The organism is Pseudomonas sp. HY7a-MNA-CIBAN-0227 (assembly GCF_040310325.1).
In the GTDB taxonomy this organism is placed as follows: Bacteria; Pseudomonadota; Gammaproteobacteria; order Pseudomonadales; family Pseudomonadaceae; genus Aquipseudomonas.
The window spans coordinates 1-51,413 of record NZ_JBEOPT010000024.1; the positions used below are offsets into that span (position 1 = coordinate 1).

At 59.9% G+C, this 51,413-nt stretch carries 40 protein-coding genes and 5 pseudogenes; 28 read left to right on the forward strand and 17 right to left on the reverse strand.

Translation table 11 applies throughout. The features are described 5' to 3' along the window. Window positions 1-104 precede the first annotated feature (104 nt). The 6 genes from recC (at window position 105) to yfiB (ending at window position 11,775) form a co-directional block, all read left to right on the forward strand. A complete protein-coding gene (gene recC, locus AAEZ06_RS25495; RefSeq protein WP_350616837.1) occupies window positions 105-3,554 on the forward strand; it encodes an exodeoxyribonuclease V subunit gamma in 3,450 nt (1,149 codons plus the stop codon). Continuing rightward, window positions 3,551-7,231 carry an exodeoxyribonuclease V subunit beta gene (gene recB, locus AAEZ06_RS25500; protein ID WP_149415035.1) on the forward strand — a complete coding sequence of 1,227 codons (3,681 nt, stop codon included), beginning with the start codon at window positions 3,551-3,553 and terminating at the stop codon, window positions 7,229-7,231. The genes recC and recB overlap by 4 nt, the downstream gene beginning before the upstream one ends. Then, a complete protein-coding gene (gene recD / locus AAEZ06_RS25505; RefSeq protein WP_350616839.1) occupies window positions 7,228-9,279 on the forward strand; it encodes an exodeoxyribonuclease V subunit alpha in 2,052 nt (683 codons plus the stop codon). The genes recB and recD overlap by 4 nt, the downstream gene beginning before the upstream one ends. 162 nt (window positions 9,280-9,441) lie before the next feature. Continuing rightward, a complete protein-coding gene (gene yfiR / locus AAEZ06_RS25510; RefSeq protein WP_149415033.1) occupies window positions 9,442-10,014 on the forward strand; it encodes a regulatory sequestration protein YfiR in 573 nt (190 codons plus the stop codon). Beyond that, window positions 10,011-11,279 (forward strand): diguanylate cyclase DgcN/YfiN, encoded by a 1,269-nt coding sequence (gene dgcN / locus AAEZ06_RS25515; RefSeq protein ID WP_149415032.1) that lies wholly within the window; start codon window positions 10,011-10,013, stop codon window positions 11,277-11,279. Before yfiR ends, dgcN begins: the two co-directional genes overlap by 4 nt. Before the next feature lie 4 nt (window positions 11,280-11,283). Next, entirely contained in the window at window positions 11,284-11,775 is a 492-nt protein-coding gene (gene yfiB / locus AAEZ06_RS25520) for an outer membrane lipoprotein YfiB (protein ID WP_149415031.1), read from the forward strand. Between the two features lie 82 nt (window positions 11,776-11,857). Here yfiB and AAEZ06_RS25525 read toward each other — a convergent pair. Continuing rightward, a pseudogene (locus AAEZ06_RS25525) lies at window positions 11,858-12,037 on the reverse strand (LysR family transcriptional regulator); the annotation flags it as partial. 341 nt (window positions 12,038-12,378) lie between these two features. Here AAEZ06_RS25525 and AAEZ06_RS25530 point away from each other — a divergent pair. Further along, window positions 12,379-13,244, forward strand: a pseudogene (locus AAEZ06_RS25530) (IS3 family transposase); the annotation flags it as partial. Window positions 13,245-13,251: 7 nt separating this feature from the next. On the opposite strand, the pseudogene AAEZ06_RS25535 reads toward AAEZ06_RS25530, so the two are convergent. The 4 genes and pseudogenes from AAEZ06_RS25535 to AAEZ06_RS25550 all read right to left on the reverse strand — a co-directional run. Further along, a pseudogene (locus AAEZ06_RS25535) lies at window positions 13,252-13,836 on the reverse strand (IS30 family transposase); the annotation flags it as partial. 54 nt (window positions 13,837-13,890) lie between these two features. After that, window positions 13,891-14,124 (reverse strand): DUF7683 domain-containing protein, encoded by a 234-nt coding sequence (locus AAEZ06_RS25540; protein ID WP_149415029.1) that lies wholly within the window; start codon window positions 14,122-14,124, stop codon window positions 13,891-13,893. Further along, on the reverse strand, window positions 14,121-15,296 hold the full coding sequence (locus AAEZ06_RS25545) for a colicin E3/pyocin S6 family cytotoxin (protein WP_256666389.1): 1,176 nt from the start codon (window positions 15,294-15,296) through the stop codon (window positions 14,121-14,123). The genes AAEZ06_RS25540 and AAEZ06_RS25545 overlap by 4 nt, the downstream gene beginning before the upstream one ends. Window positions 15,297-15,656: 360 nt before the next feature. Next, on the reverse strand, window positions 15,657-16,604 hold the full coding sequence (locus AAEZ06_RS25550; RefSeq protein WP_149415028.1) for a LysR family transcriptional regulator: 948 nt from the start codon (window positions 16,602-16,604) through the stop codon (window positions 15,657-15,659). Window positions 16,605-16,735: 131 nt separating this feature from the next. Here AAEZ06_RS25550 and AAEZ06_RS25555 point away from each other — a divergent pair, with 131 nt between their 5' ends. Further along, window positions 16,736-18,262: a CoA-acylating methylmalonate-semialdehyde dehydrogenase gene (locus AAEZ06_RS25555; protein WP_350616843.1), complete on the forward strand. Its 1,527-nt coding sequence runs from the start codon at window positions 16,736-16,738 to the stop codon at window positions 18,260-18,262. 14 nt (window positions 18,263-18,276) lie between these two features. Beyond that, complete coding sequence (mmsB, locus tag AAEZ06_RS25560; protein WP_149415026.1) at window positions 18,277-19,164, forward strand: 3-hydroxyisobutyrate dehydrogenase; 888 nt, start codon at window positions 18,277-18,279, stop codon at window positions 19,162-19,164. 73 nt (window positions 19,165-19,237) lie between these two features. On the opposite strand, the gene AAEZ06_RS25565 is transcribed toward mmsB, so the two are convergent. Continuing rightward, window positions 19,238-19,582 (reverse strand): cupin domain-containing protein, encoded by a 345-nt coding sequence (locus tag AAEZ06_RS25565; RefSeq protein WP_133103650.1) that lies wholly within the window; start codon window positions 19,580-19,582, stop codon window positions 19,238-19,240. Window positions 19,583-19,821: 239 nt separating this feature from the next. Here AAEZ06_RS25565 and kynB point away from each other — a divergent pair, with 239 nt between their 5' ends. After that, window positions 19,822-20,472, forward strand: coding sequence for an arylformamidase (gene kynB, locus AAEZ06_RS25570; protein WP_149415025.1), 651 nt, complete (start codon window positions 19,822-19,824; stop codon window positions 20,470-20,472). Then, window positions 20,469-21,341 (forward strand): tryptophan 2,3-dioxygenase, encoded by an 873-nt coding sequence (gene kynA / locus AAEZ06_RS25575; RefSeq protein ID WP_350616847.1) that lies wholly within the window; start codon window positions 20,469-20,471, stop codon window positions 21,339-21,341. The genes kynB and kynA overlap by 4 nt, the downstream gene beginning before the upstream one ends. Window positions 21,342-21,406: 65 nt before the next feature. On the opposite strand, the gene AAEZ06_RS25580 is transcribed toward kynA, so the two are convergent. From AAEZ06_RS25580 to antA, 4 genes are all read right to left on the reverse strand, one after another. Then, window positions 21,407-22,810 (reverse strand): amino acid permease, encoded by a 1,404-nt coding sequence (locus AAEZ06_RS25580; protein ID WP_350616849.1) that lies wholly within the window; start codon window positions 22,808-22,810, stop codon window positions 21,407-21,409. A gap of 72 nt (window positions 22,811-22,882) precedes the next feature. Beyond that, window positions 22,883-23,890 carry an anthranilate 1,2-dioxygenase electron transfer component AntC gene (gene antC / locus AAEZ06_RS25585; protein WP_149415022.1) on the reverse strand — a complete coding sequence of 336 codons (1,008 nt, stop codon included), beginning with the start codon at window positions 23,888-23,890 and terminating at the stop codon, window positions 22,883-22,885. Window positions 23,891-24,027: 137 nt separating this feature from the next. Next, entirely contained in the window at window positions 24,028-24,519 is a 492-nt protein-coding gene (gene antB, locus AAEZ06_RS25590; RefSeq protein ID WP_149413278.1) for an anthranilate 1,2-dioxygenase small subunit, read from the reverse strand. A 2-nt stretch (window positions 24,520-24,521) separates the two neighbouring features. Beyond that, complete coding sequence (gene antA, locus AAEZ06_RS25595; RefSeq protein ID WP_350616852.1) at window positions 24,522-25,910, reverse strand: anthranilate 1,2-dioxygenase large subunit; 1,389 nt, start codon at window positions 25,908-25,910, stop codon at window positions 24,522-24,524. Between the two features lie 323 nt (window positions 25,911-26,233). On the opposite strand from antA, the gene AAEZ06_RS25600 reads away from it, so the two are divergent. Continuing rightward, window positions 26,234-27,232, forward strand: a complete 999-nt coding sequence (locus AAEZ06_RS25600; RefSeq protein WP_350616854.1) for an AraC family transcriptional regulator — start codon at window positions 26,234-26,236, stop codon at window positions 27,230-27,232. Here the strand turns inward: AAEZ06_RS25600 and AAEZ06_RS25605 are convergent. Then, window positions 27,229-28,104 carry a LysR family transcriptional regulator gene (locus AAEZ06_RS25605; RefSeq protein WP_149413275.1) on the reverse strand — a complete coding sequence of 292 codons (876 nt, stop codon included), beginning with the start codon at window positions 28,102-28,104 and terminating at the stop codon, window positions 27,229-27,231. The genes AAEZ06_RS25600 and AAEZ06_RS25605 overlap by 4 nt on opposite strands. 114 nt (window positions 28,105-28,218) lie before the next feature. On the opposite strand from AAEZ06_RS25605, the gene AAEZ06_RS25610 reads away from it, so the two are divergent. Genes AAEZ06_RS25610 through catA form a run of 3 tightly spaced genes read left to right on the forward strand, consistent with a single transcriptional unit; the run spans window position 28,219 to window position 30,621 of the window. Continuing rightward, window positions 28,219-29,346: a muconate cycloisomerase family protein gene (locus AAEZ06_RS25610; RefSeq protein WP_149413274.1), complete on the forward strand. Its 1,128-nt coding sequence runs from the start codon at window positions 28,219-28,221 to the stop codon at window positions 29,344-29,346. A gap of 12 nt (window positions 29,347-29,358) precedes the next feature. Next, window positions 29,359-29,649 (forward strand): muconolactone Delta-isomerase, encoded by a 291-nt coding sequence (gene catC / locus AAEZ06_RS25615; protein ID WP_133103641.1) that lies wholly within the window; start codon window positions 29,359-29,361, stop codon window positions 29,647-29,649. A gap of 42 nt (window positions 29,650-29,691) precedes the next feature. After that, entirely contained in the window at window positions 29,692-30,621 is a 930-nt protein-coding gene (catA, locus tag AAEZ06_RS25620; protein WP_149413273.1) for a catechol 1,2-dioxygenase, read from the forward strand. 121 nt (window positions 30,622-30,742) lie between these two features. On the opposite strand, the gene AAEZ06_RS25625 is transcribed toward catA, so the two are convergent. Further along, window positions 30,743-31,216: an Lrp/AsnC family transcriptional regulator gene (locus tag AAEZ06_RS25625; RefSeq protein ID WP_003212305.1), complete on the reverse strand. Its 474-nt coding sequence runs from the start codon at window positions 31,214-31,216 to the stop codon at window positions 30,743-30,745. Between the two features lie 154 nt (window positions 31,217-31,370). Here AAEZ06_RS25625 and kynU point away from each other — a divergent pair, with 154 nt between their 5' ends. Together kynU and AAEZ06_RS25635 are read left to right on the forward strand one after the other, a co-directional pair. After that, window positions 31,371-32,621: a kynureninase gene (kynU, locus tag AAEZ06_RS25630; RefSeq protein ID WP_350616858.1), complete on the forward strand. Its 1,251-nt coding sequence runs from the start codon at window positions 31,371-31,373 to the stop codon at window positions 32,619-32,621. Window positions 32,622-32,801: 180 nt separating this feature from the next. Next, complete coding sequence (locus tag AAEZ06_RS25635; RefSeq protein WP_178114491.1) at window positions 32,802-34,202, forward strand: amino acid permease; 1,401 nt, start codon at window positions 32,802-32,804, stop codon at window positions 34,200-34,202. Here AAEZ06_RS25635 and AAEZ06_RS25640 read toward each other — a convergent pair. Next, on the reverse strand, window positions 34,148-35,047 hold the full coding sequence (locus tag AAEZ06_RS25640) for a LysR family transcriptional regulator (RefSeq protein WP_149413270.1): 900 nt from the start codon (window positions 35,045-35,047) through the stop codon (window positions 34,148-34,150). The genes AAEZ06_RS25635 and AAEZ06_RS25640 overlap by 55 nt on opposite strands. Window positions 35,048-35,142: 95 nt before the next feature. Here AAEZ06_RS25640 and AAEZ06_RS25645 point away from each other — a divergent pair, with 95 nt between their 5' ends. The 5 genes from AAEZ06_RS25645 to AAEZ06_RS25665 all read left to right on the forward strand — a co-directional run bounded on the left by AAEZ06_RS25645 (window position 35,143) and on the right by AAEZ06_RS25665 (window position 40,308). Further along, window positions 35,143-35,907, forward strand: a complete 765-nt coding sequence (locus AAEZ06_RS25645) for a sulfite exporter TauE/SafE family protein (RefSeq protein WP_149413269.1) — start codon at window positions 35,143-35,145, stop codon at window positions 35,905-35,907. 209 nt (window positions 35,908-36,116) lie between these two features. Then, window positions 36,117-36,707, forward strand: coding sequence for an NADPH:quinone oxidoreductase MdaB (gene mdaB, locus AAEZ06_RS25650; protein ID WP_149413268.1), 591 nt, complete (start codon window positions 36,117-36,119; stop codon window positions 36,705-36,707). Window positions 36,708-36,747: 40 nt separating this feature from the next. After that, window positions 36,748-37,644 carry a LysR family transcriptional regulator gene (locus AAEZ06_RS25655; RefSeq protein ID WP_149413267.1) on the forward strand — a complete coding sequence of 299 codons (897 nt, stop codon included), beginning with the start codon at window positions 36,748-36,750 and terminating at the stop codon, window positions 37,642-37,644. 118 nt (window positions 37,645-37,762) lie between these two features. After that, complete coding sequence (locus tag AAEZ06_RS25660) at window positions 37,763-38,656, forward strand: NAD-dependent epimerase/dehydratase family protein (RefSeq protein ID WP_149413266.1); 894 nt, start codon at window positions 37,763-37,765, stop codon at window positions 38,654-38,656. 206 nt (window positions 38,657-38,862) lie between these two features. Beyond that, on the forward strand, window positions 38,863-40,308 hold the full coding sequence (locus AAEZ06_RS25665; RefSeq protein WP_350616862.1) for a SulP family inorganic anion transporter: 1,446 nt from the start codon (window positions 38,863-38,865) through the stop codon (window positions 40,306-40,308). An 18-nt stretch (window positions 40,309-40,326) separates the two neighbouring features. Here the strand turns inward: AAEZ06_RS25665 and AAEZ06_RS25670 are convergent, their stop codons facing one another. Then, entirely contained in the window at window positions 40,327-40,719 is a 393-nt protein-coding gene (locus AAEZ06_RS25670) for a lysozyme inhibitor LprI family protein (protein ID WP_350616864.1), read from the reverse strand. A gap of 197 nt (window positions 40,720-40,916) precedes the next feature. Between AAEZ06_RS25670 and AAEZ06_RS25675 the strand changes: the two genes are divergently transcribed. Genes AAEZ06_RS25675 through AAEZ06_RS25690 form a run of 4 tightly spaced genes read left to right on the forward strand, consistent with a single transcriptional unit; the run spans window position 40,917 to window position 45,079 of the window. After that, complete coding sequence (locus AAEZ06_RS25675; protein WP_178114490.1) at window positions 40,917-42,320, forward strand: GntT/GntP/DsdX family permease; 1,404 nt, start codon at window positions 40,917-40,919, stop codon at window positions 42,318-42,320. Between the two features lie 29 nt (window positions 42,321-42,349). Then, the gene (locus tag AAEZ06_RS25680) at window positions 42,350-43,210 is read left to right on the forward strand and encodes a MurR/RpiR family transcriptional regulator (RefSeq protein WP_149413262.1); all 861 of its coding nucleotides are present in this window, start codon (window positions 42,350-42,352) and stop codon (window positions 43,208-43,210) included. Window position 43,211: 1 nt separating this feature from the next. Next, complete coding sequence (locus AAEZ06_RS25685; RefSeq protein WP_350616866.1) at window positions 43,212-44,675, forward strand: N-acyl-D-amino-acid deacylase family protein; 1,464 nt, start codon at window positions 43,212-43,214, stop codon at window positions 44,673-44,675. Next, on the forward strand, window positions 44,675-45,079 hold the full coding sequence (locus AAEZ06_RS25690) for a glyoxalase superfamily protein (RefSeq protein ID WP_350616868.1): 405 nt from the start codon (window positions 44,675-44,677) through the stop codon (window positions 45,077-45,079). Before AAEZ06_RS25685 ends, AAEZ06_RS25690 begins: the two co-directional genes overlap by 1 nt. A 74-nt stretch (window positions 45,080-45,153) precedes the next feature. On the opposite strand, the gene AAEZ06_RS28650 is transcribed toward AAEZ06_RS25690, so the two are convergent. The 3 genes and pseudogenes from AAEZ06_RS28650 to AAEZ06_RS25700 form a co-directional block, all read right to left on the reverse strand. Further along, window positions 45,154-46,017 carry a methyl-accepting chemotaxis protein gene (locus AAEZ06_RS28650; protein WP_502948051.1) on the reverse strand — a complete coding sequence of 288 codons (864 nt, stop codon included), beginning with the start codon at window positions 46,015-46,017 and terminating at the stop codon, window positions 45,154-45,156. Beyond that, window positions 46,009-47,214, reverse strand: a pseudogene (locus tag AAEZ06_RS28655) (methyl-accepting chemotaxis protein); the annotation flags it as partial. The pseudogene AAEZ06_RS28655 and the gene AAEZ06_RS28650, both read right to left, overlap by 9 nt. Window positions 47,215-47,455: 241 nt before the next feature. After that, window positions 47,456-48,904 carry an ArnT family glycosyltransferase gene (locus AAEZ06_RS25700; protein ID WP_149413258.1) on the reverse strand — a complete coding sequence of 483 codons (1,449 nt, stop codon included), beginning with the start codon at window positions 48,902-48,904 and terminating at the stop codon, window positions 47,456-47,458. Window positions 48,905-49,553: 649 nt separating this feature from the next. Between AAEZ06_RS25700 and AAEZ06_RS25705 the strand changes: the two genes are divergently transcribed. Both AAEZ06_RS25705 and AAEZ06_RS25710 read left to right on the forward strand, forming a co-directional pair. Then, window positions 49,554-50,807, forward strand: a complete 1,254-nt coding sequence (locus tag AAEZ06_RS25705; protein ID WP_350616871.1) for a ferredoxin reductase family protein — start codon at window positions 49,554-49,556, stop codon at window positions 50,805-50,807. Between the two features lie 77 nt (window positions 50,808-50,884). Next, window positions 50,885-51,095 (forward strand): annotated as a pseudogene (locus AAEZ06_RS25710) (FAD:protein FMN transferase); the annotation flags it as partial. Window positions 51,096-51,413: the final 318 nt, after the last annotated feature.

Here is a 51,413-nt window from a genome sequence, read left to right on the forward strand (position 1 = left end):
ATGGGGTTTTGTTTTGGGCGATGGAAAAGTATGAGCGAGCGCCTGCCAGTCGCCTTCAATGCTAAAGTCCATCCCTCGATTTTGCTTTTCCCAAGGAAGCCGTTATGCCAGATGCGATGTCCCTCAGCCCTGGATTCATGGTGGTTCACGGCAATCGCCTGGATGAGCTGCGCAGCCTGGTAGTCAGTTGGATGCGCCGTTATCCCCTGGCTCCCCTGGAAAACGAAATCGCCCTGGTTCAAAGCAACGGCATTGCCCAATGGTTAAAGCTGGCTCTGGCCGAAGACCCCGAAGATGATGATATGGGCGGCTGCGGCATTGCGGCAGCCATCGACGTTCAGCTCCCCGGCAGCTTTATGTGGCAGCTCTATCGCATGGTCCTTGGCCGCGATGCAATTCCGCCCAAGTCCCTGCTGGATAAAGCCCCGCTGACCTGGCGACTTATGCGCCTGCTCCCCGAACTGATCGATCAGCCGCACTTCGAGCCGCTGCAACGCTTCCTGACCCACGACACGGACCTGCGCAAACGCTACCAACTGGCAGAGCGCCTGGCCGACCTGTTCGACCAATACCAGGTCTATCGCGCCGACTGGCTGGAAGACTGGGCCGCCGGTCGCCACCAACTGCGTAACGGCCGAGGCGACTCCAAACCCTTGAGCCCAGCCAACTGCTGGCAAGCCGAGCTATGGCGTGCGTTGCTGCTGGATGTCGGAGAGGAGGGCATGGCGCAGAGCCGTGCCGGCGTTCACCAGCGATTTATCGAACGCATCAACAAGCTCGAAAAAGCACCGATTGGCCTACCCTCCCGAGTGATTGTTTTTGGCATTTCTTCCCTGCCCGCCCAAGCGTTGGAAGCCCTCGCCGGCTTGGCCCGTTTCAGCCAGGTTCTACTTTGCGTGCATAACCCTTGTCGCCATCATTGGTCTGACATTGTTGCCGACAAAGATCTGCTAAGGAGCGAATACAAACGCCAGGCCCGCAAAGCCGGGATGCCCGTTACCATTGACCCACAGGTCCTGCACCAACACGCCCATCCGCTGCTCGCCGCCTGGGGCAAACAGGGGCGCGACTACATCAACTTGCTGGACAGCTACGATGACCCCGGCAGCTACCGCTCGGCTTTTCGCGATGGTCGCATCGACCTGTTCAGTGACAGCACCCCCACCACCCTGCTGAACCAACTCCAGAACGATATCCTGGAGCTGCGCCCACTCAATGAAACCCGCGAACACTGGCTGGCCATCGACCTGGAACAGGACACCTCAATCCGCTTCCACATTGCCCACAGTGCCCAAAGAGAAGTGGAAATCCTCCACGACCAGCTACTCCAGCGTTTCAGCGACAACCCTGCTTTGCGTCCACGGGATGTCATCGTCATGGTCCCGGACGTCGACAGCTACGCTCCGCACATTCGCGCGGTCTTCGGCCAGCTTGAAAAAAGCGCCCCCCGCTTCATCCCCTTCACGCTCACCGACCAAGGTCAACGCGGACGCGACCCGCTGCTGATTGCCGTCGAACACCTGCTCAAACTCCCCGACAGCCGCTTTCCGGTCAGCGAAATTCTCGATCTGCTGGACGTCCCAGCCCTGCGCGAACGTTTCGCCATCAAGGAACGCGACCTGCCTACCTTGCACCGTTGGATCGAAGGCGCGGGCATTCGCTGGGGACTTAACGCCGAACAGCGCGCCGGCCTCGGCCTGCCGGGGGAGCTTGAACAAAACAGCTGGCGTTTCGGTCTACGCCGCATGCTCCTGGGTTACGCAGTCGGCACCGGACTGGCCTGTGAAGGTATCGAACCTTACGACGAAATCGGTGGCCTTGACGCGGCCCTGATCGGTCCGCTGGTTGCATTGCTCGACGCACTGCACAGCGCCCACCAAACCCTGTCCATGTCCGCCGCACCCACAGAGTGGGGCGAGCGCCTGCAAAACCTGATGCAACTGTTTTTCCTCCCCAGCAACGAGCACGACGACTACCTGTTGGGCCAGCTTGAACAACTGCGGGAAACCTGGCTGGAAACCTGCGAGTCCGTCGGCCTGTACGACGAGTTACCACTGACCGTCGTCCGTGAGGCATGGTTGGCCGGCCTGGACCAAGGTCGCCTGTCTCAGCGCTTCCTCGCCGGAGCTGTCAATTTTTGCACCCTGATGCCGATGCGCGCGATCCCGTTCAAGCTGGTCTGCCTGCTGGGGATGAACGACGGCGACTACCCCCGTGCCCAGCCGCCGCTGGATTTCGACCTGATGGGCAGCGACTACCGCCCCGGCGACCGCTCCCGTCGCGAAGACGACCGCTACTTGCTGCTTGAAGCCCTGCTTTCGGCCCGCGACCAGCTCTACATCAGTTGGGTCGGCCGCAGCATCCGCGACAACAGCGACCGCCCAGCCTCGGTACTGATCGGCCAACTGCGCGACCACCTCGCCAGCGGCTGGCACACCGCTAACGATGAGCCGATGCTGGAAGCCATGACTCAGGAACACCCGCTTCAACCCTTCAGCGCCCGCTATTTTCACGAAGGCGATAAACTATTCAGCTACGCGCGTGAATGGCAGTTGCTCCACGAAACCCACGACGACCTCGCCGATATTGGCACCCTGACGCCCTACCTCCAGGAAGATCCCCTGAGCCTCGGTCAGTTACAAGACTTCCTGCGTAACCCGGTCAAACACTTCTTCAGTCAGCGCCTCAAGGTGTTTTTCGAAGCCGCCGAAGTGCCCTTGGCCGATGAAGAACCTTTCGTCCTTGATGCCTTGCAACGCTATAGCTTGAGCGACAGCCTGCTCGCCGCCGCGTTAACCGAACCCGACCACCCCGACAAAGCCCTCAATGCCCAAGCTCTGCGCCTACAAGCCAGTGGCTTGCTGCCGATGGTCGGTTTCGGCGAATGCCTGCGCAACGAACTGATCGAGCCCTTGCCCGATTTGCTGCAACGCTATCAGCAACTCCTGGCCCTTTGGCCTACACCTCACAACAGCGCCGAACCGATCAGTTTTGCGCATCAGGGTATTGCGTTGGAAGGCTGGATCAGCGGCCTGCACCGGCGCAGCGACAGCGGCCTTCTAAGCGTCACCACCATCCCCAACAGTATTGGCTCGATCAAGACCCGCAAGTGGCATCGCCTGATTCGCCCCTGGGTCAATCACTTGGTGGCCTGCGCCTGCGGCCTGCCATTGAGTACCGGCCTGGTGGCCAGCGATGACACCCTCCTGCTGTCCCCGCTGGAAAAAAATACGGCGCAAGAGCTATTGGGCAATCTGCTCCTCGCCTGGAAAACCGGCATGAGCGAACCGTTGCCCGTCGCCGTCAAAACTGCCTTCGCCTGGCTCGGCCAAACCGATCCGGACAAGGCCCAGGCTGCCGCCCGCAAAGCCTATGAAGGCGACGGCCAAACGACCGATGGCGAACGCCGTGAAAGCCCCGCGCTCACCCGACAATTTCGCGATTACGCTGCCTTGGTGGCGAGCGAAGATTTCGAAGGCTGGTGCGAAACCCTGTATCGACCGTTGATCAACGCCCCCTGGCGATCACTGAGCAGTGAGGAGGCAGGCGTATGAGCAGCACAAAACCCCTGGCCCTTGCCTTCCCGCTAAAAGGCAGCCAACTGATCGAGGCCAGCGCCGGCACCGGCAAGACCTTTACCATTTCGGCGCTATACCTGCGCCTGGTACTGGGCCACGGCGGCGAAGCATCGGGCTTTGGCCGTGAACTGCTGCCGCCACAAATCCTCGTCGTGACCTTCACCGACGCCGCCACCAAAGAGCTGCGCGAACGCATCCGCACACGTCTGGCGCAAGCTGCACGTTTTTTCCGCGCCGAAATCGAAAAGCCTGATGCCCTGATCGACGAGCTGCGCGACCAATACAGTCCCGAACAATGGCCAGGCTGCGCCAACCGCCTGGACATCGCCGCCCAGTGGATGGACGAGGCGGCCGTTTCGACCATCCACAGTTGGTGCCAGCGCATGCTGCGTGAACACGCCTTCGACAGCGGCAGCCTGTTTACCCAGACCCTGGAAACCGACCACAGCGACCTGCTGGGCGAAGTGCTGCGCGACTACTGGCGCCTGTTCTGCTATCCGATGCACGGCGATGCATTGAACTGGGTGCGCAACAACTGGGGCGGCCCGGCGGCCTTGATGCCCCGCGTGCGCGCCCTGTTTGGCAGCGAGCGGCCCACCGATGAACAGCGCGCCCCCGCTGAACTGATCAACGCTTGCCTGCAAGAGCGCCGCCAAGCGTTGGTCGCCCTCAAGGCCCCCTGGCAGCAGTGGGCCATCGAACTGCGGGACATCTGCCTGCAAGCCGTAGCAGCCAAAGCCGTCGATGGTCGCAAGATGCAAGCCCGTTACTTCGAACCCTGGTTTGAGAAGATCAGCGCCTGGGCCGCCGACGAATCCCTGGAACAACTGGATATCGGCACCGGTTTCACCCGCTTGACCCCCGACGGCATGGCCGAAGCCTGGAAGGGCGATGCGCCGCACCACCCTGGCCTCGATGCCATGGCCGGCCTGAAAGCCAGTCTCGACGCCCTGCCAACCCCCGATGCCGCAGTTCTGCAACATGCCTCCGGCTGGGTGAGCAAGCGCTTCGAAGAAGAAAAACGCCGCCGCGCCGAAATGGGCTTCGACGACATGCTTATTCGCCTCGACGCCGCCCTGCAAGCTGACGGCGGCGAGCGCCTGGCCAGTGTGATCCGCGAGCAGTTTCCAGTCGCGCTGATCGACGAATTCCAGGATACCGACCCGGTGCAGTACCGCATCTTCGAGGGCATCTACCGCATCGAAGACAACAACCCCGAAAGTGGCCTGTTCCTGATCGGTGATCCGAAGCAGGCGATCTATGCTTTCCGTGGCGCCGACATCTACACCTACCTGCGGGCACGCCAGGCCACGTTTGGACGTTTGCACACCCTGGGCACTAACTTCCGCTCCAGCCACGCCATGGTGGAAGCGGTAAACCATGTGTTCCAGCGTGCAGAACAAGGCCGCGGCGCGTTCCTGTTCCGTGAACCCGACGGCACAAATCCGGTGCCGTTCTATCCGGTATCGTCCCAAGGCCGAAAAGAGCAACTACAGGTCAACGGCCAAACGCTGCCAGCCCTGAACATCTGGCACCTGCCCACCGACCAGCCGATCTCCGGTGTGCTCTATCGCCAGCAGATGGCCGCCGCCTGTGCCAGCCAAATCGTCGCGTTGCTCAACGGCGGCCAGCAAGGCAGTGCCGGATTCGTCAAAGACGATACCTTTGCAGGCGTGCTGCCCTCCAACATTGCCATCCTCGTACGCGACGGCAAGGAAGCCCAGGCTGTGCGCTTTGAACTGGCCGCCCGTGGTGTGCGCAGCGTGTACCTGTCCGACAAGGATTCAGTGTTCGCTGCCCAAGAGGCCCACGACCTACTGGCCTGGCTCAAGGCCTGTGCCGAACCGGACGTCGAGCGCCCGCTGCGTGCGGCTCTGGCCTGCGTCACCCTCAACCTGTCGCTGTCCGAACTTGAACAACTGAACCAGGATGAATTGGCCTGGGAAAAACGTGTCATGCAGTTCCGCGACTATCGCAGCATTTGGCGCACCCAAGGCGTGCTGCCGATGCTGCGGCGTCTGCTGCACGACTTCAAATTGCCGCAAACCCTGATCGCCCGCAGTGACGGCGAGCGGGTGTTGACCAACCTGTTGCATCTTTCTGAACTGCTGCAGCAAGCGGCGGCCGAACTGGACGGCGAACAGGCCCTGATCCGTCATTTGGCCGAGCATCTGGCGCTGTCGGGACAGGCCGGCGAAGAGCAGATACTGCGCCTGGAAAGCGATGAACAACTGGTCAAGGTGGTGACCATTCACAAATCCAAGGGTCTGGAATACGACTTGGTTTTCCTGCCGTTTATCTGCTCGGCCAAGCCTGTGGACGGAAGTCGCCTGCCGCTGCATTACCACGATGGAAACGGCAAATCCCAGGTGAGCCTCAGGCCGACCGCCGAGTTGATTGCTCAAGCCGACGACGAACGTCTGGCTGAAGATTTGCGTTTGTTTTACGTGGCGCTGACGAGGGCAAAACATGCCTGCTGGCTCGGCGTCGCCGACCTCAAACGCGGCAATAACAACAGCTCGGTGCTGCACCTATCGGCGTTGGGTTATCTGCTCGGTGGCGGTGCCTCGTTGAACGAGTCCGCAGGCCTGGCCCGCTGGCTCCTCGATTTGCAGGAAGGCTGCCCGGCGCTGCACTACGCACACATGCCCGAAGCCGATGCCATCCCGTTCCTCCCGCCGCGCAACGAAGCCAAGTTGCTCGCGCCCCTGCTGCCTAAACGCAAGGCCGCCGAAAACTGGTGGATCGCCTCCTACAGTGCGCTGCGCATCGGCGAAAGCATGAGCGCCGCCAGCCTCGAAGCGCCGGAAAGTCCCCAGGCCCAGAAGCTGTTCGACGACGAACGCCTGGACCCGGACGCCCCGCGCGAAGTACCGGCTTCCAGCGGCGATATTCACCGTTTTCCACGAGGCCCCAATCCTGGGACCTTCCTCCATGGCCTGCTGGAATGGGCCGGCGGTGAAAGCTTTACCACCACCCCTGACGCCATCGAAGACGCGGTCGCCCGTCGTTGCAACCGGCGCGGCTGGGAAGGTTGGATCAGCACGCTGAGCGGCTGGCTGCAACACCTTCTGCAAGAACCATTGCGCCTGGGCAACGGCTATCCGCCGGTAGCGCTGAGCGGCTTGCAGCACTACCAGATCGAAATGGAATTCTGGTTCGCCAGCCACAAGGTCGACGTGCTCGCCCTCGACCAACTGGTGTGCCAATACACCCATGACGGCGTGTCCCGTGTAGCCGCCGAACCGGTGTTACTCAATGGCATGTTCAAGGGCTTTATCGACCTGACCTTCGAACATGAAGGCCGCTACTACGTGGCGGATTACAAATCCAACTGGCTCGGCCCCGACGACAGCGCCTACACACCGCAGGCCATGGAACTGTCGATCCTTGATCATCGCTATGACCTGCAATACGTCCTTTACCTGCTGGCCCTGCACCGCCAACTCAAGGCTCGGTTAAAAGACTACGACTACGACCGTCACGTTGGCGGCGCGCTCTACCTGTTCCTGCGCGGCACCCGGGCTGCCAGCCAGGGTGTGTATTTCACCCGGCCACCGCGAGAGCTGATCGAGCGCCTGGACTTGCTGTTTCAAGGCAAACCGCAACCATCCAAGGTCGAGCCCGCCTGGGAACAAGGAGTTTTGTTATGAGCCTGTCGACCTTACCGCTTGAGGAATTGACGCCCCTCAGTCGCGCTGCCGACCTGGTGATGCTGCTTGAGCGTTGGGTTGAGCGCGGCTGGTTGCGGGCGTTGGACAAGGCCTTCGTCGGCTTTCTCCACGAACTCGACCCGCAGGCCGACCCCTTGGTGTTGCTGGCCGCTGCGCTGACCAGTCACCAGTTGGGCCATGGCCATGTCTGCCTGGACCTGTTTGAAACACTGAAGGCGCCGGACTTCGCCCTGTCCCTGCCACCGGAAGGCGACCTGCAAACCGGCGCCATGTTGCTGCCTTCGCAGCTACTCGACGGCCTGGACGGCGGCCCCTGGTGCCACGCCCTGGCCGCCAGCAATTTGGTGGCGCTGGCCGTCGATGGCAGTGAAGCGGCACAAAGCCGGCCATTGGTGCTGTCGGGCAAACGCCTGTATTTACGCCGTTACTGGACCTATGAACGGCGTATCGACAACGCGTTGCGCCGCCGGCTTGCTACTCAGGAAGCGGTCACGGCGGACCTGCCCCAGCGCTTGAATACTCTGTTTGAACAAGCCCCGCCGGATGGTGTGGTCGATTGGCAAAAGCTCGCCTGTGCGCTGGCCACTCGGGGTGCGTTCAGCATTGTCACCGGCGGCCCCGGCACTGGCAAAACCACCACGGTGGTGCGACTGCTCGCGTTACTGCAGGCGCCGGCAGTGGAAAAAGGCACCGCGTTGCGTATTCGGCTGGCAGCGCCCACCGGCAAGGCCGCTGCGCGCCTGACCGAATCCATCAGCCAGCAGGTCCGCTCCCTGAAAGTAGACGACAAGGTACGAGAGAAAATCCCTACCGAGGTCACCACCGTTCACCGCCTGCTGGGCAGTCGTCCCGGCACCCGACACTTCCGTCATCACGCTGGTAATCCCTTACCTCTGGATGTGCTGGTAGTCGACGAAGCCTCGATGATCGACCTGGAAATGATGGCCAACCTGCTGGACGCCCTGGCGCCCCATGCGCGTCTGATATTGCTGGGTGACAAGGATCAACTGGCGTCCGTTGAAGCCGGGGCGGTCCTTGGTGATTTGTGCCGCGATGCCGAAGCCGGCTGGTACAGCCCGCCAACCCGCCAGTGGCTGGAAAGTGTCAGCGGAGAAAGCCTGGGTGCCAGCGGCTTGCAAGAGGACCTCGACGGCAGCCATCCGTTAGCGCAACAAGTGGTGATGCTGCGCTACTCCCGACGTTTCGGCGAAGGCAGCGGTATCGGCCAATTGGCGCGCTGGGTCAACCAGCAAAATGCCGAAGAAGCCCGCAAGCTGTTGACTGCCCGCAGTCACGCCGACTTGTTTTGTGTCAGCCTCAAGGGTGAGCACGATCGCGCCCTGGAACGCCTGGTGCTGGACGGGCAGGGCGAGGGCGCACACGGTTATCGCTATTACCTGAACCTGTTGCAAACCCTGCGCCCGTCTCCCGACACGCCGCGAGATGACCCGCGCTGGACCGACTGGGCCCGCCAACTCTTGCAAGCCTTCGATGCTTTCCAGCTGCTGTGCGCGGTGCGTAAAGGGCCGTGGGGTGTTGAAGGCCTTAACCAGCGCATCACCGCCGCGCTGTTCAAGGCCCGTCTGATCGACGGCGAGCAGCAATGGTACGAAGGTCGCCCGGTATTGATGACCCGCAACGACTATGGGCTGGGCCTGATGAACGGCGACATCGGCATCGCCTTGAAACTGCCTGAAAGCGACGGCGGTCCCCAAGTGCTGCGAGTGGCCTTCCCGCGCAACGATGGTCAGGGCGGCGTACGTTTCGTGCTGCCCAGCCGGCTCAATGACGTGGAAACCGTCTACGCCATGACCGTACACAAATCCCAGGGATCGGAATTTACCCATACCGCGCTGATCCTGCCGGATGCCTTGAACCCGGTTCTGACCAAGGAGTTGATCTACACCGGCATCACCCGCGCCAAGGACTGGTTCAGTCTGATCGAACCCCGTGGCGGCGTCTTCGAAGAGGCGGTACGACGCAAGGTGAAGCGCTTGAGCGGACTGATGTTGGAACTGGGGGCTTGAGCGGCAAAAAAACTGACCGAAGGGTTATGGTTTGATTCTGATCCATGCGTCTGATTTTTCTGAAGAAATGGCAGAATCCCCCCGAGGTGTCGCCTCGCGGGCTTTTCTGTCGATGTGCTATCGTTGCGGCATCATCCCGAGAAGATCAAAGAGAATCGCTGCATGAACGTGGCTGTCTCGCCCACAGAGCGTAGTTTGAGTTGGAGACGAATGCTGCTGGTCGTACTTTGCGTCCTCACTCCCCTCGCTTATGCCCAGGCCCCTAGCCCATCTGGCATAGCTGATCAAAGGGCCAGCGCCGTGACGCAAGTGGTGCTCGGGATTCTCAGCTATGCCCGCTGGCCCGTGGAGCCTGCGCAACTGCGCCTGTGCATCGTCGGGCCCACCCAATACACCGATGACCTGGTCAGGGGCACGACCCAGGCCACCGGTCGACCGGTGGTGGTGCAGCGCCTGCTGGCCGACCATCCAGACATCGCCAATGCCTGCGACGCGGTGTACATCGGCAAGTTGACCGGTGATGAACGTAGCCGCCTGTTCGCTTCATTGACCGGCCATCCGGTACTCAGCATCAGTGAAGGTGGCGACCAATGCACCGTGGGCAGCCTGTTTTGCCTGCGGGTCGGCGATGAGCAAGTATCGTTCGAGGTCAACCTCGACTCCGTCGCCCGTAGTGGTGTGCGCATTCATCCCAGTGTGTTGCAGCTGTCCCGCCGCCGGGCGCCGGAATCATGAAGTCGGTTAAAACCCCTGCGCGCCCAACCCTGAGCTCGGTCCTTGGCCGAGGGCACCTGAGTGTCGCGTTGGTGGCGGTAGCCATGGCCAGCGTATCCCTGACCCTGCTTGGCGTGCTGGCGCTGCGGGTCTACGCCGACCATAACCTGCACCTGATCGCCCGCTCCATCAATTACACCGTGGAAGCGGCAGTGGTGTTCGATGACAGAACCGCCGCCAATGAAGCCTTGTCCCTGATCGCGGCCACTGAAGAGATCGCAGAAGCTCAAGTGCTGGACGCCAATGGCATGCAGTTGGCCCATTGGGTGCGCCCGAAAACCGGCATGCTGTCCACGATCGAGTTGGAGCTGGCCCACGCGTTATTGGAACAGCCCATCAGCCAGCCAATCATCCACCAGGGCCGGACCATCGGCAGTGTCCAAGTGAGCGGTCACGGCGGTAGCCTGTTGCGCTTTTTACTCAGCGGCCTGGCCGGGATTATTGTCTGCACCGCCCTCAGCGCCTGGGTCGCGTTGTACCTGGCGCGGCGGATGCTGCGGGGCATCACCGGGCCCTTGCACAGCCTTGCCGAAGTGGCCCACGCGGCCCGCAGCGAGCGAGCGTTTGACCGCCGCGTGCCACCGGCGCAGATTGCTGAACTCGACAGCCTGGGCAATGACTTCAATGCTTTGCTCGACGAACTGGAAGCCTGGCAAACCCACCTGCAAAGCGAAAACGAAACCCTCGCTCACCAGGCCTCCCACGACAGCCTGACCGGTCTGCCCAATCGGGCCTTCTTCGAAGGGCGGCTGATCCGTGCCCTGCGCAGCGCCTCCAAGCTCAACGAGCGAGTAGCGGTGCTGTTCCTCGACAGCGATCGCTTCAAGGACATCAACGACAACTTCGGCCACGCAGCCGGCGACGCGGTGCTGGTGGCAGTGGCGTCGCGGGTTCGTGCGCAGTTGCGTGACGACGACCTGGTGGCGCGACTGGGGGGAGACGAGTTCGCCATCCTGCTCTCGCCCCTGCACAAGCTTGAAGATGCCCAGCGCATCGCCGACAAGATCATCGCCAGCATGGACACGCCGATCCAGCTGCCCGGCACCACCCAGGTATTGACCTCACTTAGCATCGGCATCGCCGTTTTTCCCGATCAAGGCGCCACTCCCGGCGCCCTGCTCAATGCCGCCGACGCGGCGATGTATCAGGCCAAACGCCTTTCCCAGGGCGGCCAGCAAACGGCGGAGTCGGAGCACCCCGCCGCCAATGTTCAACACAGGAGTTGATCCCTTGTTCTCTACTGCGCGTATTTTATTTATCACCCTGCTTGTGGCGCTGCTGGCCCTGAGCGGCTGCCAGACAGCCCCGCCCAAAGGCCTGACCCCGGCGCAGATCGCTGTGCTTAAACAGCAAGGTTTCGAACTGACCGACGAAGGCTGGGCTTTCGGCCTGTCGGGCAAAGTGCTGTTTGGCAGTGATGTCGAGTCGTTGAATAAACCCAGCACCGAGATTGTTGAACGCATCGGCAAGGCCCTGCTGGGCGTAGGCATCGAACGCGTACGCGTCGACGGCCACACCGACGCCTCAGGCAAGGAAACCTACAACCAGCAACTGTCCCTGCGCCGGGCGAAAAGCGTCGGCAAGGTGTTGACTGGCGTGGGTATGAAGGAAGAAAACGTGCAACTGCGCGGCTTGGGCAGCAGCGAGCCGGTGGCGGCTAACACCACGGCGGCTGGCCGCACCGAGAATCGACGGGTGTCGATTGTGGTGATTGCGGATTAAGCAGGCCCCGGTCAGATCCAATGTGGAATGCGGTCAGTGTGGGAGCCGGGCTTGCCCGCGACGTCGCGTAAGCACTCACCGGCTAATCCGCAAACACCAACTCCTGCGTTTCCCCCATCAGCAACGGCCGGTTCTGCTCCGTCACCTCGCGGATGTAATCCCACAACAGGGTGATCCGCTTGAGCTTGCGAAGGTCCTCGCGGCAGTACATCCAGAACTGCAAGGAAAGAAAGGTTAACCCAATGAATACAGGGGCTAACCGTCATGAACACTCTTGACGCTCGACATGCTGTATCAAGCAGCGTTACAAGTTTTACGTTTCCCGTGAGGCCGGCGACAAGACTCGCCAAGCCGTATCACTACCGACGTAATGGTATTTACTACATGCGTCTCAGGGCTACAGGTAGCACCACTGAGCTCGCTTCGGTTTCCCTGAAGACCAGCAACAGAAGGGAGGCGATGGATGTCGCAGATCAGCTTGCGGGGTTCGTCATGGCCTTTCACTTGGAGAACCCAGACGCCCCTTGGGACAAGCTGAAGGTAAATCGCCCCTAGTTTCGTAGACACCTCCATGCCTTAAAATGAGGCCAATTAGGAGGTGCCATGAGCAACCCGCGTTATCCCGAAGAATTCAAAATCCAAGCGGTCAATCAAGTGACCGAAAAGCAGCTTCCCGTGGCAGACGTTGCGGCACGCCTTGGCGTATCGACTCACAGCCTTTATGCGTGGATCAAACGCTACAGCAAGCCTCAGGAAACCCGTCAGCAAGACGATGATCAGCAAGCTGAGCTTCGTCGCCTGCGAGCAGAGCTCAAGCGGGTCACGGAAGAGCGAGATATCTTAAAAAAGGCCGCCGCGTACTTTGCCAAGGAATGCGGCTGAAGTACGCCTTTATCAAGCAGCAGGCCACCGACTACTCTATTCGACGGCTTTGCCTGACGCTGAACATCCACCCCAGTGGTTACTACGCGTGGTTGTCTGAGCCGCAATCTGTGCGGGCCAAGGACGATCAGCGCCTGCTGGGTTTGATCAAGCATTCGTGGTTGGAGAGCGGCGGCATTTATGGCTATCGCAAAATCCATGACGATCTGCGCGAAATTGGTGAGGACTGTGGCCGCCACCGAGTCGCTAGATTGATGCGTCTTAAAGGCCTTCGTTCTCAGACAGGGTATCGCCGGCGCCCAGGGAAGTACGGAGGTAAACCAACGGTCGCCTCACCCAACTTGCTAAAGCGCCAGTTTGATGTGGTCGAACCCAACAAGGTCTGGGTAACAGACATCACCTACATTCGCACGTATGAAGGTTGGCTGTATTTGGCTGTGGTGCTGGACTTGTTTTCTCGTCAAGTTGTTGGCTGGTCTATGAAGTCGCAGATGACCAGCGACTTGGCTATTGATGCATTATTGATGGCTGTCTGGAAGCGTAAGCCAAAACAGGAGGTGATGATTCACTCCGACCAGGGCAGCCAGGGCGAATTCAACCGGTCGTCGCAACACTGGATTGTTGGACAGATTTTAGATACTCATTCAGTGCTTCTGCAGGTGTTTTCCAGCCCAGTGTTTTCCGGGGTCTCATGTTCAACACATTAGCTACGGCCTGGATCTCATGCGCACTCCAACGAGACAGGTCGGTGCCTTTCGGGAAGTATTGCCGTAGAAGGCCGTTCGTATTTTCGTTCGTGCCGCGCTGCCATGGACTATGAGGATCAGCGAAGAAAACCTTCACTCCGGACTCGATGGTAAATCGAGCGTGATCCGACAGCTCCTTCCCACGATCCCAGGTCAAAGATCGCCACAGCTCGATGGGAAGATCAGTCACCGTCTTCTTCAATGCGTTGGTCATACTAACAGCCCCATAGCCGGCCAGCGCCGGGCCGTTCTTCGTCCGTGGAATTAGCCCATAACCTTTCTCGCGAGGCAGATGGACGAGCATGGTGAATCGAGTTGAGCGCTCGACCAGCGTTCCAATCGCAGAACGGTTCAAACCGATGATCAGGTCACCCTCCCAATACCCGGGTACAGCCCGGTCATCTACCTCAGCAGGGCGAGGCTCCATATGTACTCTCACAGTCCATTGACTATTCTTTGAATCCCGGCAAGCCCTGAGGGGCGCAGGTCAGCTCAAATTACAGGTGAGCTGGAAGATACAACCCGGATCGAAAATTCGCCTGCCTGCTAAAGCCTCAATGGCTGCGAGCTGTGCGACGCTAAGGTTATAACCCTCATCTCCGCGTTGAGGTGAAGACCAGTTCATGATTTCAGCTAACTGAACATCACACCCGTTCGGAAGGTCGATCTCAAAAGCTAAAAATTCGGTTTCTTTGTCAAAAGCTTCAACGGTGTATTTCACGGTTCGACCTCGCGAGTCTTATTTGCGTCTTTAGTTTGCTGTCCAGTCTCGGGATCAAACTCCCCGAGGTGCTTGCCGCGCTTGTTGTACATCTCAACAGCTCCATGCTGGCTATCCCACTCGAGAATACTGCCATCCCTAGTTTTCCACCGTTTACGCAGACCCCCGCCACCTTTTATAGGAGTTTTACGAGGTGCCACCTGTGCGTCAGGAAAGGCTGTCAGTCCTTTAGGTGGAGGGTGATAACTATGGTCACCTGATACGCTCAGCGAAATGTAAATCGGCTGAATATCGGTGTTAGGAAATGTGACGATTGCATCTTGGAAATCTGGAGGGTGCGCAGGATTCGCAAGCAACGTGTCTGATTGTGCTGTCGGCGGATACACCCAGACAGGAGGTAACTGTGGGACGCCTTCCAGTGCAGGAATACCCAGTACACCATCAGGGCTTGCCGCTGGCGTCCAAGTGAGGCCAATGCCGTTACCGATGTCAGCGACGTATTTATCACCAACCTTATCGCCCTTGATTACGGGAACGTTTTCCCAGTCCGTTTTGCCGCCAGTGTAGTATCCATAAGCGTTAACGGAGCCATCCGGCAAGGTCTTCACGTTGACACGAACACGGGTGCGGCCAGCATCAAGGGTGGCGTACTGATCCTCTTTGTAGAAGGCGCTGTCAGGCGAAATGCTGGTGTTCGGTATCAGCATTGCAACGGTGCCCACAGCAGCACCCGCCGCAACAGCCCCAGCCCCCTCCAGCAGGGTTAGTGCAAGCGAGCCACCAAGGCGTTCAGCTATTGCACTGCCAGTGGCAGAGCCGCCAACCATTTGTAGCGTAGTGCCTTGTGCTGTAATCGCCCCCCCTGTCCCAAGCACTGCCCACAGTCCGTAATCAGCCAATTTCTCAACTGGGACAAAACCAGATGGGTTGTTGTGGTTTATTACCCCGTCAGGAAGGTTACAGCTCTTGGCGAAGACGCATCCGGGGAGGCTGACTTCCTCCGGCTTCTTGATCGCGTTCCTACGTGCGTCAGCTTCCCGCTCGTTCCTTTCGTTCGCCGCCACTGTTCTGTCCCAAGCCGCCTGCGCAGCCTCTGTCGCCTCGGCATGTTGCCTGTTGCCGTCTATCCCATTACATCCCTTATAACTCGGGAATAGGTTTTCAACCGCCATAATACTTCCCTGTAAAAGTTGACTCGACCCCTTGGTGGGGGAATTCCAGCCTGTAGCTGGGCAGCATCGACGTTACCGGGAAGCTCAATAGCTGGCTGTAGGACAATTCCTAATTGCAGTACTGAATGTTCCCTGATCCATGTCATTTGCTGGGGGCGAAGGATACCCGGTGGGGTTCTTTCCACGTACCTGCTCGCCTCTGAAAGTCGGCTTCGAGGTGTTACAAGTAGCGTATCAATCCCTGACACAAGCCGTTGGCAAAGGTGTTCTGACCGCGTTACGATGCCACGACCTGACTCCTTGGAATGCGGTCAGTGTGGGAGCCGGGCTTGCCCGCGACGTCGCGTAAGCGCTCACCGGCTAATCCGCAAACACCATCTCCCGCGTTTCCCCCATCAGCAACGGCCGGTTCTGTTCCGTCACCTCGCGGATGTAATCCCACAACAGGGTGATCCGCTTCAACTTGCGCAAATCCTCCCGGCAATACATCCAGAACTGCCGCGTAATATTGATCTCCTCCCCAAGCACCGGCAGCAACCGTGCATCCTGCGCTGCCAGAAAACACGGCAGGATCGCCAACGACCTTCCCTGCTGCGCCGCCACGTACTGGGCGATCACGCTGGTACTGCGCAAGCTGGCGCTGGCGCCGGGTACCACATTGGCCAGGTACAGCAGCTCCGAGCTGAACGCCAAGTCATCGACATAGCTGATAAACGGATGATCGGCCAAATCTGCCGGGCGGCGGATGGGTGGGTGTTGATCGAGATATTCCTGGGTCGCGTACAGCTGCAACTTGTAGTCACACAGCTTGCAGCACACATAAGGCCCATGTTCCGGCCGTTCCAGGGCGATGACGATATCGGCCTCGCGCTTGGACAGGCTGATGAAGTGGGGCAGGGGTAAGATATCCACTGAGATCGCCGGGTAGGTGTCGACGAAGTGGCTCAATTGCGGCGTGACGAAGAAGCTGCCGAAACCTTCGGTGCAGCCCATGCGCACATGCCCGGATAGCGCCACGCCAGAGCCGGAAACCTGTTCGCAGGCCATGTGCAGGGTGCTTTCGATGGACTCGGCGTACCCCAGCAATCGCTGGCCTTCGGTGGTCAGGACGAAACCGTTGGTCCGGGACTTTTCAAACAGCAGCGTGCCCAGCGACCCTTCAAGGGAACTGATGCGCCGCGACACGGTGGTGTAGTCCACCGCCAGGCGCTTGGCGGCGACGCTGGCCTTGCGGGTACGGGCCACTTCGAGGAAAAACTTCAGGTCATCCCAGTTCAGGGCGCTGAGGGAGGTGATGTTTTTTTGCATATTGGACCGGCTTTTATGTGCGTTCTTATTAGAAGTTTGCACATCTATACTCCAAAAACAGTCCGAACGCCTCATCCTCAAGGCGGTTCATGCGCCTTGTCTCTGCATAACTACAAGATCTGGAGACCACAATGAACGCATCGCTTACGTCTGCCGACACCGCCGTAAAACAGGCCAAACTGTTGATCAATGGCGAATGGGTCGAGTCCAAGACCACCCAATGGCAAGACATCGTAAACCCGGCGACCCAGCAAGTACTGGCCCGTGTGCCCTTTGCCACCTCGCAAGAAGTCAACGCCGCCATCGACGCCGCCCATCGCGCCTTCCAGACCTGGAAGCTGACGCCGATCGGTGCGCGCATGCGCATCATGCTCAAGCTGCAAGCGCTGATCCGTGAACACTCCAAGCGCATCGCCGTGGTCCTCAGCGCCGAGCAGGGCAAGACCATTGCCGATGCCGAAGGCGATATTTTCCGTGGCCTGGAAGTGGTCGAACACGCCTGTTCCATCGGTACCCTGCAAATGGGCGAATTCGCTGAAAACGTTGCTGGCGGTGTCGATACCTACACCCTGCGCCAGCCCATCGGTGTGTGCGCCGGCATTACCCCGTTCAACTTCCCGGCGATGATTCCGCTGTGGATGTTCCCGATGGCCATCGCCTGCGGTAACACCTTTGTGCTCAAACCGTCGGAACAGGACCCATTGTCGACCCTGCTGCTGGTGGAGCTGGCGCTGGAAGCCGGCGTGCCGCCTGGCGTGCTTAACGTGGTCCACGGTGGCAAGGATGTGGTGGATGCGCTCTGTACCCATAAAGACATCAAGGCCGTGTCCTTCGTCGGTTCGACCGCTGTCGGTACTCACGTCTATGACCTGGCCGGCAAACACGGTAAACGCGTGCAATCGATGATGGGCGCCAAGAACCACGCCGTGGTGCTGCCGGATGCCAATCGCGAGCAAACCCTCAACGCCCTGGTAGGTGCCGGTTTCGGCGCGGCCGGCCAACGTTGCATGGCCACTTCCGTGGTGGTGCTGGTAGGTGCGGCCAAACAATGGCTGCCGGACCTCAAGGCTCTGGCGCAAAAGCTCAAAGTGAATGCCGGCAGCGAAGCGGGTACCGATGTTGGTCCGGTGATTTCCAAACGCGCCAAGGCACGCATCCTCGACCTGATCGAAAGCGGCGTGAAAGAAGGCGCCAAGCTGGAACTGGACGGTCGCGACATCAAGGTGCCGGGTTTCGAACAAGGCAACTTCATCGGCCCAACCCTGTTCTCGGGCGTGACCACCGATATGCAGATCTACACCCAGGAAATTTTCGGCCCGGTGCTGGTGGTACTGGAAGTCGACACCCTCGACCAAGCCATCGCCATGGTCAACGCCAATCCGTTCGGCAACGGCACCGGCCTGTTCACCCAGAGCGGTGCGGCGGCGCGTAAATTCCAGAGCGAGATCGACGTCGGCCAGGTCGGTATCAACATTCCGATTCCGGTGCCAGTCCCGATCTTCAGTTTCACTGGTTCCCGTGGCTCGAAACTCGGCGACCTGGGCCCGTACGGCAAGCAAGTGGTGCAGTTCTACACCCAGACCAAAACCGTCACCAGCCGCTGGTTCGACGATGACAGCGTCAACGATGGCGTCAACACCACCATCAACCTGCGCTGATCGAGGAGACGACCATGAAGATTGCATTTATCGGCCTGGGCAACATGGGCGCGCCCATGGCCCGCAACCTGATCAAGGCCGGCCACGCGCTGAACCTGTTCGACCTGAACCAAACCGTGCTCGCCGAACTGGCCGAGCTCGGCGCCAGCATCAGCGCTTCACCGCGTGACGCCGCCCAAGGCGTCGAGTTGGTCATTACGATGCTCCCGGCTGCCGCTCATGTGCGCAGCGTCTGGCTCGGTGAAGACGGCGTACTCGCTGGCATCGGCAAAGGCGTACCGGCGGTAGATTGCAGCACCATCGATCCGCAGACCGCCCGCGACGTGGCCGCTGCCGCGGCCAAGCACGGCGTGACCCTGGCCGATGCGCCGGTTTCCGGCGGCACCGGCGGTGCCCAGGCAGGGACCCTGACCTTTATGGTCGGCGCTACCCCGGAACTGTTCGCCACCCTGCAACCGGTCCTGGCGCAGATGGGCCGTAACATCGTCCACTGCGGCGAAGTCGGTACCGGGCAAATCGCCAAGATCTGCAACAACCTGCTGTTGGGCATCACCATGGTCGGCGTCAGCGAAGCGATGGCCCTGGGGGATGCGTTGGGGATCGATACGCAAGTTCTGGCCGGGATCATCAACAGTTCAACCGGGCGCTGCTGGAGTTCCGACACCTATAACCCGTGGCCGGGCATTATTGAAACCGCACCGTCGTCACGGGGTTACACCGGTGGTTTTGGTGCGGAGTTGATGCTCAAGGATTTGGGACTGGCGACTGAAGCCGCCCGCCAGGCCCACCAGCCGGTGATCCTCGGCGCCGTGGCCCAGCAGTTGTATCAGGCGATGAGCCAGCGTGGTGAAGGGGGCAAGGACTTCTCGGCGATCATCAACAGCTATCGCAAACCCCAATAGGGGATTTCCCGAGACTGTGGCGATCGGGCTTGTTGTGGCGAGCCCGCTCGCCACAAAGGGTTCTCGGTTTTGATCAGGCAAACACAAAATACTTACGCACAGTCTCGACCACTTCCCACGTGCCCTTCATACCCGGCTCAACCACAAAAATATCACCGGCCTTCAAATGAATCGGCTCCTGTCCGTCAGGGGTGATGATGCAGTAGCCTTCGCGAAAATCGCAGTATTCCCACTTCACGTACTCAACCCGCCATTTACCCGGGGTGCAGATCCAGGTGCCCATGATCTTGCTGCCGTCTTCGCTGGTATAGGCGTTGAGGTTGACGGTGTGCGGGTCACCTTCGAGTTTTTCCCATTTGCAGGCATCCAGCACCGGCAGGGGGTGGGTATCGCGCAGGACGGTGATTGGCTTGGACATGATGACTCCGAGGCAGGAAGGGAAGTGCGAACCCTATCGCCTTGGGCTGCCGGCCAATGGTCTGAACTCGACATCGGGATGCCCAGAAGCGCAGGCGCGAGATTTGAAACATCCAATCACCAATCAGCCATTTCCTCGCAGTAAGTGCGAAAGATTTCCCGCTTTGCGCTGGAATTCGCAAGAATATTTACAGCTGGCCCTCGTATCATTCTCTTCAGGAACGACCGAGAGCCTTTTGAATGAATCCAATAAAAACGTGGTGGGATATCAGCCCGCCCTTGAGCACAGCGACCCCGACCTGGCCTGGGGATACGCTATTTCAGGAAGAGCGGGTCTGGCAGTTCGGCCCCGAATGCCCGGTGAATGTCGGGCGCATCACCCTTTCGCCTCACACCGGCGCCCATGTCGATGCGCCGTTGCATTACAGCGCTGATGGCGCGCCCATCGGCGAAGTGTCTTTGGATGTGTACATGGGCCCGTGCCGGGTGCTGCATTGCCTGGACAGCGGCGCGCTGGTGCAGCCGCAGCAGTTGGAGGGCCGCCTGGAAAATGTGCCTGAACGTGTTCTGCTGCGCACTTATCAACAGGCTCCGCTGACCACCTGGGATTCGAATTTCACCGCCGTTGCCAAGGAAACCGTCGAGTTGCTGGCCAGCCTCGGCGTGCGCCTGATTGGTATCGATACCCCGTCGCTCGACCCGCAGCAATCCAAAACCATGGATTCCCACAACGCCGTCGCTCGCCACGGCATGGCGATTCTCGAAGGCATCGTCCTCGACGACGTGCCGGAGGGCGATTACGAGTTGATCGCGCTGCCGCTGCGTTTTGCCAACCTCGATGCCAGCCCGGTACGAGCAATCCTCCGTCCGCTCAAGGAGCCCACGCGATGAGCCAGTGTCCCTTCTCTTCTGAATATGTGCCGCCTGATTACCAGCCGCCGGAAGAATGGCATAACGCCGAGCTGAATTTTTCCGAGTCCATGAGCTACGGCGACTACCTGGACCTGGGCAAAGTGCTCAGCGCCCAGCACCCACTGTCGCCGGACCACAACGAGATGCTGTTCATCATCCAGCACCAGACCTCGGAGCTGTGGATGAAACTGATGCTCCACGAACTCAAGGCCGCCCGCGAACACGTGCGTCTGGGCGAGTTGCCGCCGGCATTCAAGATGCTGGCGCGGGTGTCGCGGATCTTCGATCAACTGGTGCATGCCTGGGCCGTGTTGGCGACCATGACACCGTCGGAGTACAAGTCGATCCGCCCGTACCTGGGCCAGTCGTCCGGCTTCCAGTCGTTCCAGTACCGGGAAATCGAATTTATTCTCGGCAACAAAAGTGCGGCGCTGTTGCGGCCTCACGCTCATCGCCCGGAGTTGTTGCAGGAGTTGCAAGTGGCGATAGCCACGCCGTCGCTGTATGACGAAGCGATCAACTTGATGGCCAAGGCCGGCTTGGCGATTGATCCCCTGCGCGCCGAACGCGATCCGACGGCGGCCACGGTTCACGACGCGTCTGTGGAGGCGGCTTGGCGTGAGGTCTATCGCGATCCGAGCCGTTATTGGGACTTGTATCAGTTGGCCGAAAAATTCATCGACCTTGAAGACTCCTTCCGCCAATGGCGCTTTCGCCACGTCACCACGGTGGAACGGATCATCGGCTTCCAGCCCGGTACCGGCGGCACCGAAGGCGTCGGCTACCTGCGCAAGATGCTCGACACTGTGCTGTTTCCCGAGCTGTGGCGGGTGCGTTCCACGCTGTAACCTGCGCCCAACAAAAAGCCCCGGCATTCATCGAATGCCGGGGCTTTTTATCAACCTTCAGAAGGTTATTGCGCCGTAGCCACCGCCTTGGCGTTGTTCATGCGCAACCGGTACGCCACATAGATAATCCCCACCCACACCGGAATCGCATACACCGACGCCCGCACACCCGGGATCGCCAGCATCACGCAGATGATCATCAGCATGAACGCCAGGCACAGGTAGTTGCTGAACGGGAACCAGAAGGTCTTGAACGACGGCACCACGCCTTGATCGCCCATGGCCTTGCGGAACTTGATGTGGGTCAGGCTGATCAGCGCCCAGTTGATCATCAGCGAAGCAACCACCAACGCGAACAACAACTCCAGCGCGTTATGGGGGGCGACGTAGTTGATCACCACGCAGAGCAACGTCACCAGGGCTGAAACGCCCAAGGCCCGCAATGGCACGCCTTGTTTGTTGAGCTTCATGAACGCCTTGGGTGCATCGCCCTGTTCGGCCAGGCCGAAGAGCATGCGGCTGTTGCAGTACACGCCGCTGTTGTACACCGACAGCGCCGCGGTCAGCACCACGAAGTTGAGGATGTGCGCGGCGGTGTCGTTGCCGATCAACGAGAAGATCTGCACAAACGGGCTGCCGCTGTAGGCATCGCCGGACGCGCCGAGGGTTTGCAGCAGTTGATCCCAGGGGTACAACGACAGCAGCACGGTCAGTGCGCCGACGTAGAAAATCAGGATCCGGTACACCACCTGGTTGATCGCCTTGGGGATCACCTTGCGCGGCTCGCTGGCCTCGGCGGCAGTAATACCCACTAACTCCAGGCCACCGAACGAGAACATGATGAATGCCATGGACATCAACAGCCCCATGCCGCCATTGGGGAAGAAGCCGCCGTGGTCCCACAGGTTACTCACCGAGGCTTGCGGGCCGCCGGTGCCGCTGAACAGCAGGTAGCAACCGAGCAGGATCATGCCGATGATCGCCACGACCTTGATGATCGCGAACCAGAATTCGGTCTCGCCGAAGAACTTCACGTTCAGGGTGTTGATCAGGTTGACCGCGATAAAGAACACCACCGCGCTGGCCCAGGTCGGAATCTCCGGCCACCAGAACTGGATGTACTTGCCTACCGCCGTCAGTTCGGCCATGCCCACCAGTACGTAGAGTACCCAGTAGTTCCAGCCCGCCAGGAAGCCCGGATAACCGCCCCAGTATTTGTGGGCAAAGTGGCTGAAGGAGCCCGCCACCGGTTCTTCAACGATCATTTCGCCCAGCTGGCGCATGATCAGAAACGCGATGAACCCGGCTATCGCATAGCCGAGGATCATCGACGGCCCCGCCGACTTGAGCACCCCGGCCGAACCGAGGAACAAGCCTGTGCCAATCGCCCCACCCAAGGCAATCAGCTGAATATGCCGGTTCTTCAGGCCGCGCTTGAGGCCTACCGGGTTAACCATGTCATCCGCCATTAACATTCCCTTCTACTTGTTTTTTTCAGGGTTGATCGCACGCTGAACCAGCCCCTCACACCTGCTGAGGGGTCAGATATTACTCTCGGTAAACTTTTCGTAATACAGCTGAACGCCATCAAGTGCCTGATCCAACAGCCATTGCTTGATGGAATCGACCATCGGTGGGGGACCGCAGACGTATATATCCGCCGAACTGTCCCGCAATTGTGCCAAATCGAAATGCTCGGTGAGGTAGCCGCGCTTTCCGGCCCAGTCGGGCGGCGGGTCGCTGAGCACTTCGGTATAGCGAAAACCTGGGATTTTTTCGGCGTAGGCGTTGATGCGCTCGGCTTCGCACAAATCGGCGGCACCGCGCACGCCGTAATACAAATGCACCGGTTGATCGCAACCGCGTTCGGCCAGCTCATCGAGCATGGCCAACAGCGCCGACAACCCGGTGCCACCGGCCATCAGCACCAGTGGCTGGGTGACATGCCTTAGATAGAACGCCCCCAGCGGTGCTTCCAGCAGCAGTTCATCGCCGACCTGGCAGCGTTCGCGGATGTAATTGCTCATCACACCATCGGGCAACAGGCGGATCAGAAACTGCAACTGATTGCCGGGGCGGTTGGCGAAGGAATAGGAGCGCTGGCTGTCCGTGCCGGGAATCGACAGCCGCGCATATTGGCCCGGAAGAAAATCCAATGCCTGGTCTAGCTGCAGATACAGGATCGCCGTGCTGGCCGAGACCTGTTGCACGTTGCTGACCGTGCTGCGGACCTGCAGCGGCCCCGGCGCGTTGCACAGGCTCGAATCAAAATCGAAATAGAACGCCGCATCGGATTTAACCCGAGTCTGGCAACTGAGCATCTTGCGCTGTTGCAGGTCGAGACTGGAGAGGGCTTCCTCGTCCACATAGTCCTGGCTGTAATCGCCAGACTCGCAGCGACCCTGGCAGGTGCCGCAGACGCCTTCGCGACAATCCAGCGGAATCTTGATGCCGTTGCGCAACGCCGCATCCAGCAGGATTTCATTGGCGCCCACCGGAAAAAACAACGTCTTGCCGTCGGCAAAACTGAAGGCCACTTTGTGATTCATCCACCGTTCTCCATGGATTGGGTAATACCTGTAGGAGCGAGCTTGCTCGCGAAAAACGTTAACGATGACGCGGGCATCCTGAATGCATGCGGCGCCCTTGGGTTTTTCGCGAGCAAGCTCGCTCCTACAGTTGAGGGTTAGAGGTGGTAGAAATCGAGCACCGAGTTGATGGTGTCGTTGAGCAGCAGCGCATGCTTGCGCGTGATCAGCCAACTGTCACCATGGGGCTTGAGGCTGTAAGTGGCGCTGCCATAGAACTGCTCCGAGGTGGCCAGCCGATAAAACAACGTGTGCCAGTTCAACCGCACTTCCAGCACGCCCTCTGCCTGCTGGGCAATGCGCACGTTGTTGATCAAGTGCAAGGTGCGCGGCATCGGTGTGGCAGACGCCGCCTTGCCGGTGCGCAGGCGAAACACTCGGTCTTCCAGGCCCGAGCGGTTGGCGTAATAGATCAGCGACATCTCGCGCTTGGGGTCGCGGGTGTAGACGTGCTCCGAGTCCCATTGCGGCAGGTGAAATTCACTCTGCGGGTCGAACAACTGTACATAGGCGTCCCAGTCCTGGGCGTCGCACAGCTCGGATTTGCGGTAGAAGAACTGCTCGATCTGGTATTGCAGTTGCGCATTCATCATCACACCTCACGCAGTTTCAGAGATTGCTGGTCGAGACCGTCCAGCAAAAACTTCTGCCAGTTGCGGTGCTGGTTGACGTACAGCCCTTCGTGGGTGAATTCGGTGCCGGTCATGGCTGGCTGGATGCCGATGGCTTCGCTGTTGGGGGTAGGCCCGTTTTCCCAGCGATGGCTGCCACGGGAGATATCGCTCCAGCGCTCCAGGCGGCCCTGGAAACCGCGCTGGGCTTCGCGAAATTCCACCAGGTCGTCCGGGGTGCCCATGCCGGACACGTTGAAGAAATCTTCAAACTGGCGAATACGGTTTTCCCGGTCGGCGTCGGATTCGTTCTTCACGCCCAGGCACTGGCTGATGATCTCGGTCTTGTTCCAGGCCAGTGGGCGGATGATCCGCAGCTGCGAGCTGATTTGGTCGAGGAAGAACAGGCTCGGGTAGATGTTCAGGTTGCGCAGGCGATGCATCATCCACTCGGCCTTGTCCTGGCCATGTTCTTCCACCAGACGCGGCATGATGGTGGCGTAGCCGGAGCGCACTGTCGGGTTGGGCATGTCGCTGAACAGCAGGCTGTGGCCGTTGTTGAAAGCGAACCAGCCATCATCGGTATTGGCATCGCCGGCGCCGAGCTTGCTGTAGTCCAGCGTGGTACCTACACCTGCTCCGTTTTCCGTGTTGACCTGCTGGCGATGCTGCACCGTGGCCACGTAGTTATAGTGCACGGTGCTGACGTGGTAACCGTCCAGGCCGTTTTCGTTTTGCAGCTTCCAGTTGCCATCGTAGGTGTAGGCCGACTTGCCGGGCAGCACTTCCAGTTCACCGGTGGCGGACTGGGCGACCATCATGTCAAAGAACACTTTGGCGTCGCCGAGAAAGTCTTCCAGGCTGTCGGTGCCATTCACATCCAGGCTGATAAACACGAACCCCTTGTAGCTCTCGATCCGCGCCTTTTTCAGCCCGCGGGTGGCCTTGTCGAAGCCTTCCGGGTATTCCCCCGGGGCCTTGACCTTCACCAGCCGGCCATCGCTCTTGTAGCACCAGGCGTGGAAGGGGCAGGTGAACGTCGACTGGTTGCCCTTGCCGACCCGAGTCAGGGTGGTGCCGCGATGCTGGCAGGCGTTGATCAGCGCATTGAGCTGGCCGTCGCCGTCACGGGTGATGATCATCGGCTGGCGCCCGGCGCGCATCGTCACGAAGTCGTGGTGGTTGGCCAATTCGCTTTCGTGGCAGGCGTAGATCCAGTTTTTTTCGAAGATCAGTTCCATCTCCAGTTCGAACAGTTCCGGCTCGGTGAACATCGCCCGGGCAATGCGGAACACTTCGTCCACCGGGCGAAAATCCAGGCAGTCTTCGATAAACGTTTTCCACTGTTCGACGCTTCTTGCACCACTCATGGGAGGCACCTTTTTGATAATGGCTAATCGGGTAGGCCATTAAGAGGCTGCGAAGGGGCGGCGGGCTATCCGGTTAATGGGGGAAGGTGGGCCGGATAGTTGGGCAAGAAATACCCACTGCGGTGCAGGGCGGTGGCGTAATGCGCTACTGTCTTGCAGGGCAATTGTCGGAAAAGTCTGCTTGTTATCCACATAGTCGACGGTTGCTATCCACCCAGTGGCAATGCCGCTGGCGTGGCGCAGAACTTGCTCTCTTCCACTAGAGAGCTCAGCCAAGACGCGCCGTCAGAGCGCGCTGGTCACAACCGCCGTGGGTGCCCGTGATGACTAGCAATACACGCGATATATGTATCGAGCGCTTCGACCTTGAAGGCGCCCGCAGCTGGATGTCCGGTATTTGCGGGCCGCACCGGCTGGAGACGGCGACACCGGAGCGCATCCGCTTCCACCACAGCGCCAATGTGTTCAAGTCCCGCGCCACGACGCTGGGGATTATTGAATACGGCACCGACGTCACCATCGACATCGAAGACGCCGAGCACTTCAGCAGCTACAGCCTCAGTCTGCCTCTGGTGGGCGAGCAGGAACTGAGCAAGAACGGCGAGCGGCTCAGTTCCAACCGCGACCAAGGCGTCATCATCTCGCCCAATGAGCACCAGGTGCTGGCGATCTCTGGCGACTGCCGCAAGCTGCAAGTAGTGATCACTCGTGCGGCCATGAGCGAATCCCTGGAAGGCCTGTTGCAACGGCCGATTGAAGCGCCTTTGCAGTTCGAGTCGGTGATGGACGCGGTGGAGGGCGCCTCGGCGTCCTGGTGGCGCATGGCGCGTTACTTCATCGCGGAGCTGGAACGCAGCAGCGAACTGTATGACCAGGCGGCCTTTACGCGGGATTTGGAAAGCTCGCTGATCAAGGGCCTGATCCTCGCCCAGCCGAACAACTATTCCGAAGAGCTGCGGGACGTGCTGGGGGTGAAGCTGCCGCACTATTTAATTCGCGCCCGCCAGTACATCCACGACAACGCCCGGGAGGCGGTGCATCTGGAAGACCTTGAAACGGCCGCCGGAGTGTCGCGATTCAAACTGTTCGATGCGTTCAGGAAGTACTTCGCCCTGTCGCCCATGGCCTATCTGAAAAAGTATCGCCTTGGTGCCGTGCGCCAGGAAATCCTTGAGCACGGCTCAACCCGAACCATTTCTGAAATCGCCCTGGGCTGGGGCTTTACCCACTTGGGGCGATTCTCTGCCGAGTACCGCAAACTGTTCGATGAGTCTCCCAGCCAAACCCTGCAACGCAACGACGCCCGGCGCATGCGTGGCTAGATCAACTCTTCCACCAGTTGCAGGCAATGACTGAGCCCCGGCGACTGGTCATTGACCCGCCGGCTGAGAATGATCGGCGAGGTGGCGTTGGCCTCCACAATCGAGGTGTAGCCGATATCCGCACGGTGCAGCATTTGCACCGAAGCCGGCACCAGCGTCACGCCCATACCGGCACCCACCAGGCCGATGGCGGTCTGCAATTCATTGGTCCACTGCGCCACCGTGAGGCTCAAGCCATGGGCATCGAACAGCGCGAGCACATGGTCGGCGTAACTGGGGCGCGGGTTGCCGGGGTAGAGCACGAACGGCTCCGCGGCCAATTGCGCAAGGGTCGCCGGGGCGCCCAGCAGCGGGTGGCCGGCTGGCAGTACGGCCACCAACCGATCTTCCACCAACACCCGCTGCACAATTGCCGGATCATCGATGCGAATCCGCCCGAACCCCACATCAATCCGCCCGGCCTTGAGGGCTTCGACTTGTTGCAGGGTGGTCATCTCCGACAATCCCAACTCCAGCTCCAGCTCATCGTGGCTACGCAGGCGACGAATCAAATCAGGCAGCACGCCATACAGCGTCGACGGCGCAAAACCGATGCCCAGCCAGGTCTTTTCGCCAAGGCCAATACGGCGGGTGTTGTCGCAGACCTTGCCCAGTTGTTCCAGCAACACATTGGCGTGTTCATAGAAAAACCGTCCGGCTTCGGTCAGCCGCAGGGGTCGACCGCGTTCCAGCAACACCACACCCAACTCTTCTTCCAGTTGCTGGATCTGCCGGCTCAACGGCGGCTGGGCGATGTGCAGGCGTTCGGCTGCGCGGGTGAAGTTCAGGGTTTCTCCCAGCACCTGGAAGTAACGTAAATGGCGAAGCTCCATTGGGACTCCTTTCATACCTTAAGGGTATTGTTCGAGACTAATTCTATATTGGAAGCCATTAAAGATGCGGGACAGAATCGGGTCAAATCTATAAAGAACCCAATGGGTATTACCATGCCGATTTGTACCATCGAGTCGATCGAGACCATCATCGTCGACCTCCCCACCATCCGCCCGCACAAACTGGCGATGCACACGATGCAGAACCAGACCCTGGTGATCATCCGCGTGCGCTGCGCCGACGGCATCGAAGGCATCGGCGAGGCCACCACCATCGGTGGCTTGAGCTACGGCAATGAAAGCCCCGACAGCATCAAGACCAACATCGACAAACACTTCGCACCGCTGTTGATCGGCCAGGACGCCAGCAACATCAACGCGGCCATGTTGCGACTGGAGCGCAGCATTCGCGGCAATACCTTTGCCAAGTCGGGCATTGAAAGCGCCTTGCTCGATGCGCTGGGCAAACGCCTGAACTTGCCCGTCAGCGAACTGCTCGGTGGCCGGGTGCGCGATGCCCTACCGGTAGCCTGGACCCTGGCCAGCGGCAACACCGAAAAGGATATTGCCGAAGCCGAGAAAATGCTCGATCTGCGCCGCCACCGTATTTTCAAATTGAAGATCGGAGCGGGCGAAGTCGGTCACGACCTGGCCCACGTCATCGCCATCAAAAAAGCCCTGGGTGACCGCGCAAGCGTCAGGGTCGATGTCAACCAGGCCTGGGATGAAGCCGTGGCCCTGCGCGCCTGCAAGGTGCTGGGGGACAACGGCATCGACCTGATCGAGCAGCCGATCTCGCGCCATAACCGCAGTGGCATGGCTCGTCTCAACCTGTCGAGCCCGGCGCCGATCATGGCCGACGAATCTATCGAATGTGTCGAGGACGCCTTCAACCTGGCCCGCGAAGGTGCGGCTTCGGTGTTCGCCCTGAAGATCGCCAAAAACGGCGGCCCGCGTGCGGTGTTGCGCACGGCGGCAATTGCCGAGGCGGCAGGCATCGGCCTGTACGGCGGCACCATGCTCGAAGGTGGCATCGGCACGCTGGCCTCGGCCCATGCCTTCCTCACGCTGAACAAGCTGGCGTGGGACACCGAGCTGTTCGGACCGCTGCTGCTCACCGAAGACATCCTCAGCGAGCCGCTGGTGTACCGCGATTTCCACCTGCATGTCTCGACCGCGCCGGGCCTGGGCCTGGCCATCGATGAGGAGCGCTTGGCGTTCTTCCGTCGCGACAAACACTAAGAGGAACCTGCCATGTTGTTCCACGTAAAAATGACCGTGAACCTGCCCGTCGACATGAACCCCGAGCGTGCCACCGCCCTCAAGGCCGAGGAAAAAGCCCTGGCCCAGCGACTGCAACAAGCGGGCAAGTGGCGCCACCTGTGGCGCATCGCCGGGCTGTACGCCAACTACAGCGTGTTCGATGTCGACAGTGTGCAAGAACTGCACGACCTGTTGATGCAACTGCCGCTTTATCCCTACATGGCCATTGAGGTGAATGCCCTGTGCCGGCATCCGTCGTCGATCCATGAGGATGATCGCTGAGTCTGTTTTTCCAACTAATAATTACAAGATGAGGATTGCACCATGTCCATCCGACTTTCCCAAACTGCCCACGCCCAACAGTTTCTCGAAGAAGCCAGCGGCCACCACCATGACGGCGGCAACCCACGGACCAAGGCGCTGATTTACCGAATCCTGCGCGACACGGTAAACATCATCGAAGACCTGGAAGTGACCCCAGAAGAGTTTTGGACGGCGGTCAACTACCTCAACGAACTGGGCAAGAACCAGGAAGCCGGACTGCTCGCCGCCGGCCTTGGGCTGGAGCATTACCTAGACCTGTTGATGGATGCAGCAGACGAAGAAGCCGGCAAGTCCGGCGGTACACCACGCACCATCGAAGGCCCGCTGTATGTTGCTGGTGCGCCGCTGTCCAAGTTTGAGGCGCGACTGGATGACGGACTGGACCCAGGCGTGCCGCTGTTCATGCAGGGCCAGGTCCGTGACACTGATGGCAAGCCATTGGCGGGGGCGATTGTCGATGTGTGGCAGGCCAATACGGGCGGCACCTATTCGTGGTTCGACGGCACTCAAACGGAGTTCAATTTGCGTCGCCGCATCGAGACCGATGCCCAGGGCAACTACCGCTTTCGCAGCATCGTGCCGTCAGGTTACGGCTGCCCGCCGAGCGGTCCTACGCAGCAGTTGCTGGACCAGTTGGGGCGCCATGGCCAGCGGCCGGCGCATATTCACTTCTTCATTTCGGCGCCGGGTTATCGGCACCTGACCACGCAGATCAACCTGTCGGATGATCCGTACCTGCATGATGATTTTGCCTACGCGACGCGCGATGAGTTGATTGCCGAGATTAGCTTCAGCGATGACCAGGGGCTGGCGCGGGAGTTTGGGGTAGAAGGTCGGTTTGCGCAGATTGATTTTGACTTTGAGTTGCAGCCGGCAGCGGCGCCTGTCGAGCAGAAACGCATGCAGCGGGTTCGAGCGCTGGAAGACTAAACCCCCACACCCTTTGTAGGCGCGAGCTTGCTCGCGAAGGTATTTCAGGCGCATTGCTGCGGTGGATGTACCTTTTTCGCGAGCAAACTCGCTCCTACAGAGGGCACGTTGTCGGCAGGGGCTATTTGCGCACTACCAAGTCCAACAAGTCATCCCGATCCTTGATCTTCTGCAAGACAATCTCCGAGCGTATATCCATTACCCCCGCCGTGCGATTCAGGTGATTAACAATGAAGTCCGAAAAGTGCTTCAGATTGCGCGCCTGCACCCGCAGCACATAGTTGCTGGCGCCGGTGATCACATAGGCGCTGGCCACTTCCGGCCAGCCCTGAACCTTCTTGATAAACGTCTCGTGCCAATCCTCCACATCCTGGCGCAATGACAGGTGGACGATGGCTTCCAGCTCGATCCCCAACTGCTCGGCATTCAACACCGCACGATAACCGCTGATGATTCCCTCGCTTTCCAGCAGGCGCAAACGGCGCAGGCAGGCGGACGGCGACAGGGCGACTTTCTCCGCCAGTTCCTGGTTGCTGATACGGCCATCCTGTTGCAGAAAATGCAGGAGGCGCAGGTCGGTAGCGTCGAGAATCATGATTGGAATAAATCCGCGTGTTTTGGAGTTAAATTCGAATTTCCTACAGCTTAATTAGCCTGTTGCCCACCACTTTGCACGAAAATTCTCTAAAACTTCGTTCATTATTTGCTTCAGCGTGCAGGACACGTCATCGATAACAACAGGATTGACCATGACTACAAGAAACCATTGCCTGGCCCTCGACGCCCAAGATCCGCTGGCGCCTTTGCGCAAGCAATTTGCGTTGCCGGAGGGTGTGATCTACCTCGACGGCAATTCCCTCGGTGCGCGCCCGGTGGCGGCATTGGAACGGGCGCAAGCGGTGATTGCCGAGGAATGGGGCAATGGTTTGATTCGCAGCTGGAACAGCGCCGGCTGGCGCGATTTGCCGGAGCGCCTGGGCAATCGCCTGGCCCCGCTGATCGGCGCCCGCGACGGCGAAGTGGTGATTACCGACACCACGTCCATCAACCTGTTCAAGGTGCTCAGCGCGGCGTTGAGCGTGCAGCGTGAGCGCGCGTCGCACCGCAAGGTCATCATCAGCGAAACCAGCAACTTTCCCACCGACCTGTACATCGCCGAAGGCCTGGCCGAGCTGCTGCAACAGGGCTACTCCCTGCGTCTGGTGAACAGCCCCGACGAACTGCCGCAAGCCATCGACCAGGACACTGCGGTGGTGATGCTCACCCATGTCAACTACAAGACCGGCTACATGCACGACATGCAAGCGCTGACTGCGCTGAGCCATGAGTGTGGTGCCCTGGCGATCTGGGACCTGGCGCACTCGGCGGGCGCAGTACCGATCGACCTGCATCAGGCCTGCGCGGATTATGCGATCGGCTGCACCTACAAATACCTCAATGGCGGGCCTGGCTCCCAGGCGTTCGTGTGGGTCAATCCGGCGCTGGTGGATGTGGTGACGCAGCCGCTGTCGGGGTGGTTCGGGCATACCCGGCAGTTCGCCATGGAATCGCGTTATGCCCCGAGCAACGGCATCGCCCGCTACCTGTGTGGCACTCAACCGATTACCTCGCTGGCGATGGTGGAGTGTGGCCTGGAGATTTTCGCCCAGACCGATATGGCCAGCCTGCGCCGAAAATCCCTGGCGCTGACCGATCTGTTTATCGAGCAGGTAGAAGCCCGCTGCGCGGCCCACGAACTGAACCTGATTACTCCGCGTGAGCATGCCAAGCGCGGCAGTCATGTCAGCTTCGAACACCCGCAAGGTTATGCAATCGTCCAGGCCTTGATCGCCCGAGGCGTGATTGGTGATTATCGCGAGCCGCAGATCATGCGCTTTGGTTTTACGCCGCTGTATACCAGCTTCACCGAAGTCTGGGATGCGGTGGAAATTCTCGGCGAGATTCTCGACCAGAAGACTTGGGACCAGCCGCAATTCCAGGTTCGCCATAGCGTCACTTAAGCGGCAGCTATCGATCAACGTAGGAGCTGTCGAGCCAGGGCGAGGCTGCGAAGGGATCACCTCGGTGCAACTGACAGACCGAGGCGCCTGCATCGCAGCCTCGCCCGGGCTCGACAGCTGCTACGAAGGGCAAGCAACAAACAGTGCAATCACAATAATAAAGGGGCACGCCACGTGACCATGCCAGACAAAGGCTTTGCTGAAATAACCAACCGCGAACTGGGCCTGCGGCGCCAGCTCACCTGCGGCCAGATGAGCATGATCGCCATCGGTGGCGCCATCGGCACTGGGCTGTTCATGGGCAGCGCCTACGCCATCGGCTATGCCGGGCCCAGCGTGCTGCTCAGCTATGCCATCGGTGCGCTGATCACCTTGCTGTTGATGGGGTGCCTGGCGGAAATGACGGTGGCCCATTCCACCTCCGGCTCTTTCGGCGCCTATGCCGAGTTTTACATCAGCCCCCTGGCTGGTTTTCTGGTGCGCTACGCCTACTGGGCGGCGATTGTGCTGGCGGTGGGCGCTGAGGTCACGGCGGTGGCGATGTACATGAAGTACTGGTTCGCCAACGTACCGGAATGGGTGTGGATCATCTCGTTCTCCAGCGTGCTGATCGTTCTCAACGCCATCAGCGTCAAGGCTTTCGGCACCTTCGAGTACTGGTTTTCCACCATCAAGATCAGCGCCATCGTCGGCTTCATCATTCTTGCGGTGTATGTGGTGTTCGGCTCCGGCAACCCGGATTACGGCGTGCAGAATTACAGCGCCCACGGTGGTTTTTTCCCCAACGGCCTGAGCGGCATGTGGATCGCGGTGATCGTGTCGATTTTCAGCTACCTGAGCGTCGAAATGATCGCCGTGGCGGCGGGCGAAGCGGCAGACCCGGAGCAGGCGGTGAAGAAGGCCTTTCGCGCCACCATCGTGCGCCTGGTGGTGTTCTACCTGCTGACCCTGGCGCTGATGCTGGCCATCGTGCCGTGGAACCAGGCTAGCCATGCTCAAAGCCCGTTCGTCACGGTGATGCAGACCATCGGCATTCCCGGCGCCACCGGGGTGATGAACTTCGTGATTCTGATCGCCGCGCTGTCGGCGATGAACAGCCAGCTCTACATCACCACGCGCATGATGTTCAGCCTGTCCCGCGCCGGCTTTGCACCCAAATCCATGGGCGCCTTGAGCAAGAGCGGCATCCCGCTCAATGCCTTGCTGCTGTCCAGTTCCGGCATCGCCCTGGCCACACTGCTTAACGTGGTGTACCCGCAAAGTGCGTTCACCCTGATGATGGCGATCTCGATGTTTGGGGCGATCTTCACCTGGTTCATGATCTTCCTCACGCACCTGTTTTTCCGCCGCTACCGCAAGCGCCACGGCGGGGCGAAGTTGTCGTTTCAACTGCGTTTGTTTCCCTACAGCACCCTGCTGGGATTGGTGTTGATGGGGGCGGTGATGATCACCACCTACTTCACCGAGGCGTTCAAAATGACCTTGGTGTTCGGTGTGCCGTTCCTGCTGATTCTGTCGGCGGTGTATTACGGGTTCTTCCGCAAGGGGCGCGACAAGGCGTCGAGCAAGGCCTTGGCGTAACCTGGCAACTGATCGAACACCCGCGCGCATAACAGCAACTTGCGACAGGCCCATTCCTCCTCCAGAGGCTGGGCCTTGAAGCGGTGCTCCTGGGGCCAACGCTCCAGCGCCGCCAGCGGCACGATGCCCAGGCCGGCACCTCGGGCGACCATGCGCATCACCCCGTCAAAACCTTCGGCGCGAATGCGTGTTTGCAAGCGAAAGCCTGCGTGCAAGGCCTGCTCTTCCAGATAAACCGCCAGGGCACTGTCGGCGGCCAGCGCCACATAGTCATGCTGCAGGCTGTCGACAAAACTCACCGGCGGCCCTTCAGCCAGCGGATGGTCCAGAGGTAGGATCAACACCAGCGGATCATCGCGAAAGGGCAGGGTCTGCAAGCCGTGGGTGTCGACGGCATCGGAAATAATCCCTAGGTCCGCCGCGCCCTGGCGCAAGACGTGGGTGATGCGCAGGCTGGGCAGTTCCTGCAGGTCGATATCGAGGTTGGGATGCTCGCGTAAAAAATCCGCCAGCAGTTCCGGCAGGTATTCGCTGATCGCCGTGGTGTTGCACAGCAGGCGCACCTGGCCTTTGACGCCGTTGGCGTATTCCGCGAGGTCCTGCTGCATGCGTTCGGCTTGCTGCAACAACAGCCGGGCATGCTGGGCCAACGCCTTGCCCGCCGCTGTCGGCGTCACACCGCGGCGGCCACGCTGAAGGAACTCGATGCCCAACGACGCTTCCATCGCCCGAACCCGCGCACTGGCCGCCGCGAGGGACAAATGGCTGCGGCTGGCGCCGGCGGTGATATTGCCGGTGTCGAGAATGTGCAGGTAGAGGCGAAGGTCGATCAGGTCAAAATGCATGGCCAAATCCTTTATCCATAGCCTCTATCCAGGCAAGAGGCTGGCTCAGTATATGGTGAATTTCCAGCCTCGACCCAACCCTTCAAAATCAGCCGATGAATACATTCCTGGCGTTCTACCAAAACCTCGGTCCAGCCCTGACGTTGCTGGTTATCGGTACTTTCCTGCTGGCGGGCACCGTCAAGGGCGTTATTGGCCTGGGCTTGCCCACCGTCGCCATGGGTATGCTCGGCTTGGCTATGTTTCCGGCGCAGGCTGCGGCGTTGCTGATTATTCCCTCTATTGTCACCAACCTCTGGCAACTGGCGTTTGGCGGGAATTTGAGTGCCCTGATCAAACGGCTATGGCCGATGTTGCTGCTGATTTTTCTCGGCACGGGGCTTGGCAGTTTGTGGTTGGGTATGGATGGCGAGGCGTGGGTGGTGCGAGCGTTGGGCGGGGCGTTGCTGGTATACGCCTTGAGCGGTCTGTTCTTGCCCAACTTCAAGGTGAGCACGGCGACGGAGCGTTGGCTCGGTCCGCTGTGCGGCGTGCTGACCGGCATAATCACCTCGGCCACCGGCGTCTTCGTGATCCCGGCGGTGCCCTATCTGCAAGCCTTGGGCTTGAACCGTGATCAGTTGGTCCAGGCGCTGGGCCTGTCGTTCACCGTGTCCACCCTGGCGCTGGCGGCGGGGTTGTTCTGGCGTGGCAGCCTCGGCGGCGGCGAAATCAATGCCTCGCTGCTGGCGCTGGTGCCAGCGCTGCTGGGCATGTGGCTGGGCCAGGCCGTGCGCCAACGCATCAGTGCCGTGCTGTTCAAACGGGTGTTCTTTATCGGCATGGCGGCGCTGGGCAGCCACCTGCTGATCAGCGGCTAGCGGACGAGGCGCTGAGCATGTCGATGACGCTAAAGCCTACTTGCTCGATCATCTGGGTGAATCCTTAAAGGTGTTTGGAAATTTTAAGGCAATAATCCCCTGTCGATTCGTGCGGATCAGTCAAATGTGTTTTGCCCCGCCAACGCTTATTCCCAAGGGTTATTGTCGATACCCTGCCTCCAGATATTTTTAATCTTTCGAGGCTCCCCGTGAAAAAAGTCCTGTTGCTCAACGGCGGTAAAAAATTTGCCCACTCCGACGGCCGCTACAACAACACCCTGCATGACGCTGCCCTGGCCGTACTGGACCGTGGCGGCATGGACGTCAAAGTCACCCACATCGACGCCGGCTACGACCTGGCCGAAGAAGTGGCCAAGTTCCTCTGGGCCGATGTGATCATCTACCAGATGCCAGGCTGGTGGATGGGCGCGCCGTGGATCGTCAAGAAGTACATCGATGAAGTGTTCACCGAAGGCCACGGTAGCCTGTACGCCAGCGATGGCCGCACCCGCTCCGATGCTTCGCAAAAATACGGCAGCGGTGGCCTGTTGCAGGGCAAGCAATACATGCTGTCGCTGACCTGGAACGCACCGCAGCAAGCCTTCGACGACCCCAGCGATTTCTTCGAAGCCAAGGGCGTGGACGCCGTGTACTTCCCGTTCCACAAGGCCAACGAGTTTCTTGGCATGACCAGCTTGCCGACTTTCCTCTGCGTCGACGTGATGAAACGCCCGGCCATCGAGGCTGACGTGGCGCGTTATGAGCAGCATCTGACTGAGGTGTTTAACCTGGCTCGGTAATGCGGCTAGTATCCAGGCAGCCGCTTAAAGAGGATTCACGTTGAAAGCCCGATCCGATGAGCTACAGATCTTCGTCTGCGTGATTGAATGCGGGTCGATTTCCGCCGCCGCCGAACAGGTTGGGCAGACGCCCTCGGCGGTCAGCCGCACCTTGTCGCGGCTGGAAGCCAAGCTCGACACCACGCTGATCAACCGCACCACGCGGCGCATGGGCCTGACCGAAGAGGGCAAGTACTTCTTCGAGCGGGCCAAGCTGATCCTGGAACAAATGGATGACCTGGAAGAGCGCCTGTCCTCGCGCCAGCAAACCCCGTCCGGGAGGCTGCGAATTAACGCCGCCTCGCCGTTTATGCTGCATGCGATCGTGCCCTACATCGCCGAGTTTCGCGGCCTGTACCCGGACATCCAGCTGGAACTCAACAGCAACGACCTGATCATCGACCTGCTGGAACAGAGCACCGACATCGCCATCCGCATTGGCACCCTGGCTGACTCGACGTTGCACGCCCGCTCACTGGGCTGCAGCCCGCTGCATATCCTCGCCAGCCCCGCGTATCTGGAAAAGTACGGCACACCGACCACGGTTGCCGAGTTGGCCGATCACACACTGCTGGGCTTCACCCAGACCGAAACCCTCAACCACTGGCCGCTGCGCCATGTGCACGGTGATCGCTGGCAGATCCAGCCGAGTATTTCTGCCTCCAGCGGTGAAACCCTGCGCCACTTGACGTTGGAAGGGCAGGGCATCGTTTGCCTGTCGCACTTCATGACTAACGATGACATCAATGCCGGGCGCCTTCAGCCGATCCTAGCGGAGTTCAACAGCGGTTATCGCCAGCCGATCAACGCGGTGTACTACCGCAACTCGCAGTTGGCCTTGCGCATTCAGTGTTTCCTGGACTTTATCCAGGGCAAGTTGGCCAGCTACGCCGACTGATTCGTGACTCCTGCGCAAGATTGAATTGGGCAATACAGACTTATTCGGCATGGATAAGTCCTTGATACTCGATCCAACACTTAGCTCCTTTCACAAAGCCATGCAGGAGATGCTTTCCATGAACGTATTTATTACCGGTACTGCCGGCTTTATCGGTGGCTCCATTGCGACTGGCCTGGTCAAGGCCGGCCACCACGTAACGGGTCTGGTGCGCAGCGCCGAACAGGCTGAAGTAATGACTGCACTGGGCATCGCTCCGGTGATTGGTACCTTGGACGACAGTGCCCTGCTGACCGAGCAAGCGAGCAAAGCCGATGCCGTGATCAACGCCGCCAGCAGCGACCATCGCGGGGCCGTTGAAACCCTGATCAAGGCGCTATGCGGCTCCAACAAGCCGTTCCTGCACACCAGCGGTTCGAGCATCGTTGGCGATGCGTCCGGCGGCAAATCCAGTGATGTCATCTATTTTGAAGACAACTTGCCGGAACCGACCGCCGACAAGGCCGCTCGCGTGGCTATCGACAACTTGATCCTCGCTGCCGCCCAAGACGGCGTGAATTCGGCGGTGATCTGTAACACCCTGATCTACGGCCACAGCTTGGGGGTCAAGCGCGATAGCGTGCAATTGCCTCGCCTGCTGAAACAGGCGCGCAAAAGCGGCGTGGTACGCCATGTCGGCACCGGCCAAAACATCTGGTCCAACGTGCACATTGAAGACGTGGTCGCCCTGTACCTGCTGGCGCTGGAAAAAAACGTCCCCGGCACCTTCTACTTTGTCGAAAGCAGCGAAGCGGCCTTCGTCGACATGACTACCGCCATCGCCGAGGCGCTGAACCTGGGTAAACCACAGGATTGGCCACTGGCTGATGCCGAAGCCGAGTGGGGCTATGAAATGGCCAACTACGGCCTGGGCTCCAACAGCCGCGTGCGTGGCAAGCATGCCCGTGAACTGTTGGGTTGGGTGCCGAAGCGCACCAGCGTGGTGGAGTGGATTCGCAACGAGATGGTTTGATAGGTCCCTGTAAACACTAAACCTTGTGGCAGCCCTAACGCCGGTAAATTAAGGAAATGGAGCACCTGACATTACCTTGTGGCGAGCGGGCTTGTTATGGCAGGCCCGCTTGCCACAGGTCATTCGTCGACCCTGAAAACCTGGCCCCACCCCCTGCATTTGCGTACCATCCTAAGCCTTATTTTCGCTATTCCCCCGGTAACCCCATGAACCTCACCCGCCTGCGTGCCGACTCCCTGGCCGGCCTCACCACGTCTTTTGCCTTGCTGCCCGAGTGCATCGTCTTCGCCCTGGTGGCGCACCTCAACCCGCTGATGGGCCTTTATGGCGCGTTCATCATCTGTACCCTGACCGCGCTGTTCGGCGGTCGGCCAGGCATGGTCTCGGGCGCGGCGGGTTCGATGGCGGTGGTGATCGTCGCGTTGGTGGTGCAACACGGCGTGCAGTACTTGCTGGCCGCTGTATTGCTGGGCGGGCTGATCATGATCGCCTTTGGCCTGCTGCGCCTGGGCAAGCTGGTGCGCATGGTGCCGTACCCGGTGATGCTCGGTTTCGTCAATGGCCTGGCAATTATCATTGCGCTGGCGCAGTTGGAGCACTTCAAGAGCGGTGAAACCTGGCTCAGCGGCACGCCGTTGTACGTGATGACGGGGTTGGTGGCTGCGACGATGGCCATCGTCTACCTGCTGCCGCGCCTGACCCGCGTGGTACCGCCGGCGTTGGTGGCGATTCTAGGCGTGGGTCTTGCCGTGTACCTGCTGGGCCTGCCGACCCGCACGCTGGGCGACATGGCCCACATCGCCGGTGGCCTGCCCACGTTTGCCCTGCCGCAGATTCCCTGGACCCTGGAAACCCTGCAGATCATCGCCCCTTACGCGATCCTGATGGCCATGGTCGGCTTGCTGGAAACCCTGCTGACCCTCAACCTTACCGACGAAATTACCGAAACTCGAGGCTATCCGGACCGTGAAAGCGTGGCCCTGGGCGCGGCGAATATGGTCTCGGGCGTGTTCGGCGGCATGGGCGGCTGTGCGATGATCGGGCAAACCGTGATCAACCTCAGCTCCGGCGGGCGCGGGCGCTTCTCCGGGGTGTTTGCCGGGGTCATGATCCTTCTCTTTATCTTGTTCCTGTCACCGTTGATCGAGCGGATTCCGCTGGCGGCGCTGGTGGGGGTGATGTTCGTGGTGTCCCAGCAGACCTTCGCCTGGGCCTCCTTGCGGGTGATCAACAAGGTGCCACTCAATGACGTGCTGGTGATCATTGCGGTGACGGTGGTCACGGTGTTTACCGACCTGGCCACGGCGGTGCTGTGCGGCATTGTGATTGCGGCGCTGAACTTTGCCTGGCAACAAGCCCGTGAGCTGTACGCCGACGAGCATCTTGAAGCCGACGGTAGCAAGCTCTATCGCTTGCACGGCACGCTGTTCTTCGCCTCGACCACACCGTTCCTCAACCAGTTCGACCCGGCCAGCGACCCGGAACAGGTGACGCTGGATTGTCGCCACCTGAGCTTCGTCGACTACTCGGCCATCGCCGCGCTGATGACCTTGCGCGAGCGCTACACCAAGGCCGGCAAGCATTTACGGGTACTGCACTTGTCCGAACGCTGCAAAAAACTGCTCAAGCGTGCCCGCGTTCAGCACGACTAGCTAGAGCGACGGATCACTTCACGGGCCTACAAGGTTTTCCAGTTCCTGCGCGCGGGTCCGGGTCATGTCCAGCCAGCAGCTGGCACCGTTGACTTGGTCGATGGTGCCGCCGGTTGCCGAGCCTGCGAACCCGCAATTGGCATCCCGATATTTGATCCACAGGCGCTGCACATCCTGCAGCTTCTGTTTGCGATTGCCTTCCTGGGCTGCCATGGCTGTCTTGTAGGCGGTGTTCAGGCGCGTGTCCTGCACCTTGGCTTCCTTGGTGTTGCAGTTGACCATGTCCGCGGTCGTATTCGCGCCATCCATGCATTTTTTCAACGCCGCACTGTCGGCGGCCGACGCGGTGCCGCACAAGGCCAGCAACAAGGCGCTGGCGGCGAAGGGGGCAAGCAGGGCTTTTCGATTCATTGTCGGTTTTTCCTGATCAGGATTCGGTCCGCTGTCTATGACCTGACACCGGCATTTGAGTTTCCAGCGTCCCTCTCAATCCTCATGTAAGAACGCACCTTCGATTTTCATTCTTTGTCTCTGGGCATATCTCAAAGCGACAGCGCTTATCTGTGGGCGAAACTTACTTTCATAAAAATTGAAAATAATCCTCGGTAATGATTTATGAATTTCACAACCTATTCGACGTGACCCTTTCCGAGGAGTACCGCATGGCCGCATCACCGGGCGTTTGGCTATTGGCATACGCAGCCATCGCCATCATTGCATTGATCGTGCTGATCGCACGCTACCGGCTCAACCCGTTTATCGTCATCACCCTGGTGTCCATCGGCCTGGCGCTGCTGGCCGGGATGCCGGCGGACACGATCATGGGCTCCTACGAGGCGGGCGTCGGCAAGACCTTGGGCCACATCGCCCTGGTGGTGGCGTTGGGCACCATGCTCGGCAAGATGATGGCCGAGTCCGGCGGCGCCGAGCAGGTGGCGCGCACGTTGATCGACCGCTTCGGCGAACGCAACGCCCACTGGGCGATGGTGTGCATTGCCTTCCTGGTTGGGCTGCCGCTGTTTTTCGAGGTCGGTTTTGTGTTGCTGGTGCCGATTGCTTTCACTGTAGCGCGGCGGGTAGGCGTTTCGATTTTGATGGTCGGCCTACCCATGGTTGCCGGCTTATCGGTGGTACATGCACTGGTTCCGCCCCATCCGGCGGCGATGATGGCGGTACTGGCCTACAACGCCTCGGTCGGGCAAACCGTGCTGTATGCGATCTTGATCGGCATCCCGACGGCGATCATTGCCGGCCCCGTCTACGCCAAGTTCATCGTGCCGCGCATTCACCTGCCGGCGGAAAATCCGCTGGAACGCCAGTTCATCGACCGCGAGCCACGCACCCGGCTACCGAGCTTCTCGCTGACCATGGGCACCATCCTGTTGCCGGTGGTGTTGATGATGATCGGTGGCTGGGCCAACCTGATTTCCACCCCCGGCAGCGCCTTTAACCAGTTCCTGCTGTTTATCGGTAACTCGGTGATCGCGCTGCTGGTGGCGACCCTGGTGAGTTTTTGGACGTTGGGCCTGGCTCAGGGCTTCAGTCGCGAATCAATCCTCAAGTTCACCAACGAATGCCTGGCGCCGACCGCCAGCATCACCTTGCTGGTGGGGGCGGGCGGTGGCTTGAATCGGATTCTTATCGATGCCGGCGTCACCCATGAGATCCTTGGCCTGGCCCATGCTTTCAACCTGTCGCCACTGGTGATGGGTTGGTTGTTCGCTGCGTTGATGCGCATTGCTACCGGCTCGGCCACCGTGGCCATGACCACCGCCTCAGGCGTGGTGGCGCCCGTTGCCATGGGCCTGGGTTATCCACACCCGGAATTGCTGGTACTGGCCACCGGTGCCGGTTCGGTGATCTTTTCCCACGTCAACGACGGCGGCTTTTGGCTGGTCAAGGAATACTTCAATATGACGGTGATCCAGACCTTCAAGACCTGGACCGTGCTGGAGACCCTGATCTCGGTGGTCGCCTTCGGTCTGACTTACGGCCTGTCACTTTTGTTATGAGCATCATTCTGTAATTCGGAGCCCAATTGATGGACATCCTCTACCAGATCCGCGCCCGCCAGGATTCCTTCAGTGCCGGCGAAGGGCGTATCGCCAAGCTGATGCTCGACGATGTCGGCTTTGCCGCGTCCGCCAGCCTGGAAGAGTTGTCCCAAAGGGCTGAGGTCAGCACCGCCACTTTGTCGCGGTTTGCCCGCAGCGTCGGTTGCCGTGACTTGCGTGACCTGCGCCTGCAACTGGCCCAGGCCAGCGGCGTCGGCAGCCGCTTTCTCGACCCGGCGGGCTTGCCCGAACAGTCGGCGTTTTACCGGCAGATCCTCGGCGATATCGAGGTGACCTTGCGTCAGCACTTGTCCGGCTTCAATCAACGTTGTTTTGTCGATGCCGTGAGCCTGCTGGGCAAGGTGCGGATGATCCATGCGTTTGGCATGGGCGGCCCGTCGAGCTTGTGCAGCGACGAGTTGCAAGTACGCCTGGTGCGGCTGGGGTACCCCATTGCAGCCAGTCACGACCCGGTGATGATGCGCGTGACCGCCGCCACGCTGGGCCCGGAACACGCGCTGATCGTCTGCTCGCTGACCGGCCTCACCCCGGAGTTGCTGAGCGTGGTGGAGCTGGCCCGTAACTACGGCGCCCACATTATCGCCATCACCCTGCCTGATTCACCGCTGGCGCAGTTGGCCGATGTGCTGCTACCGCTGCAACCGGCGGAAACCAGTTTTATCTACAAGCCAACGGCGGCGCGCTACGGAATGCTGTTGGCCATCGACGTGCTCGCCACCGAGCTGGCCCTGGCCATGCCGGACGACAACCAGGAACGCCTGCGACGGATCAAGCTGGCCCTGGACGATTATCGCGGCGGCGCTGATTGCCTGCCGCTTGGAGACTGAAATGAAGTACGACACGCTGATCCGCAACGCCCTGATCATTGATGGCAGCAATACGCCGGGTTATGTCGCCGATGTGGCCCTGCGCGAGGGGCGCATCGAAAAGATCGGCGATTTGTCGGCAGCCCATGCCGAGCATGAAATCGACGCCACTGGCCGGGTGCTGGCGCCGGGGTTTATCGACGTCCATACCCACGACGATACGGTGGTGATCCGCCAGCCACAGATGCTGCCCAAACTCAGTCAGGGCGTGACCACGGTGATCGTCGGCAACTGCGGCATCAGCGCATCGCCGGTCAGCTTGCGCGGCGATCCGCCAGACCCGATGAACCTGCTGGGCAAGCGCGACGCGTTCGTCTACCAGCATTTTGCCGACTACCGCGCAGCGGTGGAAAACGCCCACCCGGCCGTCAACGTCGCCGCGTTGATCGGTCATACGGCGCTACGCAGCAACCATATGGATGACCTGCATCGCACCGCCACGCCCACTGAAATCGCCGCGATGCGTGAACAGTTGCAGGAAAGCCTGGAGGCCGGCGCCCTTGGCTTGTCCACAGGCCTGGCCTACGCCAGCGCCTTCAGCGCCGAGACCGACGAAGTGCTGCAACTGAGCGAAGAACTGACCGCGTTCGGCGCGGTGTACACCACCCATTTACGCAGTGAATTCGAGCCGGTGCTGGAGGCGATGGACGAGGCGTTTCTGATTGGCCGTCACGCCAAGGTGCCGGTGATCATCTCTCATCTCAAATGCGCCGGTGCCGGCAATTGGGGGCGCAGTCCGCTGTTGTTAGCGTCCCTGGAACAGGCGGCCAAGACCCATCCGGTGGGCTGCGATTGTTATCCCTATGCCGCCAGCTCTTCGACCCTGGACCTCAAGCAAGTCACCGATGCCTTTCGTATCACCATCACGTGGTCGACGCCGCACCCGGACATGGGCGGGCGCGATTTACAGGACATCGCAGCCGACTGGGCGGTGCCGCTGATGGAGGCAGCACGGCGCCTGCAACCGGCGGGGGCGGTGTATTACGGGATGGACGAGACGGATGTACAGCGCATCCTCGCTCATCCGCTATCGATGATTGGCTCGGATGGCTTGCCGGAAGATCCGTTTCCCCATCCGCGTTTGTGGGGGGCGTTTCCACGGGTGCTCGGGCATTTCAGTCGTGATCTGGGTTTGTTCCCGCTGCATACCGCCGTACACAAGATGACCGGGTTGTCGGCAGCGCGGTTTGGCCTGGCCGGGCGCGGTGAGGTTCGCGAAGGGCACTGGGCGGATTTGGTGTTGTTTGACCCGTTACGGGTGCGCGACGTAGCGGACTTCAAGGAGCCTCAACGCGCGGCGGAAGGGATTGACAGGGTGTGGGTCAACGGCGTGTTGAGCTACAGCGACGGGCAGGCAAACGGGCAGCGGCCGGGGCGGTTTTTGGCGCGTAGCGGGGATTTGCGCTTGGGGTTTGCTGCTCTATAGTGGCGGCTCTTAAACAGGGAGTCAGCGCTATGCACTTAGGAAAAGTTACCCCTATCCTGCGAATCTTCGACGAGGCCAGGGCCGTTGAGTTCTACGTCGATTTCCTCGGGTTCAAGATCGATTGGCAGCACCGCTTCGAAGCGAATTTTCCGCTGTACCTGCAAGTGTCGCTGGGAGATTGCGTGTTGCACTTGTCCGAGCACCATGGCGATGGTTCGCCAGGTGTCGGGGTGCGGATTCAGGCGCAGGGGCTGGAGGCGTATCAGCAGCAATTGCTGGCCAAGGACTACCGCTATGCCAAGCCAGAAATTGAAGAGACGCCTTGGAATACGCGGGAGATGACCCTCCGTGACCCGTCCGGCAATCGGTTGGTGTTTGTCGAAGAGACCGCAACTACTACGTAAAACACTCCTCCCCCGTACGTAGCAGTTGTCGAGCCCAAGCGAGGCTACATCCGGGTACACCACAACAGTGCTACTTACACCCGAAAATGACTAACCATCTGCTGCAACTGCCCGCCCAATCGCGCCAGTTCCACGCTGGACTTGGCCGTCTCATCACTGGCCGCTGCGGTCTGTTCCGACACATCACGCACGTTGACGATACTGCGGCTGATCTCTTCAGCCACAGCGGTTTGCTGTTCGGCAGCGGCGGCGATCTGCTGGTTCATCGACTGGATGTTCGACACCGTACGGGTGATGTTTTCCAGTGACACACCGGCCTTGCGGGTCAGCTCGACGCTGCTGTCGGTAAGGTTGCGGCTGTTGTTCATCACAGTGGCCACTTGCTGGGTGCCGTTCTGCAAACCGGCTACCAGGCCTTCGATTTCTTCAGTGGATTTTTGCGTGCGCTGGGCCAGGCCACGTACTTCGTCGGCGACCACGGCAAAACCGCGACCGGCTTCACCGGCACGGGCGGCTTCGATGGCGGCGTTGAGGGCCAGCAGGTTGGTCTGTTCGGCCACGGCCTTGATCACGTCCATCACGCTGCCGATTTTGTTGCTCTCTTGTTGCAGGTGCGCCATGGCGTCGGTGGAACGAGCCACTTCGGCAGCCAGGCGTTCGATTTGGGCGATGGCTTCAGCCACCACTTTGTCGCCTTCACGAGCCTGGCCGTCAGCATCCGAGGCGGCCTGGGACGCTTGTTCGGCATTGCGCGCGACTTCCTGCACGGTGGCGGTCATCTCGTGCATGGCGGTGGCCACTTGATCGGTCTCGATCTTCTGGCTGTTGACCCCGGCGCTGGTCTGCTCGGTCACGGCCGACAGCTCTTCGGCGGCGCTGGCGATCTGGGTGACGCCGTCGCGGATACCCGCGATCAATTCGCGCAAGGTGGTGCCCATGCGCTGGATGCCTTGTTGCAGAACGCCCAGTTCATCACGGCGAGTCACTGCAATGTTATGGCTCAGGTCGCCGGAAGCGATGCGTTCCACTACGGCTAGGGTCTCGCGCAGTGGGCGGGTGATCTGGCGGGTGATGATTAGGGCGGCGATAATGCCAACGAGCAGTGCCAATAGGGTGCTGATCAGTTGCAGGCTGCGGGCCTGGGCACTTTCCACGTCGCGGCGTTGCAGCTGGATATCGTACAGAGCGTCGCTGCGGGCGAGAATGTCTGCACCCTGGACGGTCATCTCCTGGCGGGCGAGGACGATATTGGCGTTGGCAGACTTGTAGGTTTGCATCGCGCTGCGATAGGCGCCGAGGGCTGTTTCCAGTGCGGCCAGCTCGGTTTGTTGGCTAGTGCCGAATATCGTGCTCAGCTCTTTCGAACCTTTGATTGCAGCCTCGATTTGCGCAGCGGCGCGGGCTTCGGTGTCCGGGTTGGTGTTGCCGGTGTAGCCGCGCACTTCATAGCGGGCCACTTGAAACTGTTCCTTGGCGTGGTTGACGGCATCGAACTCGGCGAAGCGTTCAGGGCTTTCCGGCATCTGGCGCATGTTGCGGTCCAGGGTGGTAATTAGCGCGCCCGCTGCGTCAGCCCGGTCGCCCATGGTTTGGCGAGCTGCGTTGCCAGCACGGTAGGCCTCGCGCATTTTGTTCAGGGACTGCTGGTAGGCGGTGATGATGCTTTTCTGCTCGTTGAGCAGCTTGAGGTTTTCCGGGCTCTTGAAACTGTTCAGAAGTTTTTGCTGCTGGGCGACAAAGCCGTCGAGGCTGGTCTGCACGTTTTGTGCCACGGTTTCGTCGCCGTTGGCCAGCATATATTGCAGGCGGACGATGCGCAGTTTGGTCAGCGAAGCATTGAGCTGGGTGATGTCGCTCATCCAGTTGCTACGGTCAATCAGGCCACTGAGGCTGGTCCAGCCGGTGAGGGCCAGGATCGAAGTCAGGACCAGTACCAAGCCGAAGCCCAGTCCCAGTTTCAGGTTGACGCTGATGTTACCGAACCACTGGTTCATCGAATTCCTCCAGGAACAGATTACGTGTACGACAGTTGCTGGAAGTTCGCCCAGCCCATAGTTAGTCAGGAGGTATCGGCAGCCAGGGCCAGAGCTGAAACGGTTTTTACAAGAAGGCATGATGCGCGGATGGGAGGCCATTAAAGGCAAGCGCTCCGAGAGGGCGCTTGAGGGGCGGTCAGAGGTCGGCTGCGGCGCTCGCAGGAAGAATCGTCAGGATCAATCGCGACGCAAAATCCCGGCTCAGATGTACCCGGTTGTGGGCCAGTTGTGGGCGCCGAGCTACGCAAGGCGACGTACCGTTCGACCTATGCCAGCGACCGGGATAACTATCGGGTCTATCTGACTTACGATTTGGCGTTGTGGTAGGCGTTCTGACTGATCACTGCTCGACAAAGTAGTAACGCTGTCGGTTCACCGCCATCTCCTTGACTACCGTCACCGGCGCCGTCAGTTGATCGGTGCGATCCAGCATCGCCACGTTGCCCGGCTTGGCGGCGAGGAACGTTCGCAGCTCAGGCTCCGACTGCACAATTGTCAGATACGCCTGGGTATAGAACACAGTGGCTCCGGCGATTCGTTCGTTCGGTTGATACAACACCACCTGCTTGCCCTCGGCTTGCAGCGCCTGGATCTGGCTGACCAGCGGCACGAACGATTGGCGCACATCGGCCTTGGGCGCAAACCAGCACGCGGCGACCAGGTAGCTGGCAATCACCAGGGCAAAAAAGCTGCTGATCAGGCCGCGCCGATGGTCATAAAAGTGCTCGGCGAAATTCGATGTGCGTGCGCGGTGTTTCAACCAGTCCAGTAGTACGCCAGCGTACTCCGCTGCCAGCACGGCGGCGGCCGGCGTCAGTGACATCAGGTACACCGTACGCTTGCTCGATGCCAGGGTCAGCAGGGTGAATTGCGCCACCAGCCACACGCAGAAGAACAGTCGATAACGATTGCGTGCCAGGCTTTTGCGAAAGTGCCACAGCCCCAGGTACACCAGGATGTTCCACGGCAGGAACGCCTCGGGCAATTTGACGAGGTAATAGTAGAAGGGCTCGTAATGCCCGGCTTCGACAAACGAGCCACTGAAGCGTCCGACGCTGTTGGTCCACAGCACCGCACCGACCGCCTGCATCCCGTCGCGTTGAAACAGAAAGCCCAGCCAGATCAGCAACGGTACCAACGCTAATAATGTGAACAGCCCCGGCCGCAGCCAGTCGCCGATCCGTAGGCGCTTGTCCAACAGGCTGGTGCAGGCCAGGTAGACGAAGATCACGATGCCCGGCATCGCGAGGCCCAGCACGCCTTTGCTCAAGGTGGCGATCACCATTCCCAGCGTAAACAGGCCCCACATGGCGGATGATTGTTTCGCCTCGGGGCGGGTCGCCTGGTAAAACGCCAGCAGTGCCATGGTCACGCCCAGGCTGAGCAATGCGTCTTCACCGACACCGCGTACGTTGCTCCAGTAACTGGCCATGGTCGCCAGCATCAGGGCCGCGACGAATGCCAGGGTCTTTGGCCTCCCGAACTTGCGCAGCATGCCGTACAGCAGCATCACACTGAACAACCCGGCAAGCGCCGAGGCCAGCCGCACCGCCCAGGTGCTGGCGCCAAACAGGCGAATCGCACCCGCGTCGAGCCACAGGCTCAAGGGCGGTTTTTCCAGGAAAGGCTCACCAAACAGTCGCGGCACTACCCAGTCGTTATCCAGGTGCATGGCCATGGCGATCCCGGCCACCCGGGCCTCGGTCGAGCCTTGCAACTCGTGATTGCCAAGGGCAAAAAAGAACAACAGACAGCCAAGTAGAAGCAGCAGAGGAGCAGGACGCGTCATGGGTTCTGGCTACCGGGGCAGGGGAGCGTTCGGGGGAACGTTCCAGGCAATCGGCGAGTATACGAGGGCGATTCTTAACGAATCGTGAATGAGTGAGGGGTTTTTGTAAGGCTAGCCTGCTAATGCCGGCAAGTTAAGAAAATGGAGCGCCTAAGATTACCCTGTGGCGAGCGGGCTTATTGCAGTGAGTGGACTTGATTGTGGCGAGCGGGCTTGCCCGCGTTGGGGCGCGCAGCGGCCCTAAAACCATCGACTGCGGTCTTTCTGACAGATCGCAGTGACCGGCCAGGGAGTGCTCCGCACTCCACGCGGGCAAGCCCGCTCGCCACAGGTACCAGCACTCACAAAAAGAGGTGTCGATGCCTATACAGCGATGGGTTCAGCTCGGTCTCCCACCTTTGACCGAGCCCGACTGGACGTCACCGATCAATGTGGAGACTGGCTTCCCAGCGATGTTTCTCTTTCATAGATGAACGGGAACATTTAGTAAGTCATCCGCATATCGTGGTTCAGACGATACTCTGGACTGATGATGACCGAGGTCATATTCCCCTTTCAGCAATCTGCTAAGGTCTAAAGCCCCTGAAACTTCCACGGAAGGCTAGATTTCAGTCCCCATGACAACGGATTGATGATCGGAGCATTCACGTTGAAGAGCTGGCACTGTATCGTCGGTATATTGCTAATCACCACCCTTACTCTGCTGATTGATGTCCCTGTCGATACCTGGCTGACCTCGGCGACCCTGAGCCTGGTCCTCGGTACTACAGCGTTGGTTTATATGGCAGCGTCCTGCCTATTGGCCAGTCGCTGGCGTGTGGTCGAGAGCCTATTTGGCGGCCTGGACCGGGTCTATGATTCGCATAAGTGGCTGGGAATTTGGGCTCTGGTATTCGCCACGTATCACTTTGTGTTCAAGGCCAACCTGGACGTCTGGAACAGCGTACCTATTCTGGAACTCCCCAAGTACTGGACGCGACTGGTACGCCAACTGAGCTACGTCACCTTGGGCCTGATTGTGCTGCTCGCCTTAAACCGTAAGATCCCGTACAGCCTTTGGCGCTGGTGGCACAAGCTGTCCGGCCCGCTGTTTCTGATCGTGATTTTGCATTGGCTGAGCTTCAAGTCACCCATTACCCTGGCCAGTCCTTCAGGCATTTGGTTGATGCTGTTCTGCGGGCTGGGTGTGGTGGCAGCACTCTATAAACTGATGCTCTATCCATTTGTCGCCCGTGCTGGGGAATACCGAGTTACGGCAGTTTCCAGCGACAAGGGCGCGCTACATTTGACACTGGCAGCCGTGCATAAAGGGTTTTCTTTCAAGGCCGGGCAGTTCGCTTTTCTGGCGATGAAGCAAAAGGGTTTGCGTGAGCCGCACCCGTTCACCATTGCCAGCGCCTATGGGGAAAATGGGCAAATTGAGTTCGTGATCAGGGCCCTGGGGGATTACACCCAAAAGCTGCGCGAGCAGGTCAAAATTGGCATGCTCGCGGATATCTACGCCCCTTATGGACGCTTCAAACGCCAGCCCCAGGCCGAACGAGAAATCTGGATTGGCGCAGGTGTGGGTATTTCACCTTTTATTTCCTGGTTGCAAGACCCGGGCGGCCAAGACTTCGACAAAGCCACCTTGGTCTATTGCTTCAACCCCTCACGGGCCTTCCCGCCCGCCGAACAGTTGCAAGCCATGGCCGAGGTACGTGGAGTGCAGTTCGTAGGCAATGTCGGTGGCGTCGAGCAGTTGGCCGAAACCCTGCGTCAGGCAGTAGCCCAGACCGAACCCCACAAGGTTCAGGTCAGTTTCTGTGGTCCCAAGGGGTTACTGGCTCAGGTTCGTGAACTGATGCGTGCCATCCGGATTCCGGAAGCCAACCTGCACATCGAACTCTTCGAGTTCCGTTGAGCCGGCGGGCTGCCGTTTACTGAATAGACCCTGTTTTTGTCAACCGCCTCAACATGGCGCCCGAGCAGCAATGGTTGTCCGCCATCGCCACGTCCGGGGACTACCGACACTGGGTCGATGTGAGGGGGCAGTCCTATGCCCACACCATGAACCTGGCCACCAGTGCACCGTTCAACCTGCTTGCGGCCGTCACCGTGGTGGTGGCCTCGTGCATGCATCGCCGATGCTTGGGCCACGGCGCTGATGGTGCTGGGCGAAGTTGAAGGCCCACGCCTGGCGCAGGAGCGCATGACTGCGCGAGCCAGGTTGTTTATTTTCTATCCGTACGAGCTACATATATATCCGTATCCCATAACTCGCCTCGGCGTTAGAACTCAAGACAGGAGCCGTATGCGGTATTTGCGCATGTACGGATCTGTGCGGGTGGGTGGGAAGTGACTGCCATTCCTGCCGCGACCAAAGGTCTGTCAGTGTCTTGCGTTATCCATACGGGTAACGGAAGACATAACTAGTCAGAGACTTGATCCTTCCTGAATTCAACACATAAGTGCAACGCTCACCCCTGTATGCACTTCGTACGGCGTCTTCCAGCCCAAGCGCTTGCGC

Bases quoted from the DNA above. Each gene is read 5' to 3' on its own strand.
- antB (WP_149413278.1), bottom strand. From the start codon at position 24,519: ATGAATGCGCAACTGCAATACCAGATCGAGCAGTTCTTCTACCGCAAA.
- kynA (WP_350616847.1), top strand. From the start codon at position 20,469: ATGAGCCAGTGTCCCTTCTCTTCTGAATATGTGCCGCCTGATTACCAG.
- yfiR (WP_149415033.1), top strand. From the start codon at position 9,442: ATGAACGTGGCTGTCTCGCCCACAGAGCGTAGTTTGAGTTGGAGACGA.
- catA (WP_149413273.1), top strand. From the start codon at position 29,692: ATGTCCATCCGACTTTCCCAAACTGCCCACGCCCAACAGTTTCTCGAA.
- catC (WP_133103641.1), top strand. From the start codon at position 29,359: ATGTTGTTCCACGTAAAAATGACCGTGAACCTGCCCGTCGACATGAAC.
- AAEZ06_RS25685 (WP_350616866.1), top strand. From the start codon at position 43,212: ATGAAGTACGACACGCTGATCCGCAACGCCCTGATCATTGATGGCAGC.
- AAEZ06_RS25625 (WP_003212305.1), bottom strand. From the start codon at position 31,216: ATGATTCTCGACGCTACCGACCTGCGCCTCCTGCATTTTCTGCAACAG.
- AAEZ06_RS25640 (WP_149413270.1), bottom strand. From the start codon at position 35,047: ATGCATTTTGACCTGATCGACCTTCGCCTCTACCTGCACATTCTCGAC.
- recC (WP_350616837.1), top strand. From the start codon at position 105: ATGCCAGATGCGATGTCCCTCAGCCCTGGATTCATGGTGGTTCACGGC.
- AAEZ06_RS25565 (WP_133103650.1), bottom strand. From the start codon at position 19,582: ATGTCCAAGCCAATCACCGTCCTGCGCGATACCCACCCCCTGCCGGTG.
- AAEZ06_RS25665 (WP_350616862.1), top strand. From the start codon at position 38,863: ATGAACCTCACCCGCCTGCGTGCCGACTCCCTGGCCGGCCTCACCACG.
- AAEZ06_RS25670 (WP_350616864.1), bottom strand. From the start codon at position 40,719: ATGAATCGAAAAGCCCTGCTTGCCCCCTTCGCCGCCAGCGCCTTGTTG.
- AAEZ06_RS25550 (WP_149415028.1), bottom strand. From the start codon at position 16,604: ATGCAAAAAAACATCACCTCCCTCAGCGCCCTGAACTGGGATGACCTG.
- AAEZ06_RS25660 (WP_149413266.1), top strand. From the start codon at position 37,763: ATGAACGTATTTATTACCGGTACTGCCGGCTTTATCGGTGGCTCCATT.
- kynU (WP_350616858.1), top strand. From the start codon at position 31,371: ATGACTACAAGAAACCATTGCCTGGCCCTCGACGCCCAAGATCCGCTG.
- AAEZ06_RS25680 (WP_149413262.1), top strand. From the start codon at position 42,350: ATGGACATCCTCTACCAGATCCGCGCCCGCCAGGATTCCTTCAGTGCC.
- recD (WP_350616839.1), top strand. From the start codon at position 7,228: ATGAGCCTGTCGACCTTACCGCTTGAGGAATTGACGCCCCTCAGTCGC.
- AAEZ06_RS25600 (WP_350616854.1), top strand. From the start codon at position 26,234: ATGACTAGCAATACACGCGATATATGTATCGAGCGCTTCGACCTTGAA.
- AAEZ06_RS28650 (WP_502948051.1), bottom strand. From the start codon at position 46,017: ATGGGCACCACCTTGCGCGAATTGATCGCGGGTATCCGCGACGGCGTC.
- AAEZ06_RS25605 (WP_149413275.1), bottom strand. From the start codon at position 28,104: ATGGAGCTTCGCCATTTACGTTACTTCCAGGTGCTGGGAGAAACCCTG.
- AAEZ06_RS25700 (WP_149413258.1), bottom strand. From the start codon at position 48,904: ATGACGCGTCCTGCTCCTCTGCTGCTTCTACTTGGCTGTCTGTTGTTC.
- AAEZ06_RS25610 (WP_149413274.1), top strand. From the start codon at position 28,219: ATGCCGATTTGTACCATCGAGTCGATCGAGACCATCATCGTCGACCTC.
- recB (WP_149415035.1), top strand. From the start codon at position 3,551: ATGAGCAGCACAAAACCCCTGGCCCTTGCCTTCCCGCTAAAAGGCAGC.
- AAEZ06_RS25675 (WP_178114490.1), top strand. From the start codon at position 40,917: ATGATTTATGAATTTCACAACCTATTCGACGTGACCCTTTCCGAGGAG.
- antA (WP_350616852.1), bottom strand. From the start codon at position 25,910: ATGAGTGGTGCAAGAAGCGTCGAACAGTGGAAAACGTTTATCGAAGAC.
- AAEZ06_RS25635 (WP_178114491.1), top strand. From the start codon at position 32,802: ATGCCAGACAAAGGCTTTGCTGAAATAACCAACCGCGAACTGGGCCTG.
- kynB (WP_149415025.1), top strand. From the start codon at position 19,822: ATGAATCCAATAAAAACGTGGTGGGATATCAGCCCGCCCTTGAGCACA.
- antC (WP_149415022.1), bottom strand. From the start codon at position 23,890: ATGAATCACAAAGTGGCCTTCAGTTTTGCCGACGGCAAGACGTTGTTT.
- AAEZ06_RS25645 (WP_149413269.1), top strand. From the start codon at position 35,143: ATGAATACATTCCTGGCGTTCTACCAAAACCTCGGTCCAGCCCTGACG.
- AAEZ06_RS25545 (WP_256666389.1), bottom strand. From the start codon at position 15,296: ATGGCGGTTGAAAACCTATTCCCGAGTTATAAGGGATGTAATGGGATA.
- AAEZ06_RS25555 (WP_350616843.1), top strand. From the start codon at position 16,736: ATGAACGCATCGCTTACGTCTGCCGACACCGCCGTAAAACAGGCCAAA.
- AAEZ06_RS25580 (WP_350616849.1), bottom strand. From the start codon at position 22,810: ATGGCGGATGACATGGTTAACCCGGTAGGCCTCAAGCGCGGCCTGAAG.
- mmsB (WP_149415026.1), top strand. From the start codon at position 18,277: ATGAAGATTGCATTTATCGGCCTGGGCAACATGGGCGCGCCCATGGCC.
- dgcN (WP_149415032.1), top strand. From the start codon at position 10,011: ATGAAGTCGGTTAAAACCCCTGCGCGCCCAACCCTGAGCTCGGTCCTT.